General features: G+C 64.9%; 51 protein-coding genes and 1 pseudogene (1 of these 52 only partly in view). 33 read left to right on the plus strand and 19 right to left on the minus strand.

Going from position 1 to position 56,290, the window contains the following annotated elements; all coding sequences use genetic code 11:
• From AC1DQQ_RS11430 to AC1DQQ_RS11455, 6 genes are all read left to right on the plus strand, one after another.
• Positions 1 to 463 carry the 3' portion of an acyl-CoA desaturase gene (locus AC1DQQ_RS11430; RefSeq protein ID WP_478045228.1) on the plus strand. 494 nt of this gene lie to the left of the window's left edge, so only the last 463 of its 957 coding nucleotides appear in the window; the start codon falls outside the window, past its left edge; it ends in the stop codon at positions 461 to 463.
• Between the two features lie 119 nt (positions 464 to 582).
• Positions 583 to 762, plus strand: a complete 180-nt coding sequence (gene rpmF / locus AC1DQQ_RS11435) for a 50S ribosomal protein L32 (RefSeq protein ID WP_066804991.1) — start codon at positions 583 to 585, stop codon at positions 760 to 762.
• A gap of 27 nt (positions 763 to 789) precedes the next feature.
• Complete coding sequence (gene plsX / locus AC1DQQ_RS11440) at positions 790 to 1,836, plus strand: phosphate acyltransferase PlsX (protein ID WP_478033176.1); 1,047 nt, start codon at positions 790 to 792, stop codon at positions 1,834 to 1,836.
• The gene (locus AC1DQQ_RS11445; RefSeq protein ID WP_478041393.1) at positions 1,833 to 2,798 is read left to right on the plus strand and encodes a beta-ketoacyl-ACP synthase III; all 966 of its coding nucleotides are present in this window, start codon (positions 1,833 to 1,835) and stop codon (positions 2,796 to 2,798) included. Before plsX ends, AC1DQQ_RS11445 begins: the two co-directional genes overlap by 4 nt.
• Before the next feature lie 144 nt (positions 2,799 to 2,942).
• On the plus strand, positions 2,943 to 3,242 hold the full coding sequence (locus tag AC1DQQ_RS11450; protein ID WP_478033173.1) for an integration host factor subunit alpha: 300 nt from the start codon (positions 2,943 to 2,945) through the stop codon (positions 3,240 to 3,242).
• A gap of 11 nt (positions 3,243 to 3,253) precedes the next feature.
• On the plus strand, positions 3,254 to 3,637 hold the full coding sequence (locus tag AC1DQQ_RS11455; protein WP_478045230.1) for a MerR family transcriptional regulator: 384 nt from the start codon (positions 3,254 to 3,256) through the stop codon (positions 3,635 to 3,637).
• 75 nt (positions 3,638 to 3,712) lie between these two features.
• Here AC1DQQ_RS11455 and AC1DQQ_RS11460 read toward each other — a convergent pair whose 3' ends face one another.
• Positions 3,713 to 4,381 carry a TetR/AcrR family transcriptional regulator gene (locus tag AC1DQQ_RS11460; protein WP_478045231.1) on the minus strand — a complete coding sequence of 223 codons (669 nt, stop codon included), beginning with the start codon at positions 4,379 to 4,381 and terminating at the stop codon, positions 3,713 to 3,715.
• 126 nt (positions 4,382 to 4,507) lie between these two features.
• On the opposite strand from AC1DQQ_RS11460, the gene AC1DQQ_RS11465 reads away from it, so the two are divergent.
• Entirely contained in the window at positions 4,508 to 6,880 is a 2,373-nt protein-coding gene (locus tag AC1DQQ_RS11465; protein WP_478045232.1) for a TonB-dependent receptor, read from the plus strand.
• Between the two features lie 70 nt (positions 6,881 to 6,950).
• Positions 6,951 to 8,225, plus strand: coding sequence for a spinster family MFS transporter (locus tag AC1DQQ_RS11470; protein ID WP_478045234.1), 1,275 nt, complete (start codon positions 6,951 to 6,953; stop codon positions 8,223 to 8,225).
• 3 nt (positions 8,226 to 8,228) lie between these two features.
• Here the strand turns inward: AC1DQQ_RS11470 and pabB are convergent, their stop codons facing one another.
• Positions 8,229 to 9,995: an aminodeoxychorismate synthase component I gene (pabB, locus tag AC1DQQ_RS11475; RefSeq protein ID WP_478045287.1), complete on the minus strand. Its 1,767-nt coding sequence runs from the start codon at positions 9,993 to 9,995 to the stop codon at positions 8,229 to 8,231.
• Positions 9,996 to 10,121: 126 nt separating this feature from the next.
• On the opposite strand from pabB, the gene AC1DQQ_RS11480 reads away from it, so the two are divergent.
• Positions 10,122 to 10,784 (plus strand): MBL fold metallo-hydrolase, encoded by a 663-nt coding sequence (locus AC1DQQ_RS11480; protein WP_478033165.1) that lies wholly within the window; start codon positions 10,122 to 10,124, stop codon positions 10,782 to 10,784.
• A 101-nt stretch (positions 10,785 to 10,885) separates the two neighbouring features.
• Here the strand turns inward: AC1DQQ_RS11480 and rlmN are convergent, their stop codons facing one another.
• Entirely contained in the window at positions 10,886 to 12,070 is a 1,185-nt protein-coding gene (gene rlmN / locus AC1DQQ_RS11485; protein ID WP_478033164.1) for a dual-specificity RNA methyltransferase RlmN, read from the minus strand.
• A 228-nt stretch (positions 12,071 to 12,298) separates the two neighbouring features.
• Entirely contained in the window at positions 12,299 to 13,225 is a 927-nt protein-coding gene (locus AC1DQQ_RS11490; protein ID WP_478033163.1) for an NAD-dependent epimerase/dehydratase family protein, read from the minus strand.
• A gap of 91 nt (positions 13,226 to 13,316) precedes the next feature.
• On the opposite strand from AC1DQQ_RS11490, the gene AC1DQQ_RS11495 reads away from it, so the two are divergent.
• Positions 13,317 to 14,207 (plus strand): LysR family transcriptional regulator, encoded by an 891-nt coding sequence (locus AC1DQQ_RS11495; protein ID WP_478041389.1) that lies wholly within the window; start codon positions 13,317 to 13,319, stop codon positions 14,205 to 14,207.
• 173 nt (positions 14,208 to 14,380) lie between these two features.
• Here AC1DQQ_RS11495 and AC1DQQ_RS11500 read toward each other — a convergent pair whose 3' ends face one another.
• Together AC1DQQ_RS11500 and AC1DQQ_RS11505 are read right to left on the minus strand one after the other, a co-directional pair.
• Positions 14,381 to 14,863, minus strand: coding sequence for a hypothetical protein (locus tag AC1DQQ_RS11500; RefSeq protein WP_478041388.1), 483 nt, complete (start codon positions 14,861 to 14,863; stop codon positions 14,381 to 14,383).
• The gene (locus tag AC1DQQ_RS11505) at positions 14,860 to 15,495 is read right to left on the minus strand and encodes a histidine phosphatase family protein (RefSeq protein WP_478041387.1); all 636 of its coding nucleotides are present in this window, start codon (positions 15,493 to 15,495) and stop codon (positions 14,860 to 14,862) included. The genes AC1DQQ_RS11500 and AC1DQQ_RS11505 overlap by 4 nt, the downstream gene beginning before the upstream one ends.
• A gap of 152 nt (positions 15,496 to 15,647) precedes the next feature.
• Between AC1DQQ_RS11505 and AC1DQQ_RS11510 the strand changes: the two genes are divergently transcribed.
• The 5 genes from AC1DQQ_RS11510 to AC1DQQ_RS11530 all read left to right on the plus strand — a co-directional run bounded on the left by AC1DQQ_RS11510 (position 15,648) and on the right by AC1DQQ_RS11530 (position 20,809).
• Complete coding sequence (locus tag AC1DQQ_RS11510) at positions 15,648 to 16,322, plus strand: outer membrane protein (protein ID WP_478041386.1); 675 nt, start codon at positions 15,648 to 15,650, stop codon at positions 16,320 to 16,322.
• Positions 16,323 to 16,485: 163 nt separating this feature from the next.
• Complete coding sequence (dnaN, locus tag AC1DQQ_RS11515) at positions 16,486 to 17,598, plus strand: DNA polymerase III subunit beta (protein WP_478033156.1); 1,113 nt, start codon at positions 16,486 to 16,488, stop codon at positions 17,596 to 17,598.
• 326 nt (positions 17,599 to 17,924) lie between these two features.
• A complete protein-coding gene (locus AC1DQQ_RS11520) occupies positions 17,925 to 18,722 on the plus strand; it encodes a Coq4 family protein (protein WP_478033155.1) in 798 nt (265 codons plus the stop codon).
• A gap of 86 nt (positions 18,723 to 18,808) precedes the next feature.
• Entirely contained in the window at positions 18,809 to 19,975 is a 1,167-nt protein-coding gene (recF, locus tag AC1DQQ_RS11525) for a DNA replication/repair protein RecF (protein ID WP_478041384.1), read from the plus strand.
• Between the two features lie 78 nt (positions 19,976 to 20,053).
• The gene (locus AC1DQQ_RS11530; RefSeq protein WP_478041383.1) at positions 20,054 to 20,809 is read left to right on the plus strand and encodes an OmpA family protein; all 756 of its coding nucleotides are present in this window, start codon (positions 20,054 to 20,056) and stop codon (positions 20,807 to 20,809) included.
• 129 nt (positions 20,810 to 20,938) lie between these two features.
• On the opposite strand, the gene AC1DQQ_RS11535 is transcribed toward AC1DQQ_RS11530, so the two are convergent.
• Together AC1DQQ_RS11535 and AC1DQQ_RS11540 are read right to left on the minus strand one after the other, a co-directional pair.
• Positions 20,939 to 21,403, minus strand: coding sequence for a nuclear transport factor 2 family protein (locus AC1DQQ_RS11535; RefSeq protein WP_478045236.1), 465 nt, complete (start codon positions 21,401 to 21,403; stop codon positions 20,939 to 20,941).
• A 115-nt stretch (positions 21,404 to 21,518) separates the two neighbouring features.
• Positions 21,519 to 22,109: a hypothetical protein gene (locus tag AC1DQQ_RS11540; protein WP_478041381.1), complete on the minus strand. Its 591-nt coding sequence runs from the start codon at positions 22,107 to 22,109 to the stop codon at positions 21,519 to 21,521.
• Positions 22,110 to 22,214: 105 nt separating this feature from the next.
• On the opposite strand from AC1DQQ_RS11540, the gene gyrB reads away from it, so the two are divergent.
• On the plus strand, positions 22,215 to 24,704 hold the full coding sequence (gene gyrB / locus AC1DQQ_RS11545; protein WP_478041380.1) for a DNA topoisomerase (ATP-hydrolyzing) subunit B: 2,490 nt from the start codon (positions 22,215 to 22,217) through the stop codon (positions 24,702 to 24,704).
• A gap of 340 nt (positions 24,705 to 25,044) precedes the next feature.
• On the opposite strand, the gene AC1DQQ_RS11550 is transcribed toward gyrB, so the two are convergent.
• Together AC1DQQ_RS11550 and AC1DQQ_RS11555 are read right to left on the minus strand one after the other, a co-directional pair.
• Positions 25,045 to 26,607: a glycoside hydrolase gene (locus AC1DQQ_RS11550; protein WP_478032291.1), complete on the minus strand. Its 1,563-nt coding sequence runs from the start codon at positions 26,605 to 26,607 to the stop codon at positions 25,045 to 25,047.
• Between the two features lie 158 nt (positions 26,608 to 26,765).
• Positions 26,766 to 27,473, minus strand: a complete 708-nt coding sequence (locus tag AC1DQQ_RS11555) for a FadR/GntR family transcriptional regulator (protein ID WP_478032293.1) — start codon at positions 27,471 to 27,473, stop codon at positions 26,766 to 26,768.
• A 175-nt stretch (positions 27,474 to 27,648) separates the two neighbouring features.
• Here AC1DQQ_RS11555 and AC1DQQ_RS11560 point away from each other — a divergent pair, with 175 nt between their 5' ends.
• The 5 genes from AC1DQQ_RS11560 to AC1DQQ_RS11580 all read left to right on the plus strand — a co-directional run bounded on the left by AC1DQQ_RS11560 (position 27,649) and on the right by AC1DQQ_RS11580 (position 37,353).
• On the plus strand, positions 27,649 to 30,432 hold the full coding sequence (locus AC1DQQ_RS11560; protein WP_478032294.1) for a TonB-dependent receptor: 2,784 nt from the start codon (positions 27,649 to 27,651) through the stop codon (positions 30,430 to 30,432).
• Positions 30,433 to 30,536: 104 nt separating this feature from the next.
• Positions 30,537 to 32,048 carry a tryptophan halogenase family protein gene (locus AC1DQQ_RS11565; RefSeq protein WP_478041379.1) on the plus strand — a complete coding sequence of 504 codons (1,512 nt, stop codon included), beginning with the start codon at positions 30,537 to 30,539 and terminating at the stop codon, positions 32,046 to 32,048.
• 55 nt (positions 32,049 to 32,103) lie between these two features.
• A complete protein-coding gene (locus AC1DQQ_RS11570; RefSeq protein WP_478045238.1) occupies positions 32,104 to 35,346 on the plus strand; it encodes a glycoside hydrolase family 2 TIM barrel-domain containing protein in 3,243 nt (1,080 codons plus the stop codon).
• Between the two features lie 526 nt (positions 35,347 to 35,872).
• Entirely contained in the window at positions 35,873 to 36,616 is a 744-nt protein-coding gene (locus AC1DQQ_RS11575; RefSeq protein ID WP_478045240.1) for a class I SAM-dependent methyltransferase, read from the plus strand.
• Complete coding sequence (locus AC1DQQ_RS11580) at positions 36,613 to 37,353, plus strand: class I SAM-dependent methyltransferase (RefSeq protein WP_478045242.1); 741 nt, start codon at positions 36,613 to 36,615, stop codon at positions 37,351 to 37,353. The genes AC1DQQ_RS11575 and AC1DQQ_RS11580 overlap by 4 nt, the downstream gene beginning before the upstream one ends.
• Positions 37,354 to 37,568: 215 nt before the next feature.
• On the opposite strand, the gene AC1DQQ_RS11585 is transcribed toward AC1DQQ_RS11580, so the two are convergent.
• The 4 genes from AC1DQQ_RS11585 to AC1DQQ_RS11600 all read right to left on the minus strand — a co-directional run bounded on the left by AC1DQQ_RS11585 (position 37,569) and on the right by AC1DQQ_RS11600 (position 42,158).
• The gene (locus tag AC1DQQ_RS11585) at positions 37,569 to 38,555 is read right to left on the minus strand and encodes an NAD(P)H-dependent glycerol-3-phosphate dehydrogenase (protein ID WP_478045244.1); all 987 of its coding nucleotides are present in this window, start codon (positions 38,553 to 38,555) and stop codon (positions 37,569 to 37,571) included.
• Entirely contained in the window at positions 38,552 to 39,580 is a 1,029-nt protein-coding gene (tsaD, locus tag AC1DQQ_RS11590) for a tRNA (adenosine(37)-N6)-threonylcarbamoyltransferase complex transferase subunit TsaD (RefSeq protein ID WP_478045245.1), read from the minus strand. The genes AC1DQQ_RS11585 and tsaD overlap by 4 nt, the downstream gene beginning before the upstream one ends.
• Before the next feature lie 71 nt (positions 39,581 to 39,651).
• A complete protein-coding gene (locus AC1DQQ_RS11595; RefSeq protein WP_478032301.1) occupies positions 39,652 to 41,739 on the minus strand; it encodes a RelA/SpoT family protein in 2,088 nt (695 codons plus the stop codon).
• 101 nt (positions 41,740 to 41,840) lie between these two features.
• Positions 41,841 to 42,158 carry a CC_3452 family protein gene (locus AC1DQQ_RS11600; protein WP_478032303.1) on the minus strand — a complete coding sequence of 106 codons (318 nt, stop codon included), beginning with the start codon at positions 42,156 to 42,158 and terminating at the stop codon, positions 41,841 to 41,843.
• Between the two features lie 145 nt (positions 42,159 to 42,303).
• Between AC1DQQ_RS11600 and AC1DQQ_RS11605 the strand changes: the two genes are divergently transcribed.
• The gene (locus AC1DQQ_RS11605) at positions 42,304 to 42,798 is read left to right on the plus strand and encodes a winged helix-turn-helix transcriptional regulator (protein WP_478045247.1); all 495 of its coding nucleotides are present in this window, start codon (positions 42,304 to 42,306) and stop codon (positions 42,796 to 42,798) included.
• 116 nt (positions 42,799 to 42,914) lie between these two features.
• Here AC1DQQ_RS11605 and AC1DQQ_RS11610 read toward each other — a convergent pair whose 3' ends face one another.
• The gene (locus AC1DQQ_RS11610) at positions 42,915 to 43,337 is read right to left on the minus strand and encodes an acyl-CoA thioesterase (RefSeq protein WP_478045249.1); all 423 of its coding nucleotides are present in this window, start codon (positions 43,335 to 43,337) and stop codon (positions 42,915 to 42,917) included.
• Between the two features lie 103 nt (positions 43,338 to 43,440).
• Here AC1DQQ_RS11610 and AC1DQQ_RS11615 point away from each other — a divergent pair, with 103 nt between their 5' ends.
• From AC1DQQ_RS11615 to AC1DQQ_RS11630, 4 genes are all read left to right on the plus strand, one after another.
• A complete protein-coding gene (locus AC1DQQ_RS11615) occupies positions 43,441 to 43,743 on the plus strand; it encodes a PadR family transcriptional regulator (RefSeq protein ID WP_478045251.1) in 303 nt (100 codons plus the stop codon).
• Positions 43,740 to 44,384: a hypothetical protein gene (locus tag AC1DQQ_RS11620; RefSeq protein WP_478045252.1), complete on the plus strand. Its 645-nt coding sequence runs from the start codon at positions 43,740 to 43,742 to the stop codon at positions 44,382 to 44,384. The genes AC1DQQ_RS11615 and AC1DQQ_RS11620 overlap by 4 nt, the downstream gene beginning before the upstream one ends.
• Before the next feature lie 105 nt (positions 44,385 to 44,489).
• Complete coding sequence (locus AC1DQQ_RS11625; protein ID WP_478045253.1) at positions 44,490 to 44,972, plus strand: hypothetical protein; 483 nt, start codon at positions 44,490 to 44,492, stop codon at positions 44,970 to 44,972.
• Between the two features lie 198 nt (positions 44,973 to 45,170).
• A complete protein-coding gene (locus AC1DQQ_RS11630) occupies positions 45,171 to 45,503 on the plus strand; it encodes a UrcA family protein (protein ID WP_478045255.1) in 333 nt (110 codons plus the stop codon).
• A 10-nt stretch (positions 45,504 to 45,513) separates the two neighbouring features.
• Here AC1DQQ_RS11630 and AC1DQQ_RS11635 read toward each other — a convergent pair whose 3' ends face one another.
• Positions 45,514 to 46,098: a TetR/AcrR family transcriptional regulator gene (locus AC1DQQ_RS11635; protein ID WP_478045256.1), complete on the minus strand. Its 585-nt coding sequence runs from the start codon at positions 46,096 to 46,098 to the stop codon at positions 45,514 to 45,516.
• Positions 46,099 to 46,279: 181 nt separating this feature from the next.
• Here AC1DQQ_RS11635 and AC1DQQ_RS11640 point away from each other — a divergent pair, with 181 nt between their 5' ends.
• A complete protein-coding gene (locus AC1DQQ_RS11640; protein ID WP_478041367.1) occupies positions 46,280 to 47,245 on the plus strand; it encodes an alpha/beta fold hydrolase in 966 nt (321 codons plus the stop codon).
• 58 nt (positions 47,246 to 47,303) lie between these two features.
• Complete coding sequence (gene arr, locus AC1DQQ_RS11645; protein ID WP_478045257.1) at positions 47,304 to 47,720, plus strand: NAD(+)--rifampin ADP-ribosyltransferase; 417 nt, start codon at positions 47,304 to 47,306, stop codon at positions 47,718 to 47,720.
• 48 nt (positions 47,721 to 47,768) lie between these two features.
• Here the strand turns inward: arr and AC1DQQ_RS11650 are convergent, their stop codons facing one another.
• Complete coding sequence (locus AC1DQQ_RS11650) at positions 47,769 to 48,434, minus strand: NAD(P)H-dependent oxidoreductase (RefSeq protein WP_478045259.1); 666 nt, start codon at positions 48,432 to 48,434, stop codon at positions 47,769 to 47,771.
• Positions 48,435 to 49,257: 823 nt separating this feature from the next.
• On the opposite strand from AC1DQQ_RS11650, the pseudogene AC1DQQ_RS11655 reads away from it, so the two are divergent.
• Positions 49,258 to 49,527: pseudogene (locus tag AC1DQQ_RS11655) on the plus strand (N-acetyltransferase family protein); the annotation flags it as partial.
• A gap of 90 nt (positions 49,528 to 49,617) precedes the next feature.
• Here the strand turns inward: AC1DQQ_RS11655 and AC1DQQ_RS11660 are convergent.
• Complete coding sequence (locus tag AC1DQQ_RS11660; protein WP_478032317.1) at positions 49,618 to 50,394, minus strand: sulfite exporter TauE/SafE family protein; 777 nt, start codon at positions 50,392 to 50,394, stop codon at positions 49,618 to 49,620.
• A gap of 88 nt (positions 50,395 to 50,482) precedes the next feature.
• Positions 50,483 to 51,691, minus strand: coding sequence for an LL-diaminopimelate aminotransferase (locus AC1DQQ_RS11665; protein WP_478032318.1), 1,209 nt, complete (start codon positions 51,689 to 51,691; stop codon positions 50,483 to 50,485).
• 143 nt (positions 51,692 to 51,834) lie between these two features.
• Between AC1DQQ_RS11665 and AC1DQQ_RS11670 the strand changes: the two genes are divergently transcribed.
• From AC1DQQ_RS11670 to AC1DQQ_RS11685, 4 genes are all read left to right on the plus strand, one after another.
• Positions 51,835 to 52,281: a nuclear transport factor 2 family protein gene (locus AC1DQQ_RS11670; protein ID WP_478032320.1), complete on the plus strand. Its 447-nt coding sequence runs from the start codon at positions 51,835 to 51,837 to the stop codon at positions 52,279 to 52,281.
• A complete protein-coding gene (locus AC1DQQ_RS11675; protein WP_478041363.1) occupies positions 52,281 to 53,984 on the plus strand; it encodes a PHA/PHB synthase family protein in 1,704 nt (567 codons plus the stop codon). The genes AC1DQQ_RS11670 and AC1DQQ_RS11675 overlap by 1 nt, the downstream gene beginning before the upstream one ends.
• A 162-nt stretch (positions 53,985 to 54,146) precedes the next feature.
• On the plus strand, positions 54,147 to 55,358 hold the full coding sequence (locus tag AC1DQQ_RS11680) for a diguanylate cyclase domain-containing protein (RefSeq protein ID WP_478032323.1): 1,212 nt from the start codon (positions 54,147 to 54,149) through the stop codon (positions 55,356 to 55,358).
• 178 nt (positions 55,359 to 55,536) lie between these two features.
• Complete coding sequence (locus AC1DQQ_RS11685) at positions 55,537 to 56,283, plus strand: phasin family protein (protein ID WP_478032325.1); 747 nt, start codon at positions 55,537 to 55,539, stop codon at positions 56,281 to 56,283.
• The last annotated feature ends 7 nt before the right edge of the window (positions 56,284 to 56,290 follow it).

Here is a 56,290-nt window from a genome sequence, read left to right on the forward strand (position 1 = left end):
CGAGCGGCAGGGTTTCTATCGGTTGCTCGATCGCTGGTGGATGGCGCAGCAGGTGCCGATCGCGCTCGCCTGCTGGGCAATTGCCGGCTGGTCCTGGGTGGTGTGGGGCGTCTGCGCGCGCGTCGCGATCTCGGTCCATGGTCATTGGCTGGTCGGCCATCTCGCGCATCGCCACGGCCCGCAATCCTGGCTGGTCGACGCGGCCGGCGTGCAGGCGCACGACGTGCCCTGGGCGGCGATCCCGACCATGGGCGAGGCATGGCACAACAATCACCACGCCTTTCCCGGCTCGGCGCGGATCGGGCTTTATCCGGGGCAGAGCGATTGGGGGTTCGTGCTGATCCGCCTGCTGCAACGGCTAGGACTCGCCTGGGACGTCTGCACACCCGACGCGCTGCCGTCGCGCGAGCGGCGGCTGACCGCGACGCCGCGCGGGTTGCAACGGCGCGCCAAATCGCTATAGGCGCACGCTTCGCGATGCATCCCGAGCCTTTGTACCGCGTGGCCGACCCGTCGGTTGCGCCGATAAACGTCCGGGCCTAGTCGTCTTGATCAATTCGATAGTTGAAGGTTGTCGCCGCAATGGCCGTTCCCAAGAAGAAAACCTCGCCCTCTCGCCGTGGCATGCGCCGCGCGCATGATGCGCTCTCGGTCGAGTCGTTCCAGGAGTGCCCGAATTGCGGCGAGCTCAAGCGTCCGCACAACCTCTGCCCGTCGTGCGGCCATTATAATGGCCGTGAGGTCGTCTCGGTCGAAGGCTGATCGGGGCCCAATTAGGGGGACTGTCGCGTGACCACCAACTCCTGGATCGCCATCGACGCGATGGGCGGTGACGAGGGGTTGGCGGTAATGTTGGCAGGCGTCGCGGAAGCGCGACGCCGGTTCGACGGCACGCATTTCTTCCTGGTCGGCGACGAGGCGAAGATCGCCGAGGGGTTGAAGAATCACCCCAATCTGACGGCGAATTCCGAAATCGTCCACGCGCCCGAGGTGATCAAGGGCGACGAAAAGCCCAGCGCCGCGCTGCGCCGCGCCAAGATCACATCGATGGGCGTCGCGATCGACCTGGTCAAACAGGGCCGCGCCGCCGCCGCCGTGTCGTCGGGAAATACCGGCGCACTGATGGCGATGGCCAAGGTCTCGCTGCGCACGATGAAGGGGATCGACCGCCCCGCGCTCGCCGGGCTGATGCCCAGCCTGGGCGCGAACGACACGGTTGTGCTCGATCTCGGCGCCAATACCGAGTGCGACGCGCGCAATTTGATGCAGTTCGCGGTGATGGGCGCGGCCTATGCCCGCACCCAGCTCGACCTCGCCAGCCCTCGCGTCGCGTTGCTCAACATCGGTACCGAGGACCAGAAGGGCACCGGTGAGATTCGCAACGCCGCCCAGGCACTGCGCGACGCGACCCACTTGCCGCTGACCTTTGCCGGCTTCATCGAGGGCGACAAATTGTCGCGCGGCGATGTCGACGTGATCGTGTGCGACGGCTTTTCCGGCAATATCGCGCTGAAGACCGCCGAGGGTACCGCCCGATTCGTCGCCGATTTGTTGCGCCGCGCATTCAGCAGTTCGGTGCGGTCGAAAATCGGCTTCCTGATCTCGCGCCCGGCGACCGAATTGTTGCGCCACCACCTCGATCCCAACAATCACAATGGCGCGGTCTTTCTCGGCCTCAACGGTCTCGTCGTGAAGAGCCATGGCGGCGCCAACGAAACCGGGGTCGCCAACGCGATCGCGGTGGCGGCGAAGAGCGTGCGCGACGACCTGGCGCGCAAGATCGCCGAGGATCTCAAATATTTCGAAGCGCATGAACCCGAAGGAGCAGTTGCGTGAGGCGTGCGGTCATCACCGGAACCGGGTCGGCGCTGCCGATGCGGCGCGTGTCGAACGCGGAACTCGCCGAGACCGTCGACACCAGCGACGAGTGGATCGTCGAGCGCACCGGTATCCGCTTCCGCTACATTGCCGGCCCTGACGAAACAACCGGCACGCTGGCCGCCGACGCGGCGCGCGCGGCGCTGACCGCAGCAGGCAAGGCGGCGGACGAGGTCGACCTGATCGTGCTCGCCACCGCGACTCCCGACCAGACCTTTCCGGCCACCGCGACCAAGGTCCAGGCGATGCTGGGGATCGACGATTGCGTCGCGTTCGACGTCGGCGCGGTGTGCTCGGGCTTCCTCTACGCGATCCAGGTCGCCGACAGCCTGATCAAGACCGGCAGCGCCAATTGCGCCCTGGTGATCGGCGCCGAGACGTTCAGCCGGATCCTCGATTGGGAAGACCGCACCACTTGCGTGCTGTTCGGCGACGGCGCCGGCGCGGTGGTGCTGGAGGCGCGGGACGTCGCCGAGGACGGCCCCGGTATCCTCGCCAGCCGGCTCCATGCCGATGGCCGCCACAATGAACTGCTCTATGTCGATGGCGGGCCGTCGACCACCGGCACGGTCGGCAAGGTGCGGATGAAGGGACGCGAAGTGTTCCGCCACGCGGTCAACAACCTCGCCAGCGTGATGGACGAATCGCTCGCCGCGGCGGGTCTGGTCCCCGGTGATGTCGACTGGGTCGTGCCGCACCAGGCCAATGCCCGCATCCTCGACGCGACCGCGCGCAAGCTCGGGCTGGCGGCCGGAAAGGTCGTCGTCACGGTCGACCAGCATGCCAATACCTCGGCCGCGTCGGTCCCGCTCGCGCTCGACACCGCGGTGCGTGACGGGCGGATCAAGCCGGGACAAATCGTCGTGCTCGAAGCGATGGGCGGGGGCTTCACCTGGGGCGCTGCGGTCGTCCGCATCTGAGGTCGGCCGGTCTGGCCATAGCCTTATTACGTCCGGTAACCGGTTCCGCGGTGCGAGCCCTGCCCCATAAAGGGTCACTAAGCCCATTTCATGCGTTCCTCCATTGTGTTACGGCAAGTTTCTGCCACGCAAGGGAGGGTGTGAATGGCAATTGTGGGTACGTTGACGCGGGCTGATCTGTCCGACGCGTTACAGCGTGAAGTGGGGTTATCCAGGGCCGATTCGGCCAAGTTGGTCGAGGAAATCCTGGATCACATGTGCGACGCGCTGGCGCGTGGCGAAAACGTCAAGATTTCGGGCTTCGGTACCTTCGTCCTGCGCGACAAGGGTCAGCGAATCGGCCGCAATCCCAAGACCGGTGTGGAAGTGCCGATCGCGCCGCGGCGCGTGCTGACCTTCCGCGCCAGTCAGATGATGCGCGACCGCATCGTCGACGCGGGCTGACGGAGCAGCGCATGGCCGCGCTCGGTAAGGCGGCTGGCGCATTCCGTACGATTGGCGAGGTGTCGCAAGACACTGGATTGCCCCAGCATATCCTGCGCTATTGGGAAACGCGCTTCGCACAATTGCGTCCGCTGCAGCGCGCCGGCAAGCGCCGTTATTACCGGCCAGAGGATGTCGCGCTGATCCGGCGGATCGACGACCTGCTCAACCAGCAGGGCTATACGATCCGCGGCGTGCAAAAACTGCTGGCGAGCGAGGGGCGCGGGGGAGCGGCGGCTACGGTCGAGGCGACACCTGCGGCTCCTGTTGCGCCTGTTCCAGTGTTGGGGTCACCCGTGGATTTGAGCGCGCTCCGAGCGATTCGCAACCTATTGGCGGGTGCGCTCGAGGGGTAGGCTCGCCGCCTCCAATTTCCGCCATCCCCGCTTTCGCGGGGATGGCGGCCTATGGAAGCGCCGCGGTCGGTAGCCTTACCGCGCCCGCAACCCATCGCGCAGCATTTCAGCGACGATGTCCGCCACCGCTTCCGGCGTGCGATCCTCATCCCACACCCCATAACGCAGCCCGAGAAACACGTTCATCCCCATTACTGCCCAAGCGTGGATATCGGAGACGTCGTCGCGGATCTCCCCGCGCTCGGCGCCCGCCTTCAGCCGCTGCTCGATACGCTCAGCGGTGGTCGCGTAATGCGCGCGGAAGCTGGCCGGGTCGACGAACTCGGCCTCGTCGATGATGCGGTAGATCTCCTTGTGGCCACGCACGAACTCGAGGAAGCTCAATAGGCCGGCGCGCTCGGCGGCGATCTGGTCGGGCGCGGCGCGAATCGCCGGGGCGACGGTGTCGCGGACCTGATCGGACATGTCGCGGACCAGCGCGCGGAAGATCGCATCCTTCGAATCGAAGTACGTGTAGAAACTGCCCAACGCGACACCGGCGCGGCGCGTGATCCCGCTGATCGACCCGTCGTGAAATCCCTTTTCGCCGAATTCGACCGCCGCGGCATCGAGCAGCGCGCGCAGCGTTCGCCGCCCGCGCTCGGTGCGCGGCGCCTTTCCCGCGCTGGCAACGGCATCGAGCCCACGGGCACCGGCACCGCCGGTCCCGACGACAGGCGTTGCAGTTGAGCCACGCTGGACCATTCTTTTCGCCTCCCCATCAACCGGCAAGTTGAAACCCGGTTCAGGTTTCAGTATAGGCCGGATCAACAAGCGTTCAACCGGGTCGTTTCCCGTACGGACGATAGACCATTGGGAGGGTTTGAAGGGATGATCCGTCACCGTCACGCACGCGCACTCTATATCGGGGTCGCCGCCGCCGCCTTGTTCGCCAGCCCGGCCTTCGCGCAGGACACGCCGGCGGCGCAGCCGGTCGCGGACGATGTCCAGGCGAACGCCGACGCACCGGCCGATATCGTCGTCACCGCGCGCCGCCGCTCGGAAACCCTGCTCAACGTGCCGATCGCGGTGACCGCGTTCACCGCCGACAAGCTCGACAAGATGGGCGCGGTCGACCTGACCGACATCCAGAACACCACGCCGAACACGACGATCAAGGATGCGCGCGGCACCAATTCGACGCTCGCCGCCTTCATCCGCGGCGTCGGTCAGCAGGATCCGGTTCCGGGCTTCGAGGCGGGTGTCGGCATCTATCTCGACGACGTCTATCTCAATCGTCCGCAAGCCGCGGTGCTCGACATCTATGACGTCGAGCGGATCGAGGTGCTGCGTGGGCCGCAGGGCACGCTTTATGGTCGCAACACGATCGGCGGCGCGATCAAATATGTCACGCGCCGGCTGCCCGATCATTTCGAAGTCGCCGCGCGCGGTACCTATGGCTCGTACAACCAGGCCGACGGGATCGTCAGCCTGTCGGCGCCGATCGGGTCGATGCTCCGGGTCGGCGTGTCGGGCGCGCGGCTGACTCGCGACGGGTTCGGCCGCAACCGCAATCTCGGCATCGACAATTACAACAAGAACATCTGGGCGGGCCGCGGCACGATCGAGTTCGAAACGCCCGACAGCCGCCTGCTCGTCCGCATCACCGGCGATTACACTCACGACAAATCGGCGCCGCGCAACGGCCATCGCCTGTTCGCCGGCAAGCTGACCGGGTCGCCGGTGCTCGACAATGTCTATGACACCAATGCCGGGCTCAATTTCCCCAAACAGGATATCCAGGCCGGCGGCCTGTCGATGACCGCGACCGCCAAGCTGACCGACAATCTGACCTTCAAGTCGATCAGCGCCTGGCGCAAGGACCGCAGCTTCACCCCGATCGACTTCGATTCGACGCCGTCGGTCGATGTCGACGTGCCCGCGGTCTATCGCAACGAACAGACCAGCCAGGAATTCCAGTTCCAATGGTCGAGCAGCAAGGTCAACGGCATCGTCGGCTTCTATTATCTCGGCGCCAAGGCCTCGACCGCGTTCGACGTGCTGCTCAACACCACGCTGGCCAATCTCGATGCCTATACCGCCGGCGACGTGCGGACCGAGACCTCGTCCATCTATGGCGACTTCACCTTTGACTTCACCCCGCAGCTGAGCCTGTCGCTCGGTGGGCGCTATACCTGGGATCAACGCCAGTCGTTCGTCTACAAGGCGAACTTCCTCGGCGGGCCGCTTTATGGCGCGACCAGCGAGTTCGGTGGCAATCCGACGCTCAACCTCGGTGCGTCGACCAACTTCCGCGGAGAGGCGAACTTCAAGCGCTTCACGCCGCGTGCCAGCCTCTCGTTCAAGCCCAGCGCCGATCACATGTTCTACGTGTCCTATTCGGAAGGCTTCAAGGGCGGCGGGTTCGATCCGCGCGGCTCGGGCACCTCGGCGCCGATCAGCAATCCGGCGGCCGGCCGGACCTATCAGGACATCTATAACTACCTCTCGTTCGATCCCGAATCGGTCAAGAGCTACGAAATCGGCTGGAAGGGGTCGGCGTTCGACAAGCGGCTGACCTGGGCACTCGACGGCTTCTATTCCGACTATACCAACGTCCAGATCCCGGGTTCGGTGGCCTGCACGATCGGCGGTGTGGCTAGCTTCTGCGGCATCACGACCAACGCGGCGAAGGCCAAGATCAAGGGCGTCGAACTCGAGACCAATGCCATTCTGGCGCGCGATTTCGCTGGCCCGCGGTCGAACATCACGCTCAGCGGCACGCTTGGCTATATCGACCCGCAGTACAAACATTATATCGGCCCGACCGGTGCCGAGGTGTCGCAATATCGCCAGTTCCAGAACACGCCCAAATGGACGGTGTCGGGAACGCTCAGCGGGACGGTGCCGGTGGCCAGCGGCGATCTCAACGCCTCGACCACGGTGTCGTATCGCAGCCTGACGCATCAGTTCGAGGTGGCGAGCCCGTTCCTCGACCAGCCCGGCTACACGTTGTGGGACGCCAACCTGACCTACAGCTTCGGGTCGAAGCGGCAATATTCGTTCGGCGTGCACGCCAAGAACATCACCGATGTCCGCTACAAGACCAGCGGCTATCAGTATCTGGCGGCGAATGCGGCAACCGGGCAGATTCTCTACACCCCGACCGGTGGCGTCACCCCGACGCTCGGCAAGGAAGGCATCGCCACCGCTTTCTACGGCAATCCGCGCCAGGTGTTCGGAACCTTCTCGCTCAAATTCTGATGGCAGGGTAAAAGGGGGATGAGCCGGGTGCGCCAGCGTGCCCGGCTCGTTTCATAATAGGAGGGGCGCGATGACGAACAGGGCCGAGCGGCCGGGCTATCCGGCGTTGGTGCTGACGATGCTGCTGGTCGTCTATACGTTCAACTTCCTCGACCGGCAGATCCTCGGCATCCTGGCCAAGCCGATCCAGGCCAGCCTCCAGTTGAGCGATGCCCAGTTCGGCGCGATCGGCGGGACCGCTTTCGCGATCCTCTATTCCGTCCTTGGTGTGCCGCTCGCCTTGCTCGCCGATCGCGTCGGCAAGACCCGGGTGATCGCCGGATCTTTGGTGGTGTGGAGCGGGTTCACCGCCTTGTGCGGCACCGCGACCGGTTTCTGGTCGCTCTTCCTCTCCCGCCTTGGCGTCGGGGTCGGCGAAGCGGGCGGGGTCGCGCCATCCTATGCGCTGATCGCCGATTACTTCCCGGTCGAGCGCCGCGCCCGCGCGCTCGCTATCTATTCGATGGGCATTCCGATCGGGCTCGGTTCTGGGGTGCTGCTCGGCGCCTATATCGCCGCGTTGGTCGACTGGCAGACCGCGTTCATTACCGTCGGCGTCGCCGGTATCCTGGTCGCGCCGGTCTTCCTGTGGCTTGTCCGCGATCGCCCGCGGCCGGCCCCAGTCGCCGAAGCCGATGCGGTGCCGGTATTGGCGGTGATCCCGATCCTTGCCCGCAAGCCGGCTTATTGGCTGTTGTCGATCGGTGCCGGGTGCAGCTCGATGGCGGGCTATGGCCTGGCTTTGTGGGTGCCCAAGATCATCGCGGTCCATTACGGCTGGACCTCCAATCACGACCTGATCAAGGTCGGCCAGTTCATGGGCTCGCTGCTGCTGATCGGCGGGACCACCGGCATTTTTCTCGGTGGCGTGTTCGCCGACCGGCTCGGCACGGTCGACCGCGCCTGGTATGCGCGCTTGCCCGCCATCGCCTGGCTGATCACCGCGCCGACTTTCATGCTCGGGCTGTTCACGCCCTATCCGATGTTCGCCTGGTTCCTGCTCTTGATCCCCAACGCGCTCAACACGCTGTGGCTCGGTCCGATCGTCACCGCTGCCCAGCATCTGGCGCCGTCGCGAATGCGCGCGAGCGCGTCGGGCAGCTTCCTGCTGGTCAACAATCTGCTCGGCCTTGGTCTCGGGCCGCTATTGATGGGCACGCTGTCGGATGCGCTGAAGGCGAGCTACGGTGTCGATTCGCTACGCTACGCCGCGATCATCGGGGTCAGCTTGTACCTCGTCGCCGCCTTGCTCGCGTTCCTCGCGATCAAGCCGCTCAAGCGCGGCTGGGTCGAGGCGACGGACTGATCTTTACATCACGCTCTGGCCCAACGTCGCCGGGATCAGCCCGCGCAGGGCGTTGCCGACGAAGAAACCGTGAGTGAGATCGGCACGCGTCAGCGTCGCTTCGACGGCGCGGCCGCTCTCGATCAGCTCGGCGCGCAATATGCCGGGAAGCAGTCCGGCACTGAGCGGCGGGGTCAGCAGCACGCCGTCGCGCTCGACGAACAGATTGGTGAAGCTGCCTTCGGTCAGCTGGCCGTCGACCTCGAACACCGTCTCGAACCCCTGACGCGCGTCGTCATAAAAGGCGCGGTCGCTGGTCTTGTGGCGCAGGCGGAAATCGTCGGGCGCGACCGGCAGCGGCGCGATCGTCACCGCGACTGGCGTCTCGGGCATCGCCGGGATCGGCGCGACCTCGATCGCGACTGCGCCCGACGGCGCCAATAGCAAGCGGATGCGGGACGCCCCGCGCAGCCGGAAAGTCGCCGCCTGGAGTTCGTTGCGCGCGGCATGACGATCGAACGCGTAACCGAAGGCGGTCGCGCTCGCCTTCATCCGTGCGAGATGGCGTTCGAGCAAGGCGATCCCCTCGATCGGATCGAACGCCATCGTCTCGATCAGGTCGAAGCGGCGGGCGCCGGCGCCGACGAACGCGGTCTTGGCCTGCGCCTCGTCCCATTCCTCGCCCATCCGCGAATCGGCGACGATGCCGCCGCCCGCGCCCAGCAGCGCATGGTCCGCCCCATTCTCGATTACCAAGGTCCGTATCGCCACATTGAACATCGCCCCGCCGGCCGCATCGAACCGACCGATCGCGCCGGTATAGGGCCCTCGCGGCGCGCTGCCCATCTCGATCCCGGCCAGCGCCTCGATCGCGCGGATCTTGGGCGCGCCGGTGATCGATCCGCACGGGAACAACGCCGCCAGCACATCGATCGCATCCTGGTCGGGCGCCAGCGTCGCGGTGACGGTCGAGGTCATCGTGTGGATGGTCGGATAGGTTTCGACCGCGAACAATTCGGGCACCGCGACGCTGGCCGGTTCGGCGACGCGCGACAGATCGTTCCGCAGCAGGTCGACGATCATCAGATTCTCGGCGCGCTGCTTGGCATCGCCGCGCAGTTCCGCCGCGAACGCGCGGTCCTCCTCGGGCGTTTCGCCGCGCCGCGCGGTGCCCTTCATCGGCCGCGTGGTCAGCCGGCCGCCGTCGAGCGCGAAGAACAATTCGGGCGACAGCGACAGCAGCCAATCGTGCCCGGTCCACACCACCGCGCCATAGCCGGCGCGCGCGCTGCCCCGCAGCCGCGCATAAGCGGCGAGCGGATCGCCGGCGATCGGCACGCGCGCGCGAAAGCTCAGATTGGCCTGATAGAGATCGCCCGCCTCGATCAGCGCATGCACCTCGGCGAAGCGATCGGCATAAGTATCGCGGTCGATATCGGGCACCGGCGTGCCGAGCCAGGCGGCGGCGGGGTCGGGCAGCCAGGATGCGACGTCGCCGGTCGCGATCTCGTCGAACCGCTCGAACAGGCCGAACCATAATAAGGGCGTCCCGGCCTGCGGCAGCGCGCCGACCACCGGTTCGAACGCGCTTGCCGCTTCATAGGCCAGGAACCCGGCGGCATGGAGCCCGCGATGCCGCGCCGCACGCAGCCGCTCGAGCGCCGGCTTGACCGCGGCGATGTCGCGCGCCTCGACAATCTCGACCGGCGCGCGATAGAGCCGCGCGGGAGCGGCACCGCTCGCGCGGGCGTCATCGAGCAGAACGAAAGGGCGGTCGCGGCGGATCACTATGCCGCTGATGCAACCGGGCAAGGGGCTTCGGCAACCCCAAGCTTTGCCGCGACGGCGTCACGCGCCGTCGCGATCCGCTTGCGACAGGGCATTGCCCGTCGCGAATACAGACCTTAGGTCACCGCAATGGCCAGCACCGCGCAGCCGCTTCGCGCGGCGATCATCCCCGTCACGCCGCTCCAGCAGAATTGCACCTTGTTATGGTGCACCAGGACGATGCGCGGCGCATTCGTCGATCCCGGCGGTGACTTGCCCTTGCTCAAGTCGCAGATGGAAAAGCACGACGTCACGATCGAGAAGATCCTGGTGACGCATGGCCATTTCGATCATTGCGGTGGCGCGGCGCAGCTCGCCGAGGATCTCGGCGTCCAGATCGAGGGCCCGCATCCCGAGGACATGTTCCTGCTCGAAAAGCTCGACGAGGATGGGTTGCGCTACGGCGTGCCCGGCCGCTCGTTCGTGCCGTCGCGCTGGCTCGACCAGGGCGACACGGTCACCGTTGGCGAGGTCGAGTTCGCGGTCCACCACACGCCCGGGCACACGCCCGGCCATGTCGTGTTCCACAATGCCGAATCGAAACTGGCGATCGTCGGCGACGTGCTGTTCCGCGGATCGATCGGCCGCACCGATTTTCCGCGCGGCAATCACCAGGAATTGATCAACTCGATCGTCACGCGGCTGTGGCCAATGGGCGACGACACCTTCTTCCTGCCCGGCCATGGCGACCCAAGCACGTTCGGCCAGGAACGCCAGTCGAACCCGTTCGTCGCTGATTCGGTGATCGCCTGACGTTCTTCCCCGAGGGTCAGAGACCGTTTGAAAACTCGCGGTAGAGCGAGTTTTAAGCCGGTGCCGCGAAATGCGCCCGCGGCGCATTTCCAAACAGACTCTCAGCCCAGCGCGGCGAGCTTTTCCTCGGCGAGGCGGTCTAGTTCCGCCCGGCTCTTCTTCTCCGACGCGGTCTTGAGCTGGCCGCAGGCCGCATCGATGTCGCGGCCGCGCGGCGTGCGGACCGGCGCCGAGATACCGGCCTCGAAGATGATGTCGCTGAACCGGCGCACGCGCTCGGGCGTCGACGTGTCGTAGGGCGCGCCGGGCCAGGGATTGAACGGGATCAGATTGACCTTGGCCGGCAATTTGTACTTGCGGATCAGCCGGACCAGCTCGTGCGCTTCCTCGTCGCTGTCGTTCTTGTCCTTGAGCATCACATATTCGAACGTGATGCGTCGCGCATTGTTGGCGCCGGGATAATCGGCGCACGCCTGGAGCAACTCCTCGATCCCGTATTTGCGGTTGATCGGGACGATCTCGTCGCGGATTTCCTTGGTGACAGCGTGGAGCGAGACGGCAAGGTTGACCCCGATCTCGGCACCCGCACGCGCCATCATCGGCACCACGCCAGAGGTCGACAGCGTGATGCGGCGCTTGCTGAGCGCGAGCCCATCGCCGTCCATCACGACATGCAACGCGTCGCGGACATTGTCGAAATTGTAGAGCGGCTCGCCCATCCCCATCATCACGATGTTGGTGAGCATGCGTCCCTCGGGCTGCGACGGCCATTCGCCGAGCGCGTCGCGCGCCAGCATGACCTGGCCGACGATTTCCTGCGCCGTCAGGTTGCGCACCAGCCGCATCGTGCCGGTGTGGCAGAAGCGGCAATTGAGCGTGCAGCCGACCTGGCTCGACACGCACAGGGTCCCGCGATCGGCGTCGGGGATGAACACCATCTCGTAATCCTGGCCGTCGGGCCCGCGCAGCAGCCATTTGCGCGTGCCGTCGGTCGACACCTGCGCCTCGATCACTTCGGGCCGGCCGACGACGAAGCGCTCGACCAGCCAGGGATGCTGCGCCTTGGCGATGTCGGTCATCGCGGCGAAGTCGGTCGCGCCGCGATTGTAGATCCAGTGCCAGATCTGCTTGGCGCGCAATTTCGCCTGCTTGGCGTCCATGCCCGCGGCGAGCAACGCCTCGCGCAACTCGGCCTTGGACAGGCCGACCAGGTCGACACGCCCATCCTCGCGCGCCACCGTCTGGCGAGGCACGGGCACGGGATCGATGTGCCCCGGAATGGGCATGAGGGCGGCCGACTCTGTCTGCATGGCGCCGCACATAGGGGAAAAGGGCGCGATTTGCTAGGTGGGCAACTACACCGTGCCGACATGTGGACTAATCCTCCCCGTAAACGGGGAGGATTGGTGCTGGCCGCTACGCTCACGCCTGAATGTCGGTGCCTCCTAGGGCGTTATGCGGCGTCGACAGGTGAAGTCGTAAGCAGGGCTCCACGTCTCGTCACCGCCATCAAGTCAGTTGCAGCCGAGCGCCTTGAGGCTGGTCGCCATCGCGACGTCGAGCGGGGTGTGCTGCTCCGGCCCGATCGCGGCGACCAGGTCGTCATTGTCGAGCCGCACCGGATGTTCCCAGAACGGGCGCATCTCGACCATTTCCTTCATCGTCGGATTGAACAGCCCGATCAGCGGGAGCAATGCCCAAGGCATCCGCCAGGTCTTGACCGGCCGGCCCACCGCCTGCGCGATCGCGCCGGTGATGCGCGTGCCGTCGTCATCCCAGACGCCGGCGAAGTGATAGCGGGCGAACCGCGGCAACGCGTCGCTCTTGTCGAGCAGCCGCGCGAACGTCTCGCCGACATCGGGCAGATAGGCCCAGGCGTGCCCGATCCCCGCCTTGCCCGGCACCATCACCCGGCCGACCGGCTTGCCCGGCGTGACCAGGCCTTGGCTCAGCCAGCTATTGCCCGGGCGCGGCCCGAAAAAGTCGCCGGCGCGCAGGATCACCGCTTTCACACCCGATTGCTGAATCGCGCGCTCCATTTGGACGCGGATCGCGCCCTTTCTGGTGTTCGGATGCTGCGGACTGTCGGGCGCGATCACCGGCGAGGTGCGCGGATCGTAATTGTAGATCGTGCCGGGGAGCGCGAGCCGGGCATCGTTCGCCCGCGCCGCCGCGATGCTGTTGTCGAGCATCGGCATGGCGAGCTTTTCCCAATCGCGATAGCCCGGCGGGTTGACGGCATGGACGATCGCATCCACGCCTTCCGCCGCCGCCAGCACCGCCGCGCGATCCATCGCATCGCCGATCCGCCAGTCGATGCCGTCGCCCTCGCGCGGCGAGCGCGCCAGTCCGCGTACCGCCCAGCCATGCGCGATCAGCGCCCGCGCCGTCTCTCCGCCAACCCCGCCGGTCGCGCCCAATACCAGAACCGTCTTCGCCATTTTCCGTCTCCGCGATTTGATGACGGGGATATCGGCCAGTCGGCACTTGAATAAAATTGTCGCGATGTGACGACCGGCCTATACAAATTTGATGAGCGACGATTGGGAACGTCACCGCGCCTTCCTGGCGGTGCTGCGCGAAGGCAGTCTGTCTGGCGCGGCACGATGGCTGGCGCTGGCGCAGCCGACGGTGAGGCGCCGGATCGCGGACCTAGAGGCGGGGCTCGGCGTCGCCTTGTTCACCCGCGCGCCTGACGGGCTGGTGCCGACCGAGGCCGCGCTTGGCCTGCGCCAGCATGCCGAGGCGATGGAAATCGCCGCCGCCGCCTTTGCCCGCGGCGCGACGCAGGGGAGCGAGGTCGCCGGATTGGTCCGCGTGTCGGCGAGCGAAGTGATCTCGGTCGAGATATTGCCGCCGATCCTCGCCGATCTGCGCCGGCGCCATCCGCGGCTGGTGGTCGCGCTCAGCCCGAACAATCGCAACGAGGATTTGTTGCGGCGCGAGGCCGATGTCGCGGTCAGGATGGTACGGCCGGCGCAAGGCGCGCTGGTCGCGCGCCGGATCGGCGATATCCATGTCGGGCTGCACGTCCGCGCCGACCTGATCGCCGGGCGGCCGGCGCCCGCGACTTTCGAGGAGGTTATCGCGTTCGGGCTGATCGGAGTCGAGAACGACAACGCCGTGACCCGCGCGATGCGCGCTGGTGGCATCCCGATCCGGGTCGAGGATTTCGCGTTTCGGACCGACAGCGACCTCGCGCAAATGGCGGCGTTACGCGCGGGGCTGGGGATCGGCGTGTGCCAGGTGCCGCTGGCGGCGCGCGATCCGGCCTTGGTCCGCATCCTGCCCGACGCGTTCAGCCATCCGCTCGACACCTGGGTAGTGATGCATGAGGATTTGCGTACGTCCGCCCCGGTGCGCGCGGTGTTCGACGCGCTGGTGGCGGGGTTGCAGGATTATCTCGGCTCGGGAAAGGCCTGAGGCGAGGGGATGCAGTGCGATCGGCGCAATCTCCTCTCCCATTGGGAGAGGAAGGGGCCCGCTCGGCATAGCCGAGTGGGAAGGTGAGGGCAGGTGCGGAGGGATAGCGCTGCCCTCACCCTTCCGCCGCCTATGGCGGCTCCCTCCCTCTCCCAACGGGAGAGGGACCATGCCTACCCCCGACACGCCAGCGCCGCCGCATCGATCGCCGTAGCGGCGCCCGACAACGCATAGACATCGGCAAACGCCGACCCATCGCGCCCCAGCCCCTCCACACTCATCGACCGCCCGCTGCGCATCGCGGCGACGATCGCGGCGTCGGTGCGCGAATCGGGCGCCCAGGCGTCGTCGGTGCCGGCGACCAGATCGAACCGGCGCTCGCCGATCGACAGCGTCACGCGAGCATTGCCGGCGCGGCCGCGGCTGAGGCGGATATGGAGCTGGCTGCGGATATGCTGGCCGGGCCAGTTGGCGATGCTGGCGAAGCCGGCGCGATGGTCGGGATCGACCGGCTGCGCGATCGCGAAGCAGCGTCGCGGGCTCGGGTCGCTGAACGCGGCCCAGCGATTCCACACGCCGATCGTGTCGCGCGCTGTTGCCGGGGCGGCCGCGACCGTTGTTGCGATCAGCGCGATGGCAAGAACCGGCCGCCTCACACCGTTTCCCCGCCGCCGCCGAGATGGACGATCGTCTCGACGCCGCCTTCGATCATCACCAGCGATCCTTGCGGCAAATGGCCGGCGGCAGGCGCGCCGAAGCGGTCGACCCATGGCTGCCCGGTCATCACCCCGCGCATCACCCGGCTCGATATGCCGTGCATGATGACCAGCCGGTCGCCCGGATCGTCGTCGGTCTCCGCCAGCCAGGCCGACACGCGCTCGGCGATCTGCGGATAGAGTTCGCCATCGGGCGCGCTGATCAACAGGCCGCTCGGGCGGTCTACCACGTCGCCAACCTCGGCGATGACGTCCTGATAATAACGCCCGCCCCAGCTGCCCATGCCGATCTCGGTCAGCCGCGGATCGGTTCGCGCGTGATGCCAGTCGAGCCCGACATGCTCGGCGATCACCGCCAGCGTCTGCAGCGCGCGACCGGTCGGCGATGCCCATAGCGTCAGCGCGGGTTTGTCGCCCAAAAAATGGCGGAGCGCTTCGCCCATTTCGTCGGCCTGGCAGAATCCGGCGCGGGTCAGCGGGGTGTGCGGATGGTCGCCCTGCAACCGCCCGGCCGCGTTGAACACCGTCTCGCCGTGCCGCGCGATGAAGTCGCGTCCCCGCCTTGTAATCATCCCCCGCGCTTTCAACCCCCTGTGGCGCGAAAGCAACGGAATTCCTTGTTTATCTGAGGTTCATGCAACCTCTGGCGTCGCCACCTATTTGCCCCTTCCCGCGCCACCGACCCCCCGGTGCTCCGCGGGAATGTGAGTGAATGGAGTTATTTATGCGTAAGCTGATCCTTGCCACCGCCAGCCTCGCGGCGCTTGCCGTCGCCGTTCCCGCCTTCGCGCAGGATGGCCCTCCCAACCCGGATAGCGACACGACGTTCAGCGGTCCGCGCGCCGGCATCATCCTGGGCTATGACCGGATGCAGCCGGGCCAGGTGCCCAATTCGTCGATCGACGACAGCAACTCGGCGGACGGCCTGACCTATGGCGGCGATGTCGGTTACGACATCCGTTCCGGGAATCTGGTGTTCGGCGCCGAGGGCGAAGTGACCGGGTCGACCAGCAAGGTGACCAACAATCCGTCCGCAGCGGGGGCGCTGGGCTATGGACGGGTCAAGGCCGGTCGCGATCTCTATGCCGGCGCGCGCGTCGGCTATGTCGTCGCGCCGCGCACGATGATTTATGCCAAGGGCGGTTATACCAACCAGCGGCTCGATCTCGTCGCGTCGGACGGCACCACCGAAACCGGCCAGCATTTCAACCTGGACGGCTGGCGCGCGGGCGCCGGTGTCGAGCAATCGCTCGGCAGCAAGGCCTACGCCAAGGTCGAATATCGCTATTCCAACTATGGCAATGCCCGGCTGGAATATCCCAATGGCGGCAACACCAACAATTTCTCGGTCGATACCGACCGGCATCAGGTCGTCGCCGGGGTGGGTGTTCGCTTCTAAAGCGATTCATCCACAACAACAGGGGAAAACAGGGTGTGAAAGGAGGGTCGGGGCGCTTGCTCCGGCCCTTTTTCACGTTAAGGAAGACGGTAGGCGAATTGCCCCCGGATTCTCTCACGTCTGGCGGGTCGGAAAATCAGGGCACCGGCCCGGGGGTTAGGACATGAAGGCGACGATCGAACGCGCAACGCTCCTCAAGGGGCTGAGCCATGTGCAGTCGGTGGTCGAGCGCCGCAACACCATCCCGATTCTGTCGAACGTGCTGATCGAGGCGACGGCCGAGGGATCGCTCAAGCTGATGGCGACCGACCTCGACCTGCAGATCAACGAAAGCGTGCCCGCGGCGGTCGACACGCCGGGCGCGACCACCGTGTCGGCGCACACCTTGTTCGACATTGCGCGCAAATTGCCCGAGGGCAGCCAGGTCCAGCTCGCCGCGGCCGACGGCAAGATGACGATCGTCGCCGGGCGCGCGCGGTTCCAGCTCGGCACCTTGCCGCGCGACGACTTCCCGGTGATCGCCGAAGGCGAACTGCCGGTGCAGTTCGAGCTGCCGGCCGAGACGCTCAAGCAGATCATCGACAAGACGCGCTTCGCCATCTCGACCGAAGAGACGCGTTATTACCTCAACGGTATTTTCTGGCATGTCGCCGATGACGGCCAGCCGGTGCTCAAGGCGGCGGCCACCGACGGCCACCGCCTCGCCCGCGTCACCCTGCCGCGCCCCGACGGCGCCGAGGGCATGCCCGACATCATCATCCCGCGCAAATGCGTGGCGGAGCTGCGCAAGCTGCTCGACGAGATCGACGGCTCGGTCGGCGTGTCCTTGTCGTCGTCCAAGATTCGCTTCGACATGGGCCAGGCCCTGCTGACCTCGAAGCTGATCGACGGCACCTTCCCCGATTATTCGCGCGTCATCCCGACCGGCAACGACAAGATCCTCAGGATCGATCCGCGCAGCTTCGAGGAAGGCGTCGATCGCGTCTCGACCATCGCCACCGAAAAAACGCGCGCGGTCAAAATGACGCTCGACCGCGACAAGATCACCTTGTCGGTGACCAGCCCGGAAAACGGCACGGCGGCCGAGGAAGTCCCCGGCGATTACGCGGCGCAGGGCTTCGATATCGGCTTCAACAGCCGCTATCTGCTCGACATCCTCGGCCAGATCGAGGGCGACATGGTCGAAGTGCATCTGGCCGACGCCAGCGCGCCGACCCTGATCCGCGAGAACGACAAGTCGCCGGCGCTGTACGTGCTCATGCCGATGCGGGTGTGAGGCGGGAGCGGTAGAAGCGCGTTCTAATACCCCTCTCCCGCCTGCGGGAGAGGGAGGGGCCCGCCGCCGAAGGCGGTGGGAGGGTGAGGGTCTTCTTCCTTCTTTCTTCTTCTAGCGACGGGCTAACAGAAGACCCTCACCGCTGCGACTAATTCGCTTCGCTCATAAGTCTCGCTCCTCTCCCGCAAGCGGGAGAGGCTGGCCCGGTTGCGCCCTTTCGGGCATCAACGATATTGTCATCGACGCGGCGCATAAGGGGATCGGCACCGGCTTGACTCCGCGTGCCGCTTCACTTACTTACATGAGTGTCAGTAAGGAATCACCCGATGCCCGCAAAGCTCCCTCCCTTTCCCGGCACTACCGGCAAGCGTGACTGGAAGACCGCGTTCAGCTCGATCAGGAAGCTGCTCGCCAATGGCGATGACACGACGCAGGTGTTCAAGATCATGCGCGCCTTGAACGTCGGCAATGCGCCGATGAACTATGCGCGCTTCATCGCCACCGAAGAGGGCGGGCGGATGGCCTATGAGCGGATCGAGCTCGCGCAGCTGCTCTCTCAGCCCGGCTATGCCAAGCAATTCGCGCCGGGCACGGTCGGCGCGGCGTACAACCATTTCCTCGAATCGACCGGCTATTCGGCCGACGGTCTGGCCGAGGTCAGCAAGGTCAACCGCGAGGAAGACATGCCGCATCCTTATGCCTGGTTCGGGCGGCGGGTACGCGACACGCACGATATCTGGCACGTGCTGACCGGCTACAAGGCCGACGAAAGCATGGGCGAAGCGGCATTGGTCGCGTTCAGCTATGCGCAGGTCGGCGGGCTCGGCTGGGCGTTCATCGGCGGCGCGGCGGCGCTCAAGAGCCTCAAGGTCACCGGCAATTCGCTGTTCGCGAAGGCAGTGTGGGAAGGCTATAAGCGCGGCAAGAAGGCCAAGTGGATCTCCGGCGAGGATTATCTGCAGCTGCTGCACGAGCCGCTCGACGCGGCGCGCAAGCGGCTCGGGCTCGACGAGCCGGTCGCCTATCTGAAGGCACAGCGCGAATTGGGCGAAGAGATGGCCTCCTATCTCAGCGCGAAGAACCAGCAATCGGGCGCGGCGGAACCCGCCAAGCTGGCGGCCTAACCCAAAACTCCGCTGCTCCGCGGACGCATCGCTCTCGCGGAAAACCGGTACCCACTTTTCCGCGCGATGCTTTAGGGACAGGCGCGATGCTGTCGCGCCTGATCCTCACCGATTTCAGGAATCATGCCGAAGCCGTGCTCCACCCGGGGCGCGGCTTCGTCGTGCTGACCGGCGAGAATGGCGCGGGCAAGACCAACGTGCTGGAGGCGGTGTCGCTGCTCGCGCCGGGACGCGGACTGCGGCGGGCTGCGTTGAGTGATATGGCGCGTCAGGGAGGAAGAGGCGGATTTGGGGTGGCGACGACATTAAAGCCCCTCCCCTTCAGGAGAGGGGTTGGGGTGGGGGACGCGGGCGTCGACCTCTGCGAGGCATCCCCCACCCCCAACCCCTCCCCTGAAGGGGAGGGGCTAATAGAGATCGGCACCGGCACCCTGCCCTCGGCCCCCGAACGCCGCATCGTGCGCATCAACGGCGCCACCACGGCGGCCACGGCGCTGGCGGAATGGCTGACCGTACTGTGGCTCACGCCGGCGATGGACCGGTTGTTCGTCGAGCCCGCCGGCGAGCGGCGGCGCTTCCTCGATCGGCTGACCCTGGCGATGCGTCCCGACCATGCCCAGCACGCCAATCGCTACGAAGCGGCGATGCGCGCGCGCAACCGCGTGCTCGCCGACGCCAAGGACCATGGGCATCCCGATCCGCACTGGCTGACCGCGCTCGAGGCGCAAATGGCCGAGCATGGCGGGGCGATCGATGCCGGGCGGCGCGAGACGGTCGCGGCGTTGGCGGAGCGCTTGGCCTATCAACCCCAGGGGCCTTTCGCGCGTGCCGGCCTGACGCTCGAAGGATGGAGCGGCGCCGACACGCTCGCCGCCGACCTGGCGCAAGGCCGCCGGCGCGATGCCGCGGCGGGCCGCACGCTCGTCGGGCCGCATCGCAGCGACTTGATGGTGACGCATCTCGACAAGGATCAGCCCGCCTCGCTCTGTTCGACCGGCGAGCAGAAGGCGTTGCTGCTCGGGCTGGTGCTCGCGCATGCCGAACTCGTCGCCGACCGCGTCGGCCGCGCGCCAATCCTGCTGCTCGACGAGGTCGCCGCGCATCTCGATCCGGTCCGCCGGGCCGCCTTGTTCGATCGGCTCGCGGCAACCGGCAGCCAGGTCTGGATCACCGGCACCGAACGCGCGCCGTTCGACGACATCGGCGCGGCATCCTGGTTCATCGTCGCCGATGGAACGGTTTCGACCGCCTGAACGTCCCCTGTCCGTGCGCCTAAGGCCGGGTTCAGTCCCGCGCCGCTAGCCCATGTCGATGACACAGGGAGAATAGTCATGAAGATGTTGTTTGCCGCTGCGACCGCTTTGGTTGCGATTGCCACCCCCGCTATCGCGCAGGACCGCTGGGATTGGTCGGGCGGGCGTCCCGACGGCCCCGATTTCCGCATCGCCGGCCCCGGCGTGCGCATCCTCTATCCGGAACTGCGCGAATCGCGCCGCGGACGTGCCTTCGTGATGCGCAATTTCGACCGCAATCACGACCGTTTCCTGACCATCTTCGAGGCGCGTGAGGCCAACCGCGCGTTCGCGCGGATCGCCGGCCCGCGCCGCGGCGGGTTCGACTGGGAGTCGCGCGATCGTGGCTATGTCGTGGAAGAGCGCGGCGGCCGCGGCGGTGGCTGGGATCGCGGCGCGATGCACGGTTACGGCTTCCGCCAGACCGCGCGGGGCGCGACGATGCGGCTCGACGAGGACGTGCTGTTCGCCACCGACAGCGACGTGTTGCGCCCCGGCGCGATCGACAAATTGCGTCCGCTGGCAAGCTATCTGCGCGACAATCCCGGGGTCCGCGTGGCGATCGACGGCTACACCGATTCGCGCGGCAGCGATGCGCACAACCAGGACCTGTCCGAACGGCGCGCGGCGAGCGTCCGCGGCGCGTTCGATGCGATGGGCGTGACTCGCGCGCGCTTCTCGGTCACGGGACATGGCGAGCGCGATCCCATCGCGACCAACGCCACGGTGGCGGGAATGCGGCTCAATCGCCGGGTCGAAGTGACCCTGTTGGGCCGACGCGCCAGCGAATTCTGATGCGAAAGGCCGGCACGCGACCCGCGTGCCGGCCCTCGCCAGAACGGGTGCTCCTGCCCGAGCGGGAGCCCGGATCGCACGGACAGCAATTGTGATCCTGGGCTCCTTCTCTTGCAGGAGCACCAATTTTCAGCTTGCCGCCGCTACCCGATTGGCGTGGGCATAGATCACTTGCCATTTGCCGCCGCGCTTCGCCCAGATGTCGGAAAAGCGGATGCGGACCGAATAGGGCTTGCCCTCGGACGTGCCCTTCATCGTCACCGCGCCGCCCAGCACCGCGCCATCGGCCCAGACCTTGATCACCTGATCGTCGATCGCGAATGGCTCCATCGTGAAGCCCTTGGCGGTATAGTCGGCAATAAACTGCGCCTTGTCCTCGCGCTTGTCCTGGCTGTTGACCAACAGATAATCGTCGGCGAGCAGGCGCTTGAGCGCCTCGCCATCGCTCTTGACCTGGGCGAGGTCGAACTCCGCCGCCGCCTTGGCAAGATCGGCCGGAACACCCGGATAGGTCGGCATCGGCTGCGCGGCCGGTGCGTCCGCCGTGGCAGGTGCCGACACCATGAGCGCGGCGGCGATTGCGATCCACTTCATTGCTCTCCCTCCCTATTTCTTGGCGACTATAGCGATCGCAACAAGGGCCACATACCCTCTCCCGCACGCGGGAGAGGGCTTATGCTCGACACGCGCCGCTGGCGCCTATTACCACTCAACCCAGCGTATCGTAGAGCCGCAAGATCCAGCTGAGATCGTAAGCCAGGTAGAGCGCCGCGAACAGCAAGTGGAAGCGGCGGTTGCCGGTCCAGGCGGCGATTGCGCACAAGACGATGCCGGCCGCGATCCGCGCCGGATATTCGGGGCCGAGCGCGCGGAAATGATCCGCGCCCTTGATCGCGGTGTCGATCAGGTCGGCGGCGAAGGTCGCGGCGAACAGCCCGAAGAACCAGCGCCGCCGCGACAGGAAATAGGCTTCGTAGGTGTCGTGCTCGGCAAGATCGCCCGGAAACAACAGGCAGGCGAGCACGAACCAGAGAAAGGCGTAGAGCAGCAGGAACACGAACAGCTCGAACCGCCACGCGCCGAGCGAGATCAGCGCGAACTCCCACCACCAGAAATGGACGATCGAGAGCAGGATCACCGCGACCCACAACAAGTGCGTCGCCGACACCGGATTGCGCCCGGGATGCTCGACCATCCGCGCCAGTCCCGACAGGATTCGGGTGAGCCCGAGCCCCAGCACGACGCCCACCAGCACGCGGACGTGAAGGTAGAGTTCATGCGGATCGGGCGGCTGGGCCATGCCGGATGGGATCATTCCCGGCGGCCATTTGCAAGGGGCGCGATTGGACCTTCGCGTGTCGCCATTTTGCTTCCGTTTTCGGGGGCGAATCCCTATATGCTCGCTATGGCAACACCCCCTCAGACTTCAGATTACGGCGCCGATTCGATCAAGGTCCTCAAAGGCCTCGACGCCGTCCGCAAACGCCCCGGCATGTATATCGGCGACACCGACGATGGGTCGGGTCTCCACCACATGGTGTTCGAGGTTTCCGACAACGCGATCGACGAGGCGTTGGCCGGTCATTGCGACCGGGTCGACATCTCGCTCAACCCCGACGGATCGGTCAGCGTCACCGATAATGGCCGCGGCATCCCGACCGGCATCCATGCCGAGGAAGGCGTGTCGGCGGCCGAGGTCATCATGACCCAGCTCCATGCCGGCGGTAAGTTCGAGAACACGTCGGACGACAATGCCTACAAGGTCTCCGGCGGGCTGCACGGCGTCGGCGTGTCGGTGGTCAACGCGCTCAGCGAATGGCTCGATCTGACGATCTGGCGCGACGGCGAGGAGCATTACATGCGCTTCGCCCATGGCGACGCGGTCGCCCCGCTCAAGGTCGTCGGCAAGGCGGCGGAAGGCCAGAAGGGCACGCGCGTCACGTTCCTGCCCTCGCCGTCCACTTTCAAGATCACCGAATTCGATTTCGAGAAGCTCGAACATCGCTATCGCGAGCTGGCCTTCCTCAATTCGGGCGTGCGGCTGTTCCTGACCGATGCGCGGCACGAAGAGCCCAAGACGATCGAGCTCTATTACGAAGGCGGCATCGCCGCGTTCGTGAAGTATCTCGATCGCACCAAGGCGCCGCTCTTCCCGGAACCGATCGCGATCTCCGGCCAGCGCGACGATATCGGCATCGACGTCGCGCTCGAATGGAATGATTCCTATTACGAGAACGTCCTGTGCTTCACCAACAACATCCCGCAGCGTGACGGCGGCACCCATCTGGCCGCGTTCCGCTCGGCGCTGACGCGCACGCTCAATGCCTATGCCGAGAAATCGGGGCAGATGAAGAAGGAAAAGGTCAGCCTGACCGGCGACGATATGCGCGAAGGCCTGACCGCGATCGTCTCGGTGAAACTGCCCGATCCCAAGTTCAGCTCGCAGACCAAGGACAAGCTCGTCTCGTCTGAAGTGCGCCAGCCGCTCGAAAGCCTGCTCGCCGACAAGATGGCCGAATGGCTCGAGGAAAATCCGGCCAATGCGCGCCAGATCATCCAGAAGGTGATCGACGCCGCCGCCGCGCGCGAAGCCGCACGCAAGGCGCGTGAGGCGAGCCGCAAGTCGGTACTCGGCATCTCCAGCCTGCCCGGCAAGCTCGCCGACTGCCAGGAAAAGGACCCGGCCAAGTCCGAACTGTTCCTGGTCGAGGGCGATTCGGCCGGCGGATCGGCCAAGCAGGGCCGCGACCGCCATTTCCAGGCGATCCTCCCCTTGCGCGGCAAGATCCTCAACGTCGAACGCGCGCGGTTCGACCGCATGCTGTCGTCGCGCGAGATCGGGACATTGATCCAGGCGATGGGCACCGGCATCGGGCGCGACGACTTCAACCTGGAGAAATTGCGCTATCACAAGGTCGTGATCATGACCGACGCCGATGTCGACGGCGCGCATATCCGTACCCTGCTGCTGACCTTCTTCTATCGCCAGATGCCCGAGATCATCACCGGCGGGCACCTCTTCATCGCCCAGCCGCCGCTCTACAAAGCGACGCGCGGGCGGTCCGAAGTGTATCTGAAGGATGAGGCCGCGCTGGAGGAATATCTGGTCGCCGCGGGCGTCGCCTCGAGCTCGCTCGACGGTGTCGGCACCGGCACTGCGCTGCGCGCTTTGGTCGATCATTCGCGCCGCATGCGATCGCTGATGCGCTTCGTGCCGCGGCGCTACGATCCCAGCATCATCGAGGCGCTGGCGATGGACGGCGTGTTCGATCCCGAAGCCAGCACCGCGCAGCGCGCGGAGCGGCTGCAGGCGACCACCATCAAGCTCGACGGCGGCGATCCCGAAGCGACCTGGACGGCGCAATTGACCGACGAAGGCTCGCTCCATTTCCAGCGACTGTGGCGCGGCGTCACCGATCATCATGTGATCGAGGCGGCGTTCCTGGTCTCGGCCGAAGCGCGCAAGCTGCACGGCCTGGCGGCCGAGCAGGTCGACAGCTACGGCAGCGCGGTCAAGCTGGTGCCGAGCAAGGCGCAGGCCGCGGCGACAGCTGCCGAGGAAGCCGCCGCCGAGGTCGACGAGGATGAGGATCTGCCGGTCGTTGTGGGCAAGGGCGAGTCGCTGATCGCGCGGCCGTCACAATTGCTCGAGGCGATCCTGGCGGCGGGACGCAAGGGTCTGTCGATCCAGCGCTACAAGGGGCTGGGCGAGATGAACCCCGAGCAATTGTGGGAAACCACGCTCGACCCGACCAACCGCTCGATGCTGCGCGTCGCGGTCGACCAGGCCGATGTCGCCGATGAGATCTTCACCCGCTTGATGGGCGACGTGGTCGAGCCGCGCCGCGAATTCATCCAGGAGAATGCGTTGAGCGTCGCCAATCTCGACGTGTGACGCGCGACGGTGTTGGGCGACCAAAAACATTGCGAATTGGGCCCAATAGATTGCGAGTTTGGGCCCAAATAGCCGCGCATTCCCTGGTTCCCGCCAGCAGCCTTGATGCGCTTGCCGCATTTGGAGCTGACTAGAGTCTTTTTCAGCTTTGCTGAATCGGTGCCGGCCCACAACACGCGCCGTTCGTGCGCCAGGCGGTGCATCCAGTAGGCAGCAAGGTCGTTGGCCAGGAACAGAAAGAACAACGACAACCACGTGTACGGCATGTCGAAGATCCGATCCCGATATACCGCTGCCATAACCGCGCCGTTGAGCGGCCCGACAGTTGATCGGGGCCTTGCTATCGGATGGTCGTCACGATCGTTGTCACCGATTCCGGCGCGGCGGTAAGGCGGGCGCCGGGTTTCGACGCGACCCGCACGGCCTTGTGTGCGGCATCGGTCACGATGATCTCTCGCACCGTCGCGTGGGGCAGCGCAATCGTCAGCGCGCGTTCATATGGGCCCGGATTCACGTGAACCAGCACCATCGTTCGGCCGTCCGGCGTCAGCGCACCGATCGTGTCGGCGTCGTCCACCGGGATAAGGCGGTAGCCGGGCCGGATGTGCCGGCTGAACATCGCCATCGCCCAATATTTGGCGGTGATATGGATCGGGTGCGGCGCCTGCGGTGCGGCACGCAAGTCCATCTTGATCAGGCCCCAGTTGGAGCCGGGCGCACCGTTGCGGGCACTGAGGGTCTCCACCGCCTGCCAGAAGACCCAGGCGGAGGGCTCCAACCGTTTTAGATCGTGGATCACATGTTCGGCAAAGGCCAGCGCCGAAGGCATGCCGTCGAAATCCTCGGGCTCCTTTTCCAGAGGAGTGTCGTTCTCGCTCATCCACAGGCGAATGCCGGAGACGCGCGCGATATCGCGCACCGCGGTCTGGTGGACGGTGCCATAGCTGTGGACATTGAGCTGGCCGATGCGCGCGCGTGTAGCCGGCGGATACCCTGCCCAATCGCGAACGAAGAGGTGCGAGTTGGTTTCGTCGGGGGCAGCGATCGTCGTCTTCAGCCCCTGATCCGCCAACGCCACCGCCGTGGCGTCGATCATCGCCGCCTGGCGCCCGGGGCTCCAATGCGCCCCTTCCTGTGTGTTCGCGGCGAACCAGTAATCGGTATTCGGCTCGTTGACCGGCGACAGCGTGCGGAACGTGATGTGGTGGCGCCGCTGCAACTCGCTTACGACGCGGGCAAGATATGTGGCGAACGGCCCCTCCTGTCCGGGACGCAGGTTCTCGTTGGTTCCTTTTTCCGCGCCGGATACCCGCCCGCTGACCGTCATGAACCAGGGCGGCGAATTGGAGAAGGCTTCGAAGATGGGCGCCCGGACGCGCGAGCGGATCGCATCGAGCCACCAGCGCTGGTTGGCGTCGGCCGACCAGTCCCACATCGCGGGATCGTCTGGCTGCCACCACGCATTCCCAATCGTGCCTGCCGGCTGTCGCCAAAAGCCCGGCACCGCGGCGCCTGGGCGAAGATAGGGCGCCGTCGCCGCCGCGTTGCCGCCGCCGATATTGTAGCGTGCGATAGTCCAGTCGAGGCCCTCAGGCCCATAGAATAAATCGGCCAGCCGCTCGCGCGTCGCGTCGGGGTAGCCGCCGGTAACCTCGGCGAACCACGCAAGCGCTGTGCCCCAGCCTTCGAAGACCGGTCCGGGACGCTCAATCGCGGGCCGGATAGTGATCGCGACCTCCGGGGACGCCGCCTGGGCCGACGTTGCCAGAGCCGCGATCGCGGCGAGGGTCGCGCGGATCAGGCGGGACCGGCCTACCAGGGGCCGGCATCTGGTGTGGGCAGGCGGTGCGTCAGTCCGCTGCATCGACCCTAACCGGAAAGCACCATGCCAACGCGTACCCATCGGTATCTCCTCAGCCTCGGCGCGATTGTCATCCGATCCGGGCAGTGTCTGTGCCTGATGCCGATCGTCGCGTTTTCTGCCCGGCCCGCCGCTCATTTGTAGGACTATAAAGATTCAGTCGTGCCGCATCAATGCGGCAGGGCGACCGTTTGGCACGATTATCTGCGCAATGAGAACTCGGTATCCTCCTGCGCTTGATCGATCAGGGCGATCGTCGCATCGCGCGCGCCGGGCGCATCCCCCTCCGCAATCGCGTCGAACAGGCGGCGATGTTGCGGCATCGAATCGCTTGGCTGACGGGTTTGCCGATGCTTGTAGATCGTCGTCCAGCGCACTGCAGCGCCGATCGTGCCGGCGAGACTGATGAGCAGTTCGTTGCCTGTCGCCTCCAGGATGATGTTGTGGAAACTCTGGTCGGCGGCCTGGCCGACCACGCTGGCCAGCCCGTGTTCCTGCATCTGTTCAAGAGCATGGCCCATCCGCGAAAGGTGTCGGGGCGTGCGCAGGGTGGCGGCCAGTTCGGCTGCGGCTGGCTCGATAATCATACGTAAATAGAATAGGTTGTGGACAAACCCAGCCGGAGGCTCGCCTTCGAACATCCAGGCCAGGAGATCGGGATCGAGCAGATTCCAGGACGATCTGTCTCGGATGCGTGTGCCAGCCTTGGGCTTGCTTTCGAGCAGCCCCTTGGCGGAGAGCATGCGGAGCGCCTCCCGCACCAGACCGCGCGAAACGCCCCGGTGTTCGGCGATCTCATGCTCGGCGGGCAGGAACGATCCTGGGGCATGTTGCCCTGTCACGATTGCAATGCCCAGTTCGCGTGCCAATTGGGCATGCGTCGGTCCCCGCCGGTGTTCGTCAGTCAATCGCCATCCCTTCGCGACGCACCCCCAGGCTCTTTTTGGAACCGCGCCGGCAATGCGCACGATAGCAAAATATTGCCTCTTGTCCTACAATAGCTCGGCGATTATTAAGTCGGACAATTGATCGGGACGGATGGGGAATGGTCTCCTGCGATGCCGACAATGTGGGGAAGGATGTATGATTCCGCTTCGCAATCGCCTGCTGGTCGGCGCGTCGCTCGCCGCAATCGGCATGGTCGCTGTGGCACAGTCCGCAATCGCACAAACCAGCACGGCGCCGGCCGTTGCCGCACCGGAGAAGGATGCGGCGGCGGGGAGCGAGATCGTCGTCACGGGCGTGCGCGCAAGTCTACGCTCGGCCCAGGCGACCAAGCGCAATTCGGATCAGATCGTCGATTCGGTCAACGCGCAGGATATCGGCAAGCTGCCCGACGCCAACACCGTCGAGGCGCTGCAGCGGATCACCGGCGTCCAGATCCAGCGCCGCTATGGCGAGGGCGCGACCGATTTCGACCATCGTACCCAACCCGCCATTACCGTTCGTGGCCTGACGCAAGTCAGCAACTTCATCGACGGACGCGCCGCGATCTCGGCATCTGGCGGCCGAACGCTCGATCTCGAGGCGACCCCACCCGAGCTGCTCGCAGGCATCGACGTCTTCAAGAATCCGCCCGCCAGCACAATCGAGGGCGATATCGCGGGCGTCGTAAACATCCGCACGCGACTGCCGTTCGACGCTCCCGGGCAGCTCGTCAGCGCGACCCTGAAAGGCAATTATTACGATCGCGCCGACAAGTTCGGCGGGTCGGGCTCATTGCTGTACAGCAATCGCTTCGAGACGGGCCTTGGCGAAATGGGCATCCTGCTCAATGCCACCTATGCGCGTAGCTCCTATCGCCAGGACGCGATCCTGATCGGCGCGTTTGGCCCGATCCCAACCGGAATCACGATTCCCGGCGCGCCCGCCAATGCGCAGGTCCCGTTCGGCGAACAGATCTATGACGATGGTGGCGATCGCAAGCGCTTCGGCATCGCCGGCGCCTTCCAATGGCAGGCGAGCAGCAATCTGCTCATCACGGCGCAGGCCCTCTTCTCGCGATATAAGTTTTTCCGCCAGGGCAAATATTTCTACTATAATAACAATGGTAATCCCACCACGACACCACTCAACGGGGCGGCGTTCACCTTCGATTCTGCGGGCTATGCCACCTCGGGCTCGCTCGCCAACCAGGTCTTCGAGTCGGCGCGATTCGATCAGGATCTGACCAACGACACGGGCAATTACACGCTCAATGCGAAATGGGATGTCACCGATCGGCTCCATGCTCGATTCGACGCGCAATATCTGAAGTCGTCCTACGATGCCGATCGCAACGGCTTCGTGATTTCGCTGTACGACCAGACCGGGCAAACACCCTATACGGCGAACAATCAAAGCATCGTCGATTTCGATTTGCGTGGTTCGCGACCGGTGTGGAACGTACGCAATCCGGGCTTACTGTCGAACCCTGCGAACTACGCCTTCACCTACATGGCGGATTCATTGCAACGGAACGACGCGAAGCAAGTGGCGCTGCAATCCGACCTCGAATATGACGTTGAGGGCGGCCTGCTGCAGAAATTGCGGGTCGGCGCGCGCTATGCGGAAAGCTCGATCGATCTTCGTGGCACCTGGAATGCCTTCTGCCTCCTGCCGTCAGGGCCGAACCCCAGTTGCTCCGCGCCTGCGGGCACGGCATTCGTCCCGGTGTCGGCGCATCCCGAGTTGGCGCTCGCGGGTCCAACGCCGAACTTCTTCGATGGGAGGACGCTGACGGGCGGAATTCTATATCCCGGCTTCTCGACCGGCAGCGGACTGTTCGACAGTCTCACCAAGACCGAAGCATTGTTCGGCGCCACGCCCAAGACTGCGTTCACCGCAGGCGACCTCAACCACCAGACCGAAAACACGCTCGCCGGCTATGTCATGGCGGATTACGCGACCGCACTCGGCGGGCTGAAAATCGATGGCACCGTGGGCGTGCGCGTGGTGCGCACCTCTACCGGCTCGCGTGGTACGGTGTTCAACAGCGACGGGACGCTGGTCCCACTCGAAGTCAGTCGCGATTATGTGAAGGCACTGCCCAGCTTCAACCTGCGGGCGCACCTGACCGACAAGCTTCAGATGCGTCTGGCCTTCAGCAAATCATTCGCCCGGCCGAATTTTGATCAGATGTCGACGAACGTTACGCTCAACCCCGCCACCCAGGTCAGTCCAATCACCGGACGACCGAGTGGCGGATCGGGCAATCCGTTCCTGAACCCGATCACCTCGACCAACTATGACGCGACGATCGAATGGTATTTCGCGCCCACGGGCTCGGTAACGCTCGGTGCGTTTTACAAGACTGTGGATGGGTTCCTCGCCGGTGGCACCGTCGTGCGTCGCTTCAACGGTATCGACTATGACATTGGAACCACGGTCAACACGGGCAGTGGCAAAATCAAGGGCTTCGAGGCAGCCTACCAGCAATTCTTCGACTTCCTGCCGGGCCTGCTGAGCGGGTTCGGTATCCAGGCGAACTACACATATGTCGACAGCAACGTCACCAACCCGTTCGCGACCGCGGGTAGCAATATCCCGACCCAGGTGCCGCTCGAGAAACTGTCGAAGCACAGCTACAACCTTGTCGGGCTTTACGAGAAGGGGCCCATTACAGCCCGTCTCGCCTGGAGCTGGCGCGGAAAATATCTCGATACAACCTACGGCAGCGGCGCGAACGGTATCCCGCAGTTCCAGAAGCCCTATGCCTCGCTCGACAGTTCGATCAGCTTCAACCTGAACAAGCATCTCGCAATATCGGTCGATGCCGTGAACATCACCAACCGGATGAACGTGACCTATATCGGCACGCCGAGCCAGCCATTGCAGTACACGCTGAATGACCGTCGGTTCGGTTTCTCGATCCGCGCGACCTATTGATCCCCGACCGCCGGCGTGGTGTTTCCTCCGACCACGCCGGCGATCCTTTAGGGGACGAGTGACATGACGATGCAAAGGGGCGGCGAGTGCCGGCAGTTGGCAGCATGAATCGGCCGCTGCGCAGCATCGCGATCGTCGGTGGCGGCACTGCCGGCTGGATGGCGGCGGCCGCGCTCGCGCGGGTGCTCGGCACCAGCGACGTCGCGATCACCTTGGTTGAATCCGAGGAGATCGGGACGGTTGGTGTCGGCGAGGCCACGATCCCGCCGATCCAAGCGTTTAATGCGCTGCTCGGCATTGATGAAGACGTGTTCGTCAAGGCAACCATGGGCAGCTTCAAACTCGGCATCGAATTCGTCGACTGGCTGCGGCCGGGCTCGCGCTATTTCCATCCGTTCGGCTTCTACGGCACCGATCTCGGCGCGGTGCCGTTCGAGGGGCTTTGGCAGCGATTGCGGTCGAACGGCGCGGCTGAGGCGCTCGACGCCTACTCGATCTGCGCCGCGGCGGCGCGGCAGGGGCGGTTCATGCGCCCGCTCTCCGATGGCGGCAACACCCCCCTTCACCGCATCGGCTATGCCTTTCACTTCGACGCATCGCTCTACGCCCGCTTTCTGCGCACCCATGCCGAGGCAGCCGGCGTGGTCCGGCACGAAGGACGGGTCGTCGACGTCGCGCTGCGCGGGAACGACGGCTTCATCGAGGCGGTCACCCTGTCGTCGGGCGAACGCATCGCGGCGGAATTGTTCATCGACTGCTCGGGTTTCCGGGCGCTCCTGCTCGGCGACGCGTTGCAGACCGGCTTCGAGGATTGGTCACACTGGCTGCCCAACGACCGGGCCGTCGCAGTGCCGAGCACGAATGTGGGTGCACCAACGCCCAATACGCGCGCGACCGCGCGGCCGGCCGGCTGGCAATGGCGCATTCCGCTCCAGCATCGCACCGGTAACGGTTACGTCTTCGCGAGCGGGCATGTGTCCGAGGACGAGGCGACCGCGACGTTGCTTGCCAATCTGGAGGGCGAGGCACTGGGCGACCCGCGGGTGCTGAGCTTCCGCGCGGGGCGGCGGGACGCCTTCTGGGTAAAGAACTGTGTCGCCCTGGGTCTCGCCAGTGGCTTTCTCGAACCGCTCGAATCCACCAGCATCCATCTGATCCAGGCCGGGATCGCCCGTTTGCTGGAGATGATGCCGACCCGGGCATTCGAGCCCGCCGATACTCGCCGCTACAACCGGCTGATGATCGCGGAATATGAAAGCATTCGCGATTTCATCATTCTCCATTTTCACGCCACCGAACGCGCCGACACACCCTATTGGGATCATGTCCGCAGCATGCCGGTGCCGGAAACGCTCGCCGAACGGATCCGGATCTACCGCGCCACGGGACGGGTCTTCCGCGAGGCCGACGAGCTCTTCTCCAAAACTAGCTGGCTGGCGGTGATGGATGGGCAGGGCCTTCGCGCGAAGGGCTTCGATCCGCTGGCCGGCGCGCTGCCGGAGGAAGAAGCGCGCGTGCGGATGGCGCGCATTGCCGCGGTGACTGCGGCTGCCGCGCGGCGGATGCCGCGGCACGAGGATTTCATCGCGCAGCATTGCAATGCGATGGCTGCGTAGCAGCGTCGGGACGGCATCGTTTGAAGCAAGGGGCGGCGCCGCCGCGGACAGGGAGATGGCTGTGAAGGTTTCGAGGATTCTGATCGGCGCTATCGCACTTGGCCTGGCAACCGGCGCACTGGCTGGAGACGAGCCGCGGGTGCAGCCGGTCCAAGTCGATCCGGCGCGCCCCGACTGGGAGAATCCGGCGGTCTTCGCGCGGAATAAACTGCCGGCTCATGCGACGGGTTTCCCCTTCGAGAGCCGCACCGCGGCGCTATCCGGCGACCGGACCCGATCGACGCGCTTCCTGAGCCTCGACGGCCAGTGGAAATTCGCGCTGTCGCCCTCGTCGGACTCGGTCCCCGCCGGATTCGAGCAGCCGGGTTTCGATGTCTCCTCCTGGGCCAACATCAAGGTGCCCGCCGACTGGCAGGCGGAGGGATATGATCAGCCGCGCTATAACAACATCACCTATCCGTTCCCGGCGAACCGTCCGCTGATCCCGCATGCGACCAATCCTGTCGGCTCCTATCGCCGCGACGTCACCCTGCCGGCAGGGTGGGCGGGGCAGGATGTAATCCTGCACATCGGCGCGGCCGGGTCCGCTTATGAAGTCTGGGTCAACGGTGCGAAAATCGGTTATTCCGAGGATTCGAAGCTGCCGAGCGAGTTTGACGTCACGCGCTTCGTCAAACCGGGCCGGAATGTCGTCGCCATCCAGATCCACCGCTGGTCGGACGGCTCCTATCTCGAGGACCAGGACTTCTGGCGCGTTTCTGGCATCGAGCGCGAGGTGTTCCTGATGGCGGTGCCTCGGGCGCGGGTGCGCGACATCTTCGTGCATGCCGGGCTCGATGCGGCCTATCGCGACGGCACGCTGTCGACCGAGGTCACCGTCACTCCCGCGACCGCGGCGATGACCGCACGGATCACGCTGCTCGACGGCGACCGCACGCTCCTCGTGCGCGCGATGCGCGTTGCTCCGAGCAGTGCCGAACGCACCGTCACGCTCGCGGCAACCGTACCCGGGGTGAAGCCGTGGTCGGCTGAATCGCCCAATCTCTACACGCTGCTGGTCGAACTGGTCGGGGCTGACGGCAACGTCGTCCAGGCAACGCCGCAGCGGATCGGCTTCCGCACGGTCGAAATGAAAAACGGCCTAGTCACCATCAACGGCAAGCCCATCGTGATCCGCGGCGTCAACCGCCATGAGCATGATCCCGAGACCTTCCACGTTGTTTCCGAAGCTTCGATGCGCCGCGATATCGAACTGATGAAGCGCAACAATATCAATGCGGTGCGGACGTCGCATTATCCCAATGACCCGCGCTGGTACGCGCTGGCGGACGAATATGGCCTCTATGTGATGGACGAGGCCAATATCGAGAGCCACGGTTATATGGATTATGCGAACAAGCATCCAGACCGGCGCGCCGAACTCCAGATCGGGTTCGATCCCGCATGGAAGGACGCACATGTCAGCCGCGTCACCAACATGGTCGAACGCGACAAGAACCATCCCTCGATCATCTTCTGGTCGATGGGCAACGAGGCGGGGATCGGGCCAAATTTCGCCGCCGCGGCCGCGGCCGCGAAAGCGCGCGATCCGGGCCGCCTCGTCAGCTATCTCGGTTGGGGCACCTGGGACGGCATCCACGATCATCGACCCAACTGGTATGCCGATATCTACGCGCCGATGTACGACAGCGCGGAGAAGATGGCCGACTATGCGACCAACTGGAACTTCAAGCAGCCGCTGATCCAGTGCGAATATTCCCACATGATGGGGAATTCCGGCGGTAATCTGAAAGACTATTGGGATGTGATCTACGCGCATCCCGACAAATTGCAGGGGGGCTTCATCTGGGACTGGGTCGACCAGTCGATGTATCGCTATACCAAGGACGGTCGGCGCTATTGGGGCGATGGCAGCGAATACGGGCCGAACCCGGGTGGGGAGATCGAGTTCGGCGATGGCCTCAACCAGTCCGACCGAACGCCCAATCCGGCACTCTACGAGGTGCGCAAGGTTTATGCGCCGATTCAGTTCGAGGCGTTCGACGCCGCAACCGGGCGCGTGATGGTGCGCAACCGCCACGATTTCCGCGACCTTTCGGGGTTCGCGTTCGAATGGGAGGTCATCGAGGACGGCGTGGCCGTCGCGCACGGCGCATTGCCGCCGATGACCACAGCGGCCCATGCCACCCAGGCTGTGACGCTGCCGATCGGTCCGATCGTGCGCAAGCCGGGCGCCGAATATTTCGTGACGATCCGCGCCCGCGCCCGCGACGGGGCAATCCCGCTGGTTCCGGCTGGGCATATCGTCGGCTGGGAGCAGTTCGCGCTGAACGCCACCGCCTCCGTTCCGCCCGCGACGCCCGCCGGGCGGGCTGCCGTGGCGGTAAAGGAGGCGGATGGCGCGATCACGCTTTCGGCCGGTACCGCAACCCTCGTGATCGATCGCAACAGCGGACTGGTTCGGCGCTATGCGCGGGACGGTGTCCTGCTCGCCAGCGGCGGCGCGCCGCATTTCTGGCGCGCGGTGACCGACAACGATATCGGCATCGGCACCGAGGTTCAGCTCAAGCCATGGAAGGCGATGAGCGAGACGCGCACCGTGCGCGGGGTTTCGACAGAGCGTTTCAAAGACGGCGGCGTCGCGGTACGGCTCGACTATGGCCTGGGCGATGGCGCTGCGCGCTTCGTCACCACCTATACGATGGCGGACGACGGCAGTGTTGCAGTGGTAGGCAAACTGACTCCGCTGCGTCAGGATATTCCGCCGCCGTTCCGGGTGGGGTTGGCCTTCGCGATGCCAACCGACATCGATACGCTCGAATGGTATGGGCGCGGCCCGCACGAAAGCTATGTCGATCGCAAGACCTCGGCGCCGATCGGTCTATGGCGTGGGGCGATCGCCGCGCAGAACCATGATTATATCCGCCCGCAGGAGACCGGCAACAAGGTCGATGTGCGCTGGATGGAGCTAAGCGGCGCCGGGCGCGGGCTGCGTGTCAGCGGCGATGCGCCGCTGATGATCAACGCGCTGGCGTTTCCGTATGCCGATCTCGACCGGCATGTGCCTGGTACGTGGAAGAGCACCGACGTCATACCGCACGGTCAGGTGACGCTGTTGATCGACGGCGCGCAATGGGGCGTCGGCGGGGACACTCAGTGGAGCGAGGTCGGCAAGCCGCTTGCCAAATACCGCGTCCCCCTGGCGCCGATCCGGTTCGCCTTCCGCCTCACGCCCTTTGCGGGCGCGGGGACGACCCCCGAGAAGGCATTGCCGGCCAGCGCGACCGGCGAGGAATGAGGGCTTACTCCGGCGCGCGCGGTAGCGCGCCGGGTTTCGCGCGACGCAGTTCAGGCCGTCCCGGGCAAACCTTGACGGCGGCGTTCGTCGCGGCGACGGCCTACCATATCCCATGCCCCGAAAGCATGGCGCCGGGGGCAGGTTGAGATGGATGACGCGCGACATTTCCGAAAATTCAGAACGCGGTGCCAAGCCGTATCTGCTACGAAAATCCGCTTTCCGACTGGAGATACAGCCTATATTACCGCTGCCTCGGAACGCTTTGTATCGGCGAGAGGATCTTGAAGCCGCACTGGAACACGTCGGAAATATGGTCTTCAAGAATAGGCGGCCTTTTGGGTAGGTGGCCAACGGAATGAGGGTTCTATTGCGGCTAACAATGGCAGCCTTTGGGGACCACGGTTCGACGCGCAGGGAGTGGCCGGTTACGAAATCTTTTGGGTCACCCGACGCGCGACGGTCATTGAACCGTCGCCGGACAGGTCTAGATCATGGGCGTAACGATAATCGTTGAAGGAGAGGATCGATGCGCTTTGGGGTGATGTTGGCGGCGGCAGCCGCAATCGCTGTGCCGATTGGTGTGGTGGCGAAATCGGACGTGTCGCCCGTGATCGCCAAGGCGCTGGCCGATCCGGCGCGCGCCGACCAGGCAGGCGACGATGCGCGCCGGCATGCCGCGGAGGTTGTCGCCTTTTCAGGCGTGAAACCGGGCTGGCAAGTGGTCGATTTTCTGCCGGGCCAGGGCTATTGGACACGCATCTTCACCGGCGCGGTCGGGCCGAGCGGCCATGTCTATGCTTTGTGGCCGAGCGCGGCCGGGGATCGCGCCAAGGCGACGGTCGATGCGCTCAACGGCCGCAAGCTGAGCAATGTCACCGCCGCGGTCGACGCCGGGCTGATCACGGTCGACAAGCCGGTCGACCTCGTCTGGACCGTGCAGAATTATCACGATCTGCCCAATGACGGGCGCGGCGAGCCCGCGCTCAACGCATTCAACGCCGCCGTGTTCAAGGCGCTCAAGCCCGGCGGTACCTATGTCGTGATCGACCATGTCGCGCCGGCGGGCAGCGGCCTGACCGATACCGGAACGCTCCACCGCATCGATCCCGCGATCGTCAAGAAGCAGGTGCTTGCCGCCGGCTTTACCTTTGCCGGCGAATCGAAGGCGCTGGCCAATCCCAAGGACGATCACAGTCTCAAGGTGTTCGATCCCAAGATCCGCGGCGTCACCGACCAGTTCGTCTACAAATTCCGGAAGCCGCTCAAGTGATCCGGGCCGGGTTGGCGGTGCTGCTGGGCGCCGCCGCGCTCGGTGGCTGCACCCAGAAATGGGACACCGGCAATACCGCCACCGCGGACACGCGGCTGGCGCGTGACGTCGCGCTCGATGCGCGGCGCCACGGCCCGGAGATCGCTACCTTTGCCGGGGTGAAATCCGGCGACAAGGTGATCGATCTGATCCCGGGCGGCGGCTATTGGACGCGCACCTTTGCCCGCATCGTCGGGCCATCGGGGCATGTCTACGGCATCTGGCCGCAGCCTTATGCGGCGGAAGCCGGCAGCGACGTCAAACGCTATGCGGCGGCCGCCGGCACGCCCGCTTTCGCCAATGTCTCGGCGAGCACCCAGCCGGCGACCAGCCTGACCGCGCCCGAAAAGGTCGACCTGGTCTTCACCTCGCAAAATTATCACGATTATCCCGACAAGTTCATGGGCTCGATCGACCCTGCCGTCCTCAACAAGGCAGTGTTCGACGCGCTCAAGCCGGGCGGCATCTATCTGATCATCGATCATGCCGCCGCACCGGGATCGGGCATGCGTGACACCGATACGCTGCACCGAATCGACCCGGCGATCGTCAAGAAACAGGTGACCGCGGCAGGATTCGTGTTCGACGGCGAGTCGAAGCTGCTGGCCAATGCCGGCGACGATCACACCAAGCCGGTGTTCGACCAGTCAATCCGCAGGCATACGGACCAGTTCATCTACAAGTTTCACAGGCCCTAGCCCCCACCGTCACCCCGGGCTTGTCCCGGGGTCCAACGAGAGGCGAGCGTGAGAACCCCTCCCGCTTGCGGGAGGGGCTAGGGGAGGGCGTGTCGGTAACGACCCCGACGGAAATCGGACAAGCCCTCCCCCGACCCCTCCCGCAAGCGGGAGGGGAGAAGAAGGCGATCGGCTCGAATTCGAGCTCGACGTCACCATCCGGTGGGGTTCCGGGTTTACTCGCGCTCGCCCCGCAACGGCCGGCTGAGCAGCGCGCCGATCACATCGCCGACCGGCGCGCCGTCGAGCAAAGCACACACCGCTTCGGTCACCGGCATGTCGACCCCGGCCTCGGCCGCCGCTTCGCGCAGCACCGGGGCGGTGAAGGCGCCCTCGGCCACCGTCCGCCGGTCGCTCAGCAATTCCCTCGCCGACCGCCCTTCGCCAAGGCCGACGCCGAGCGAGAAATTGCGGCTGCTGGTCGACGAGCACGTCAGCACCAAATCGCCCAGCCCCGACAGGCCGGCCATCGTCTCCGCCCGAGCGCCGCGCGCCATCCCGAACCGCGTCATCTCGGCAAAACCACGCGCGATCAGCGCGGCGCGGGCATTCTGCCCCAGCCCCGCGCCCTCGACTACGCCGCAGCCAATCGCCAGCACATTCTTGACCGCCCCGCCAATCTCCGCGCCGATGACGTCGTCCGACGCGTAGGTCCGGAAGGTGGGAAGCCCGATCAACTCGGCGAGACTCGCGGCCAGATCGAGGTCTTCAGCCGCCAACGTAACCGCCGTGGGAAGGCCGGCGGCGACTTCATGCGCGAACGTGGGGCCAGACAGGACCGCGATCGGCGATCCATCGATCACTTCCGCGGCGACCTCATGGAGCAGCTTGAAGGTGCCGGCCTCAATGCCCTTGGAGCAAAGGATCAATGCCTGCGCGTTGCGCGGCATGTCGTCGAGTACTGACCGCATATGCTGGGCGGGGGTGACCACGAACACCACTTCCGCTTCCGCTACCCAGGTGATGTCGGCGTTGGCGCAAATGCTGGGTGAAAGAGGGACGTTCGGCAGGAACGCCGGGTTGAAGTGCGTGCTGTTGATCGCCTCGATCACCTCGGGTTCGCGTGCCCAGAGACGTACTTCGCGGTCACTCGACGCTGCGACCTGTGCGAGCGCCGTACCCCACGCACCGCCGCCGAGAACGCCAATCACTCTTCCGCTCACGCTTTCACTCCTGCCCCACGCACCTTTTCCGCGTCCGGGTCGAGCGGCCAGCGCGGGCGCGCGGCGATGTCGAGCGGGTCGGTCAGGCCCGCCGCGAAGCGCTCGGCCCCGGCCCAGGCGATCATCGCGGCATTGTCGGTACACAGCCATTGCGGCGGCACGCTGAACGGCAGCGCATAATCGCCCGCCAGCGATTCGAGCGCGGCGCGCACCGCAGTGTTAGCCGCAACCCCGCCGGCAACGACCAACGCGGTCGCGTCGGTATCGCCCAATTGCCGCCGGGTGCGGTCGACCAGGCAATCGACCGCGGCTTGCTGGAAGCTCGCGGCGATGTCCTCGACGCGCCACTGCCCGGTGTCGTGCGCGCGCAGCACCGCGCTCTTCAGCCCGGCGAACGAGAAATGCGGCTCGGCCGATCCGAGCAGCGGGCGCGGCAAGGGCACGATGTCCTGGCCGATCGCGGCGGCACGCTCGACCGCGGGGCCGCCGGGAAAGCCGAGGCCGAGGATCTTGGCGGTCTTGTCGAACGCCTCGCCCGCGGCATCGTCGATCGTGGTGGCGAGGCGGCGATAACGCCCGACGCCTTCGACCAGCAGCAATTGGCAATGCCCGCCCGAGACGAGCAGCAGCAGATAAGGGAAATCGAGATCGTGATCGGCGAGCCGCGGGCTCAGCGCATGGCCTTCGAGATGGTTGACCGCGACCAGCGGCTTGCCCGCGGCGTGCGCCAGCGCCTTGCCGGTGACCAGCCCGACCATCACTCCGCCGATCAGCCCGGGGCCTGCGGTCGCGGCGACTGCATCGACTTGCGACAGCGTCACGCCGGCTTCCGCCAGCGCGGCTTCGATCAGGGGTTCGAGCGCCTCGACATGCGCACGCGCGGCGATTTCCGGCACCACGCCGCCATAAGGGCGGTGCGCGGCTTCCTGTCCGGCCAATTTGTGCGCCAGGATGCGGCGGTCGCTGGTCACCAACGCCGCCGCGGTCTCGTCGCACGAGGATTCGAGGCCAAGGATGAGAGTCATCATATGTCTCTAACGGTTCGGCCTTGGCTTGTCGAAGCGCCGGAGTCTGCGCTGCCACCCGCCTTGGACTGCTATATCCGCGTCACCGCGTTGACCGCATCCGCCGCGCGCAGCGCCGCCATCAATTTCTCCAGATGCGCGGCGTCGCGCACTTCCAGGTCGATCTGGTTGGTGTGAAAGCCGGTGTCGCTGGTGTCGAACCGGATGTTGATGATGTTGGCGCGGTGCTGGCCGATAATCGTCGACACGGTGCCCAGCGCGCCGGGCTCGTTCTTCAACGTCACCTCGATCCGCGCCAGTCCGCCTTCGGACTTGTCGCCCCAGGCCAGGTCGACCCAATCGACATCGTCCGAATTGGCCAGCACCGGACAATCGATGCGGTGGACCTCGATCTCCTGGTCGGGCCGCCTCAGGCCGACGATGCGGTCGCCCGGTACCGGATGGCAGGTCGTATCGAGCTTGTAGGCGACGCCGGGGGTCAGGCCGGTGATCGAGATCGCCGACGATTGCTGCGGCAGCGCGCGGCCCGCGTCGGTGCTGGCCGATCCCGGCATCAGCGCTTCCATCAACTCGGCATCGGTGATCCGCCGCCGCGCCACCGCCTCGATCAGTGCATCCTCGTCGGTCAGTTGCAGCTTCTTGAGCGCGGTCTTGACCGCATCGACCGACAGCGGCGCCGGCAGGCGATCGACGATCTCGTCGTACAGCTTGCGGCCAAGGGTCAGCGTTTCCTTGCGCTCGATCGCGCGCAGATGCCGCCGGATCGCCGCGCGCGCCTTGCCGGTGATCGCGAAGTTGAGCCAATTGGGCTGTGGCGATTGCGCCTTGGAGCGCAGGATCTGCACCTGGTCGCCATTCTCGATCACCGTGCGCAGCGGGACGTGGCGGCCATTGATCTTGGCGCCGACCGCCTGGTCGCCGAGATCGGTATGGACGGCATAAGCGAAATCGATCGGCGTCGCGCCCTTGGGCAATTGATGCAGCTCGCCCTTCGGCGTGAAGGCGAAGATGCGATCCTGGTACATCGCCATCCGCGTATGCTCGAGCAATTCCTCGGGCGTCTCGGCGGTTTCCAGGATCTCGACCAGGTCGGTGATCCAGCTATGCTGGCCGTCGGCGCGGACCTTGCCGGTCTTGTACGCCCAATGCGCCGCCAGCCCATATTCGGCCTCGGCATGCATTTCGCCGGTGCGGATCTGGATTTCGACCCGCGTATCGCCGGCATGCATGATCGAGGTGTGGAGCGAGCGATAGCCGTTGCGCTTGGGCGTCGAGATATAATCCTTGAACCGCCCCGGCACGAACGGCCAGCGGCGATGGATGACCCCCATCGCGCGGTAGCAATCCTCCTCGGTCGGCACGATCGCCCGGAACGCCATCACGTCGGACAATTGCTCGAAGCTGATGTGCCGCTCCTGCATCTTCTTCCAGATGCTGTAGGGGTGCTTCTCGCGGCCCGATATGTCGGCATCGACACCGTGGCGAGACAGCAGCAATTTCACACCCGATCCGATCTTGGCGATGCGGTCGCCGCCTTCCTGCAATTGGTCGAGGCGCTTCTGGATCGATTCATACGCTTCGGGTTCGAGCTGCGCGAAGGCGAGCGTCTGCATCTCCTTCATGAACTCGTACATGCCGATCCGCTCGGCGAGCGGGGCGTAGATATCCATCGTCTCGCGCGCGATGCGCTTGCGCTTGTCCGGATTGGGGATGTGGTGGAGCGTGCGCATATTGTGCAGCCGGTCGGCCAATTTGACCAGCAGCACGCGGATGTCGTCCGACATCGCCAACAGGAACTTGCGCAGATTCTCGGCGGCGCGCTCGCTTTCGGTCTGCGCCTCGATCTTGGAGAGCTTGGTGACGCCGTCGACCATCCGCGCGACATTGTCGCCGAACAATTTCTGGATCTGCTCGGGGGTGGCGACCGTATCCTCGATCGTGTCGTGGAGGATCGCGGTGGCGATCGTCTCGTCGTCGAGATGCAGGTCGGTCAGGATGCCCGCGACTTCGATCGGATGGCTGAAATAGGGGTCGCCCGATGCGCGCTTCTGCGAGCCATGCGCCTGGAGCGAAAAGACGTACGCGCGGTTGAGCAAGGCCTCATCAGCCTCGGGGTCGTAAGAGAGGACCCGATCAACCAGTTCGTACTGACGCAGCATACCGCTAAGATGGGGCGGGTTGGCGCTGCTTTGCAACAAAATGTTGGCCGCGAGCAATTAAAGGCGCGCGGCCAACGAGGGGATGTATGATCGTGACAGGCTTACTGGGCCTTGGCGTTGCACTTTGACAGCGTGTCGGCGTCGAGCGCCTGGCCGCCGACGGTGAACGAGGTCAGCTTGCCGACGCGCTGCGCGACGAGCTGGCACAGCACGATATCGCGCTCCGGCGCCTTGGCGGCGGCGAACGCGCCGTCATGGAACTTCCACACGGTGTCGCGCGTGATCAGGCTGGTCTTGGTCGGCGCCTCGACAGGGGTGGCGGTGTAGTAACCGGGACCCTGGGGCTGCGCGACGGCGACGGTGGTGCTGACCATGGCGACGGCGATGGCGGCGAGAATCCTGGGGGCAATGCGGGACATGTTTTCCTCCTACGTCCGTTGCAACGCACAATAGGTTGCGAATCACCACCTAGTGTATTAGGTTTTCAGTTGCAACTAAAAATCTACATGGCATTTTCATGACGCAGGAAATGGGATACGCTTCGATGCATAGAGAGGAATTCTGATGGGCGGACACCTGAGGGAGCCGCTGCGCGAGCTCGCCGAATGCGGCCTTTCGGCGGCACTCGTGGCGATGGGCGAGCGCTGGAGCTTCATGATCCTGCGCGCTGCGTTCAACGGCCTGCACCATTTCGAGGAGTTCCAGTCGGAGCTCGGCATCGCGCGCAACATCCTGGCCAACCGCCTCGCGCGGCTGGTCGAGCATGAGATCCTGACCCGCGAGGCGATGCCCGAGGATCGCCGCAAGATCCAGTACCGGCTGACCGACAAGGGCATGGCATTGCTGCCGACGATGGTCGCGCTCCGGCAATGGGGCGAGCGCTGGGAAACCGGCGTGCCGGCGGAGCCGGTGCTGGTCGATGCGCGCGACATGCGGCGCATCCGGCCGGTCGAGGTCCTGTCGCACGACGGACGCGTGCTCAACAAGGGCGACATGCACTGGGCGCTGCTCGAAGACGTGGTCGGTGACGACGAGYCGCTGCAGCAGGCAGCGGAATAGCGATAAAAAGCCCCTCCCCTTCAGGGGWGGGGTTGGGGTGGGGCAGTGCGCCAAGCGCTGCACTCTACGAGGCCTCCCCCACCCCCTACCCCTCCCCTGAAGGGGAGGGGCTGAACTCACCCCAATTTCCCGATGAACTCCCGGATCGCCTCCGGAATCGGCACCGGCTGACCGGTCGGCAAATGGACGTTGACCGTGACCAGCTGCACGATCGAATGGAGTTCGCCGGTCGCGGCATGGCAGAGTTCGAACACTTGCGTCATGCTGGTCGACCCGAGCCGCTCGACCTTGGCATAAGCAAGGATCACGTCGCCGTAAGAGAAGGGCTTGAGGAACTCGACCTCGGCATGGCGGACGTGGAATTCGGTCTCGGTCCAGACCGGCCCCAGCGCATCGGCGATCCCGGTCCATTCCCAGAATTCGGTCCCGGCGACATCGGCATATTCGAGATAGCGCGAGTTGAAGACGACCTTTTGCCCGTCAATCTCGGCATAGCGGACCTTGATCGGGGTGGAGAAGGCAAAGCCGGGGCGAGTCATGCCTGGCGCATATCGTGTGCGTTACCAGACCGCCAGTTCGATCGATCGCGTCCGTTCGCCTCACCGTCTTGACTCCTAAATCTACATATGTTGTATTCTCTGCATGGCTACCAATCGTCGCCCTTCGAAACAGATGGTCCGGCTCCTCGACGCGCTGTCGGCGAGCCCTCGTGAGTGGCGCCACGGCTATGACATCATGAAGGAAACCGGCCTGCTGTCCGGCACGCTCTACCCGCTGCTGATGCGCATGACCGATCAGGGTCTGGTCGAGGCGGAATGGCGCGAGCCGGCGCAGCCCGGCAGGCCGCCGCGGCACGCTTATCGGCTGACGGCGCAGGGTCTCGCACTCGCGCGGGAAACGGCCGGGGAGCGGAGCGTGTCGGGATTCAAGGAGGTGCAAGTATGACGGCGAAACTTGCTTGTGCCGTGATGACGTTGGCGCAGGCCTGTCTTGGCGATCGTCGCCGCGACTGGGCGCTGGCGATGCATGCCGAATTCGAGGTCGCGATCGACGATGGCAGGCCGCTCAGCTTTGCGGTCGGTTGCCTGACGGGTGCCTTGCGCGACATGCCGAACCATGCGGCAGGGCGATTTACGCTGACCAGCCATGCCGTCGCGCTGGGACTCCTCCCGATCGTCGCGCTGCTGGTCATGGGCACGGGCGCCGGCTTCCCCTTTCTGCCGTCGGGGCATGCCGGGATATCCGGATGGCTCGCTGGAAGCGGCGAGCATTCGCCGTTGCTGACACCCTGGAACCGCGGCTTTGCCCCGCCTTTGGCGATCCTGATCTGGGGACTCATCGCCGGGCATTTGCTGATGCCCTGGTTCATCCTCGAGCGTGATTGGGCGCGCGTCGGCACCCTGGCGCGCATCAACAGCGCGGCCACGGTCACGCTCCTCCTGTTCACCACCGTCCTGTTTCTCGACATGGCCTTCCTGCTGCTTCCGATGGCGGCGCTCGCGATCGAACTCGCAGCGAGCTGGTGTCTCTTCCGATGGCAGGCGGACCTGTTCGCCGGAGCGCCGCCCGGCACATCGGCCGCGTAACTTTTCGGGAATTCGTTTTGCGACGTCGAGATTGAACCGGGCGGCGGGCCGCCCGCCGGGGAGACGTGCGTCTTTCTTTCAACGCAGTGTAGAAGGAGACCAGAGATGAAAATGCCTCTCGCGATGATCGCAGTCGCGGTCGCGTCGGTCCCGGCCATGGCGGCCCCGGCGCAGCAACCCGCTTCGTCGCCCTTTCTCGGTAAGTGGAAGCTCGATACCGGATCGCTGCCGGCGTCGGGTAGTGCGGGTCCCGCCAGCGTGACGGCGGAATTTGCCGATGGCGGCGCCGGCATCTGGAACACCATTTATGTGATCACCGCGAAGGACGGCAGCGCACGACGCATGACGTCGCGCGAACGGCTCGACGGAAAGGCCGTCCCGATCAGCGGTGATCAGACGGTCGCCGACAGCGTCGCGATGACAAATCCGTCACCGGGCATATTGGTCATGGGATTGACCAAGGGCGGCACTCTCGCGTCGGTGCGGGTCTATTCAGTGTCGGCGGATGGCAGCGAAATGATCGAGAATGCGACCTTCGTCGGCGACGACGGCGAGCCCATGGTCAGCCGCTTCCGCTGGGTACGATAGCGTCGGGAAGCGGGCGGTCCGGATTGTCCCCGCCGCCTGCTGCTCCGGTCGACACCCATTTCCGAGCGCGTGACGTTCGTCAGTGCCCCGAGATGACAATCAGGCAAGGCGGCTGACCGCCACCTGACCAATTTCCACTCGCCCGCCGGCAGCGTGTTTCACGCCACGCGACCGGCTTGCCCATCGCAGGAGATCGACATGCAACGGATGGCAATGCTCGCGGCTCTGTCGCTCGGGGCATGTGCAACGCTGCCGCCGCCGGCACCTGAACCGCATGTGACGGTCGAAATAACCGATCTCACCCTGACCACGGTAGGCGGAAGGGCCGCGCTCCGGCAGCGCGTCGCCGCGGCGGCGCATCAATTCTGCCGGCTTCACGGCGCGGAGATCACGCCGATCGAATCGCGCGAAGACCCCTGGTATTGCCCCGACATGATGCGCTCGGAAATCATGTACCGCATGACGCCGTCGACTCGCCGGGCCTATGCGATCGCCCGGCGCGAGGCGGGCCTCCGTGGCCGCGACCTCTGAACGCCACGTATCACCCCACCTCCGAGATGGCCGGCTTCGGCGGACCAGGATTCCGCGCGCACAGCCCGTCGAGGTAGAAATCGAGGTGCCGATGCGCGAGCGATCGCTCTTCGTCCGGCGGCAATCCCACCGCCAACGGCCGGGCGAAGCGCGTCAAGCCGAACACGATGTCCCGCTCGGACAGATCATCGCGGAGAGAACCTTCCCGCATGGCGCGGCCAACCAGGGATTTCATGAGCCTGGCCGCACGAACACGGAGGTCGGGCCAGTCCGGTTTCTCCAGAAGCGGATGGAGAATGTTCACCGCGCCGATGCCGTTATCCAGGGCCATGTGCATATATTGGCGAAGCGCGTCGACACCGTCGGGAGCGGTTTCGATCAGGGCCTCTCCGGCACTGATGCTCTTTTCCAGCACGTGACGCGTGGCGGCATGGAGTAGCGACTGCTGGTCGGGGAAGTGCCGGTAGAGCGTTCCGATGCCAACCCCGGCGCGTTCGGCGATCGCGTCTCGCGCCGGCGCGCCGCCAACTTCCAGAACCAATTCGACAGCGACGTCGATCAGCCGTTGCCGGTTCTTTCGCGCATCAGCCCGCACCGTGCACCCGCGGCTGGTTTCCCGCCGACCTCCTTGACGCTTTCATAATCGGAGGATATTCCTCCGTTTGCTTGGGGTGTCAAGGCGAGCCTTGACCGCAATGGTAGCCGTCCGCGCGGCTCAAGGACTCGATCGAACGACGTACATCACCCCATCTGATCGGCCGCGAAGGGAGAGCGCGATGGATCGCAGGCAGTTTGTTCAAGCGTCTTTCGTCGCCGCGGGAATCCTTGCGTTCCCCGCGGGCGCATCGGGCCGCGACAAGAAAAGCGTGCCGACCAGATTGGATGCGGCGGCGTATCACGCGTCGCGGCGATATGTTTCCACACCGTTCGGGCGCATCGCCTTTGTCGAACGCGGACGCGGTCCCGCCGCCCTCTTCATCCACGGCTTCCCGCTCAGCGGCTTTCAGTGGCGCGGCGCTTTGCAACGCCTGGCCAACCGGCGGCGATGTCTCGCGCCAGACCTGATGGGGCTGGGCTATTCGGAGGTGGCTGAGGAGCAGGATCTCTCCCCTCATGCCCAGGCCGACATGCTCGTGGCGTTTCTCGACCGGCTTTCCATCCCGGCCGTCGACCTGATCGCCAACGATAGTGGCGGCACCATTGCGCAGCTTCTCATGGCGCAGCATCCCCGCAGAATTCGCACCGTCATTCTGACCAATTGCGACGTTCACGAGAACAGCCCGCCGCCGCAAATGCGCAATTCGATCCAGCAGGCTCGCGACGGCGTGTACGACAAGAAGATCGAGCGACACCTGGCGGATCGATCCTATGCCAGGTCTCCGCAAGGGATCGGAGGCGGTGCCTATGTCGATCCCGCGAATTTCAGCGATGAGGCGATCGAATACAGCCTCCGCCCGCTTATCGCCTCGCCGCCAAGAAGAGCCCAGCTCAACCGCTATCTGGCCGCGTTCGACCCCAATCCGCTTGTCGCGATCAAGCCATTGCTCGAACGCTGTGAGGCGCCAACGCGGATGGTTTGGGGAACGGCCGACCCATTGTTCCCGATCAAATGGGCGGAGTGGCTCGATCGCACTTTGCCCAAGTCGCGCGGAATACGCCTTGTCGACGGCGGCCGCTTGTTCTGGCCGGAGGAGCATCCGGATCTTCTCGCCGAGGAAGCGCGAACCTTGTGGTCGATCTAGCAACGCCGCCCGGTCGAGCAGATCGTTGCTGCCGCCGACCCAGCCTGAGGAGGCGCTAATGTATGCCAAGGACGTTCCCCCTGGGACTCTCTTCTATCACGGTACCAAGGCCGAACTCGAGATCGGAAGCCTCCTGCGACCGGGCTTCGGAAGCAATTTCGTCGAGCGCGGGCTGAAACACATCTATTTTACCGCGACGCTCGAAGCGGCGACCTGGGGCGCGGAGCTTGCCAAAGGCGAAGGCCGGGGCCGCATCTTCATTGTCGAGCCGACCGGTCCATTCGAGGACGATCCGAATCTCACCGACAAGAGGCTTCCCGGCAACATGACCGCATCCTACCGCTCGGCCGATCCGCTACGGATCACCGGCGAGGTCGAGGACTGGGTCGGCCATTCCCCCGAGCGACTCCAGGAGATGAAGGACAATCTCGCCCGGATGACGCAGGAAGGCAGCGACACGATCATCGAGGACTAGGATCGTCGCCGTAATGTCGGGCCACTCGTCTGGCGAGCCCGTGGAAAGCTACTCGGCGGCGCAAGGCGCGCGCTGGTCAGCCAACATGGCGCACGTGCGCTCAGCAGTCTGCCGAACCCGTTCCAGCTGTTCTGCCGCATAATGCGCGCTGATGTTCGGAACGACATTGTCGATCATGATATGTTCGCTCTGCTTCATGGCAAATCCGCGCCAGAGGTAGACGTCGAATATTTCGCGGAGTGACACCTCCTGCCCTTGCGTGTCGAGCCAGGGATGCGATGTGCCGGACGTGCTGAACGAGAGCAGCGGTTTTCCTTTCAACGCATGCTGACCGACCTGGCCGACCATGTCGCGAAACGAATAGCCCGCGCCGAGTACGCGATCGACATATCCCTTCAGCATCGCCGGCGGCAAACCAAACCAGATCGGGTAGATGAGCACCAGAATGTCGCATGACATTAGCAACGCAAGCTCGGCCGCGACATCCGGCGAGGAGGTCCACGCATCGTGAAGCGGGCGTTCTTCCGCTCTCAGCACCGGGTCGAAATTCATTGCGTAAAGATCGCGCACCACGACGTCCTGCCCGCGGACCTCCGCTTCCTTGCTATAGGTCTCGACCATGGCGCGATTGAAGCTGTCGGAAGACGGATTCACGTACACCAGCAGATGACGAAGCGGCAGCTGTGCCGGTGCTAAGGCGGGGGCGGTACTCATCGATCGGCTCCAAATTTCTCACGGTTGCGGCCGTAACCGTCTCGTTTGACGGGTTTAGCCAAAGTTACACGCGCTGATGCATCGGCCTTCATCAGGCCTGCGAACGGTCAGGGAGGCCTGCAGTCTCTTGATGAACTGCGGCTGCGGTGGCGCCCTCCTCAGCTAAGGCGCGCTTGTCCGATATATCGAATTGGTCACAGGGAACTCCCGTTAAGCGGGAGCATCGTGGTCTCTCAGTCGCTGGATGCCTCGAAAAATGCGTCAGCGATGGAGCTTCATAGGCGCTGCGCATCTAAAGACCTAATCGCGCCCGGTGGGCCTGCCGATTGAGCCGCAAAAAGGAGTAAGTTTTTGCGAGTCATCCGTGACGGGCCTCGGCATTTTTATTTGAGTTTCAACCCAGTCTAGTATGGTATTTTCAATAAATGTTTCGTGGGTAAGTTAGATTTTAAATTGTCATGAGCGGAGGTCGATTTTAATTTAGGGCAGAATTACTACAGGTCGCGGCAGGAAATGTGGTAACGATGGACAACCGATCTGCGTCGGGGCCGATCAATATCCCGCGCGAATCTCCGCTGCGCACGCTGTCCAACGACGATCGCCCCAACCAACCGTCCCGCGTGCGCCTACCAAGGTAACCGACGTGAATAATCCAGGCCTCGATACGTTCATCACGACTCGCACCGGCGCGCGGTTTCACGTTCGACCCGTGAGTGTCGATGACGATTACACGATCAAGGACTTCTTCAGTCACGTAAGTCGGCCGGATCTCCGGTTTCGTTTTCTCACCGGCATCAACGAGGTTTCGCCCAGTCAGATCGCGATGCTTACCCATCCCGACCATCTGTTCAGTGAGAACTTTCTGGTCTTCACGGCCGATGGGTCGATGATGGTCGCCTCCGGCATGCTCGCCTGCGACAAGAGCTTCGATCACGGAGAGGTGGCGATCGCGGTCCGCGAAGATCACAAGCATCATGGCATCGGCTGGGAGCTGCTCGCCCATGTCGCCCGTTATGCGGACACCAAGGGACTGCGCTCGCTGGAATCGATCGAAAGCCGCGACAACCACGAGGCAATAGAACTCGAGCGCGATATGGGGTTCGTGATCAGCGATTTTCCGGGCGATCCCACGCTGGTGCTGGTCAGCCGCTCGCACGCTCGCACGCTCGCGCCTAACGGGTCCTCAGAACAGCAACCGCACCCCGACCAGCGCGAGCACCACCGCCAGGATCGGGCCGAGCACGCGGTCCGACACGCGGCTGGCGATCAGGCTGCCGACGATGATCCCGGGGATCGATCCGATCAGCAGCGACACCAATAGCGCGCCATCGACCGATCCCAGTATCCAATGGCCGATGCCGCCGAGCAACGTCAGCGGCACGGCATGCGCGATGTCGGAGCCGACCAGCCGGTTGACTGGCAATGCCGGGTAGAGGATCAGCAACGCGGTCATCCCCAGCGCGCCGGCGCCTACCGAGGTGAGCGAGACCAGCAGCCCCAGCACTGCGCCCAGCAGGATGGTCGATCCCGCCAGTTTGCGCGGGCTCATCGTGCCGAAGCGCGGCGTCAAATAGGCGACGATGCGTCCGCGCAACAGGGTCGCCGCCGCCGACAGCAGCAAGGTCACGCCCAGGATCATCGACATGACGTGCCCGGTCGTCGCGGAAGCCGGGCCCGCCTGGCTGAGGACAAGCAGGGTCACGATCGTCGCCGGCACGCTGCCGATCGCCAGCCGCGCGACGACGCGCCAGTCGACCGTGCCGCGCCAGCCATGGACCGTGGTCCCGACCGTCTTGGTCGCCGAGGCGTAGAGCAAGTCGGTGCCGACCGCGGTGGTCGGGTGGAAACCGAACACCAGCACCAGCAACGGCGTCATCAGCGATCCGCCGCCGACGCCGGTCAGCCCGACGACCAGCCCGACCAGCACGCCGGCGAGCGAATAGAGCAGGTTGATCGTCATTGCCCGCTACGCGGCGTCACGAGGTTTGGCCGCGTGCGCCGCCGCGGCTAGCGGACGAACCGGGGAAGGAAGAACGGGTTGCGCCCGTTCAGCCACTATTGCTCGCCGGGGTGTTGACCCCCATCGACTGCAGGTAGCGCCGCACGTTGCGTGCCGCCTGCCGGAGCCTCTGCTCGTTCTCGACCATCGCAATGCGCACGTACCCTTCCCCATTCTCGCCATATCCCACCCCTGGCGCGACCGCGACCTTGGCGTGAGTCAGCAATTGTTTGGAGAACTCAAGGCTGCCTAAGTGCGTGAGCGCGGGCGGCAGTGGTGCCCAGGCGAACATGCTCGCCGGCGGGCTGGGAATATCCCAGCCGGCGCGGCCGAAGCTTTCGACCAATACGTCGCGGCGCTTGTGGTAGAGCAAGCGGTTCTTCTCGACGATATCCTGCGGTCCGTTGAGCGCGGCGCAGGCGGCGGCCTGGATCGGGGTGAAGGCGCCGTAATCGAGATAGGATTTTACCCGCGTCATCGCCGCGATCAGCTTGCGATTGCCGACCGCGAAGCCCATCCGCCAGCCGGCCATCGAATAGGTCTTGCTCAGGCTGGTGAACTCGATCGCGATGTCCTTGGCGCCCTTGACCTGGAGGATGGACACGGTCGGCTTGCCGTCGAAATAGAGCTCCGAATAGGCCAGGTCGGACAGGATCCAGACCTGGTTCTCCTTCGCCCAGGCGACGAGGCGCTCGTAGAATGCCAGGTCGACCGTCTCGGCGGTCGGGTTGGACGGGTAATTGACCACCAGGATCGACGGGCGCGGCACGGTGAACGCGATCGCGCGCTCCAGGCTCTCGAAATAATGCTCGTCGGGCGTGGTCGGCACCGCGCGGATCGTGGCGCCGGCGATGATGAAGCCGAACGTGTGGATCGGGTAGCTCGGATTGGGCGCGAGCACGACGTCGCCCGGCGCGGTGATCGCGGTCGCCAGGCTGGCCAGCCCTTCTTTCGAGCCCATGGTCACCACGACTTCGGTCTCGGGATCGAGATCGACCCCGAAGCGGCGGCCATAATAATTGGCCTGGGCGCGGCGCAGCCCGGGAATGCCCTTGGACTGCGAATAGCCATGCGCGTCGGGCTTTTGCGCGACCTCGCAGAGCTTGTCGATGACATGCTGCGGCGGCGGCAAATCGGGATTGCCCATGCCCAGGTCGATAATGTCCTCGCCTGCCGCGCGCGCTGCTGCCCGCATGCCGTTGACCTCGGCAATGACGTAAGGCGGCAGACGCTTGATGCGGTAGAAATCGTCGGACATTCAAAACTCCTTTCGCCTTCTCCTTAGGGCATAAGCGGGGGGCCGCGAAACCGCGTTGTTCCGGATGCGGCGATCCGTGCCGTAAAGCGGAGACAAAAGCGGGGTTGCCGCGTTCGCCATCGAGTAACCGGTGGAGAAACAAGATGATTGCCCTGATGCTCGTCGCAGCGGCCACCGTCGCCAGCGAAGCGCCGCCCACCAATGCTCCTCGCTGTCATGGAGTCGCGCTGGACGCGGCGGTCGGTCATTATGCCGATGTCGCGCGGGCGATGGACCCGCGCCGCACCGCTTCACTCTATGCCGCCGACGGGGTGCTGGTCGGGCCGAAAGGCGAGCCGGTCACCGGCCCCAGGGAGATCGAGGCGTTCCTGGCCGGGTTCGGCGGCTACAAGCTCGGCGAGCAGGTGATGACGGTCGATAGCATTGAGCGGACCGCCAGTGGCTGGCGCTCGATCGGCGAGTTCCGTCAGCGCGGCAACGACCCAAAGAACGAGGCCTTCGCGACCGGTGGGCGCTATCGCGCGGAGTGGCGGTGCCTTAAGGGAGGATGGCGCGTTCAGCGCATGCAGACCTTCGCCGGGGGACAATGATGGCCGACCAGACCGACGCACCCAGCCTCGAGGATATGCAGCACTGGACCTGGGTGATGGGCCGGGCGCAGCAGATGATGCTCGAAGCCGGGCTCGGCGCGGGTGTGCCGGTGATCCCCGGGTTCAACGATCCGGCGACCTTGGCCCGCGTCGGCGATTTCTGGTCGGACAGCCTCAAATTATGGCAGCGCTTCCTCGATCCCCAGGCCGCCGCCGATGGCGCGCAGGCCGCGATCAAGGATAGGCGCTTCAAGTCCGAAGCCTGGCAGAATCCGGTGTTCGACTGGATCCGCCAATCCTATCTGATGATCGCCGACCAGATGCTCAAACAGGTCGATGCGATCGAAGGGCTCGATCCCAAACAGCGCGAGCAATTCCGCTTTGCGACCCAAGGCGTGATCGACGCGATGAGCCCATCCAACTTCGCCTTCACCAATCCCGACGTGATCCAGAAGACGATCGAGACGCGCGGCGAGAATTTGCTCAAGGGCCTGTCCAACATGCTCAACGATCTGAGCAAGGGGCAGCTCACCCATACCGATGCCGAGGCGTTCGAGGTCGGGCGCAATCTCGCGACAACGCCGGGCAAGGTGATCTATCGCAGCCCGTTGTTCGAACTGATCCACTATACGCCGACCACCGAGTCCGTGCTGGCGACGCCGCTGGTGATCTTCCCGCCCTGGATCAACCGCTTCTACATCCTCGATCTGACGCCCGAAAAGAGCTTCATCCGCTGGGCGGTCGATCAGGGGCTGTCGGTGTTCATGGTGTCGTGGAAATCGGCCGATGCCAGCCTGATCGACACCAGCTGGGACGATTACGTGCTCGCCCAGATCGAGGCGATCGACGTGATCCGCGACCAGCTCGATGTCGAGGCGGTACACGCGATCGGCTATTGCGTCGCGGGCACGACACTCGCCGCGACGCTCGCTTATCTGACCGCCAAGAGCGAAGCGGACAAGGTCAGGACCGCGACCTTCTTCACCGCGCAAGTCGACTTCGCCGATGCCGGCGACCTGCTCAATTTCGTCGACGACGCCCAGCTCGACATGATCAGGCAATTGTCGCCCGAGGGGTATCTCGACGGGCGCTACATGGCGCTGACCTTCAACCTGCTGCGCGGCCGCGACCTGATCTGGAATTATGTCGCCAACAATTACCTGATGGGCCAGGATTATGCGCCGTTCGACCTGCTCCACTGGAACGGCGACACCACCAACCTGCCGGCGAAATGGCATTTGTCGTATTTGACCGATCTCTATCGCGACAATCTGCTGGTGCGGCCGGGGGCATTGGCGATCGCCGGCACGCCGATCGACCTGACCAGGGTCGCGACGCCGAGCTACATCCAGGCGGGGCGCGAGGACCATATCGCCCCGGCCGAGAGCGTGTGGAAGATCACGCATCTGTTCGCCGGACCGCTCAAGTTCGTGCTGGCGGGCTCGGGCCATATCGCCGGGGTGGTCAACCCGCCCGCCGCGGGCAAATATCAATATTGGACCAACGACACGCCCGCCGCGACCCTGGCCGAGTTCGTCGCCGGGGCAACCGAGACCAAGGGCAGCTGGTGGCCCGACTGGATCGGCTGGCTGCGCGTGCAAGACGCGACCGAGGTCAAGGTCAAGGGCGCGCGCGAGCCCGGCAAGGGCAAGAAGCGCCCGGCGATCGCCGATGCTCCGGGAGACTATGTCCGCGCGCGATAGGATCGGGCGCGGAACGAGTCGGCTGATCGGCCTGCCTTACCCGGCGGTTGACGGGCAGGTCGCGCGAGCAGCGCGACTTGCGCCGGTAAATCGCTCAAACACCTGTGTATTTCCCGAGGCGGAGGATGCGATGTGTTAACCAACTCCGCCTAAACTGGGGGCGTGAGACGTTCCGACCAACGCTTGTCGCGGGATCGGCGGCGGAGCATCAGGCTCCTTCTTCAGGAAGTCCCGCTTCCCGCACCGGTCCGTCGCGAATTCATCGACACGCTGTTCGACATGCGGCTGCCGATTCTCGGCATGGGCATCGTGACGGCGGCGATTGCGGGTCTCGTCGCGCGCGAATGGCAGGATCCGGTCATCGCCTTCCTGGCGCTGGCCGCGGCGCTGCTCACGGTCGTCCGGCTGCTGGTCCTGCGCGCCTATGACCGCGCGCGTCCCGTCGCCGACGCCGAGCTCGGCCGCTGGGAATTGCGGTACGCGATCGGCGCCTATGCGTTCGGGGCCCTGCTTGGTCTGCTCAATGTCTACGTCCTGAACTACCATTTCCCGCTCCTGCACCTGATCACGGTGAGCCTGGTGTTCGGCTTCGGCGCGGGCATCGTTTCCCGGATTTCGATCCGCCCGGTGATCTGCGTGATCAGCCTGTTGCTTGCGACCGTGCCGACCGTCGCCGCGCTCGCCGTTCACGCCGTCGAGCCGAACCCGATCGAACTTCACGCTCCGCTGTTCGCCACCGAAGCTTTCCTTGTTGCGATGATCACCATGCTCAGCCTGCAATCGGTCAGGCATCTCTATCGGTCGGCGGTACGGCATCTGACGGCCGAGCATGACATGGCGTTGCTGGCGAAATTCGACGCGCTGACCGGTCTGGCCAATCGCCTGCTGCTGCGCGAGCGCTTTCAGGACAGCAGCCTGATCGCCGCGGCACAGGGCGAGCAACTGGCGCTGCATTTCATCGACCTCGACGGGTTCAAGGCGGTCAATGACGGCCTGGGCCATCTCGCCGGGGATTCGGTGCTGCAACAGGTGTCGCGTCGGCTCGAAGGACTCGTCAGGGCCGAAGATACCGTGGCGCGGCTCGGTGGGGACGAATTCATCGTCTTGCAGACGCATGTCCGCGACCGGAGCGAAGCCGAAATGCTGGCGCGACGGATGATCAGGCAATTGAGCGCGCCGTACGAAGCGGACGGCGATTGGGTACGCATCTCGGCCAGCGTCGGGATCGCCATGATGCCCGAATTCGGCCGCGAACTGGAAACCTTGCTCTCCTGCGCCGACGCGGCGCTTTACCGCTGCAAGGGCGGCGGGAAAGGCAAGCTCCATTTCTGCACGTCCGACGACCGGATGAGCGACAAGCGGGCAGTCGCCTAACCGGCGATTGGATGACGGGGCTGGGCGCAACCGCTCTGCCAGAACAGTGCCTCAAGCCTTGCCAGGCGACGGTTTCGTGACCGTTGTGACGCTTATGTTGCACTGCACAAAAATCGCTTGACCTTTGCCTCCCAAGCCCTATTTTGTGCAATGCAGCAATGATGCCGCGGAGGATGTGATGGTGAGCAAGACCCCCGTAACCAAGGCGGCGAAACCCGCAGCCAAGGCGCCGGTGAAGCGCACGCCTGTCAAATCCACCAAGCCGGCTTCGGTTCCCGTCGAAACGAAGCCCGTGCCGACTCCCGCTCCGATCGTTGCCGAAACCCCTGCCGTAGAGCAGCCGATGGCGCCCGTCCTAGAAACCGCGCCTGTCGAGACCCCCGCAGTCGAGACCCCGATAGTCGAAAAAATTGCCGAAACAGTGACCGAAACCGTCGCCGCAGCCGCCCAAGAGGCGCCGGCCACCATCGAAAAGGAAGTTATCAAGATGAACGACACCATCAAGGAAGCCGCCGACAAGGGCCAGGCCTATTTCGCGGAATTCAGCGCCAAGGCGAAGGCCGCGGCCGAAAAGGGCGCCAAGGCGTTCGAAGACATCAACGAGTTCGGCAAGGGTAACGTCGAAGCGCTCGTCGAGTCGGGCAAGATTGCGGCCAAGGGCTTCGAGACGCTCGGCCAGGATTATGCCGATTATGCGCGCAAGCAGTTCGAAGGCACCACCGCCGCGCTGAAGGGCTTCGCCGCCGTCAAGTCGCCGACCGAGTTCTTCAAGCTGCAGGCGGACTTCGTCCGTGGCCAGTTCGACTCGTTCGTCGCCGAGAGCTCGAAGAACACCGAAGCGATGCTGAAGCTGGCCGGCGATGTCGCCAAGCCGATTTCGAACCGCGTCGCGATCGCCGCCGAGAAGATCAAGGTCGCCGCGTAAGCGTCAC

This window comes from Sphingomonas sp. P4_G3 (assembly GCF_056401105.1).

What these genes read in the sequence shown, in the direction of transcription:
- rpmF (WP_066804991.1), top strand. Translation starts at nt 583, where the DNA reads ATGGCCGTTCCCAAGAAGAAAACCTCGCCCTCTCGCCGTGGCATGCGC.
- AC1DQQ_RS11450 (WP_478033173.1), top strand. Translation starts at nt 2,943, where the DNA reads ATGGCAATTGTGGGTACGTTGACGCGGGCTGATCTGTCCGACGCGTTA.
- AC1DQQ_RS11455 (WP_478045230.1), top strand. Translation starts at nt 3,254, where the DNA reads ATGGCCGCGCTCGGTAAGGCGGCTGGCGCATTCCGTACGATTGGCGAG.
- AC1DQQ_RS11460 (WP_478045231.1), bottom strand. Translation starts at nt 4,381, where the DNA reads ATGGTCCAGCGTGGCTCAACTGCAACGCCTGTCGTCGGGACCGGCGGT.
- AC1DQQ_RS11465 (WP_478045232.1), top strand. Translation starts at nt 4,508, where the DNA reads ATGATCCGTCACCGTCACGCACGCGCACTCTATATCGGGGTCGCCGCC.
- AC1DQQ_RS11470 (WP_478045234.1), top strand. Translation starts at nt 6,951, where the DNA reads ATGACGAACAGGGCCGAGCGGCCGGGCTATCCGGCGTTGGTGCTGACG.
- AC1DQQ_RS11480 (WP_478033165.1), top strand. Translation starts at nt 10,122, where the DNA reads ATGGCCAGCACCGCGCAGCCGCTTCGCGCGGCGATCATCCCCGTCACG.
- rlmN (WP_478033164.1), bottom strand. Translation starts at nt 12,070, where the DNA reads ATGCCCATTCCGGGGCACATCGATCCCGTGCCCGTGCCTCGCCAGACG.
- AC1DQQ_RS11490 (WP_478033163.1), bottom strand. Translation starts at nt 13,225, where the DNA reads ATGGCGAAGACGGTTCTGGTATTGGGCGCGACCGGCGGGGTTGGCGGA.
- AC1DQQ_RS11495 (WP_478041389.1), top strand. Translation starts at nt 13,317, where the DNA reads ATGAGCGACGATTGGGAACGTCACCGCGCCTTCCTGGCGGTGCTGCGC.
- AC1DQQ_RS11505 (WP_478041387.1), bottom strand. Translation starts at nt 15,495, where the DNA reads ATGATTACAAGGCGGGGACGCGACTTCATCGCGCGGCACGGCGAGACG.
- AC1DQQ_RS11510 (WP_478041386.1), top strand. Translation starts at nt 15,648, where the DNA reads ATGCGTAAGCTGATCCTTGCCACCGCCAGCCTCGCGGCGCTTGCCGTC.
- dnaN (WP_478033156.1), top strand. Translation starts at nt 16,486, where the DNA reads ATGAAGGCGACGATCGAACGCGCAACGCTCCTCAAGGGGCTGAGCCAT.
- AC1DQQ_RS11520 (WP_478033155.1), top strand. Translation starts at nt 17,925, where the DNA reads ATGCCCGCAAAGCTCCCTCCCTTTCCCGGCACTACCGGCAAGCGTGAC.
- recF (WP_478041384.1), top strand. Translation starts at nt 18,809, where the DNA reads ATGCTGTCGCGCCTGATCCTCACCGATTTCAGGAATCATGCCGAAGCC.
- AC1DQQ_RS11530 (WP_478041383.1), top strand. Translation starts at nt 20,054, where the DNA reads ATGAAGATGTTGTTTGCCGCTGCGACCGCTTTGGTTGCGATTGCCACC.
- AC1DQQ_RS11535 (WP_478045236.1), bottom strand. Translation starts at nt 21,403, where the DNA reads ATGAAGTGGATCGCAATCGCCGCCGCGCTCATGGTGTCGGCACCTGCC.
- AC1DQQ_RS11540 (WP_478041381.1), bottom strand. Translation starts at nt 22,109, where the DNA reads ATGGCCCAGCCGCCCGATCCGCATGAACTCTACCTTCACGTCCGCGTG.
- gyrB (WP_478041380.1), top strand. Translation starts at nt 22,215, where the DNA reads ATGGCAACACCCCCTCAGACTTCAGATTACGGCGCCGATTCGATCAAG.
- AC1DQQ_RS11550 (WP_478032291.1), bottom strand. Translation starts at nt 26,607, where the DNA reads ATGGGTACGCGTTGGCATGGTGCTTTCCGGTTAGGGTCGATGCAGCGG.
- AC1DQQ_RS11560 (WP_478032294.1), top strand. Translation starts at nt 27,649, where the DNA reads ATGATTCCGCTTCGCAATCGCCTGCTGGTCGGCGCGTCGCTCGCCGCA.
- AC1DQQ_RS11565 (WP_478041379.1), top strand. Translation starts at nt 30,537, where the DNA reads ATGAATCGGCCGCTGCGCAGCATCGCGATCGTCGGTGGCGGCACTGCC.
- AC1DQQ_RS11570 (WP_478045238.1), top strand. Translation starts at nt 32,104, where the DNA reads ATGGCTGTGAAGGTTTCGAGGATTCTGATCGGCGCTATCGCACTTGGC.
- AC1DQQ_RS11575 (WP_478045240.1), top strand. Translation starts at nt 35,873, where the DNA reads ATGCGCTTTGGGGTGATGTTGGCGGCGGCAGCCGCAATCGCTGTGCCG.
- tsaD (WP_478045245.1), bottom strand. Translation starts at nt 39,580, where the DNA reads ATGACTCTCATCCTTGGCCTCGAATCCTCGTGCGACGAGACCGCGGCG.
- AC1DQQ_RS11595 (WP_478032301.1), bottom strand. Translation starts at nt 41,739, where the DNA reads ATGCTGCGTCAGTACGAACTGGTTGATCGGGTCCTCTCTTACGACCCC.
- AC1DQQ_RS11600 (WP_478032303.1), bottom strand. Translation starts at nt 42,158, where the DNA reads ATGTCCCGCATTGCCCCCAGGATTCTCGCCGCCATCGCCGTCGCCATG.
- AC1DQQ_RS11610 (WP_478045249.1), bottom strand. Translation starts at nt 43,337, where the DNA reads ATGACTCGCCCCGGCTTTGCCTTCTCCACCCCGATCAAGGTCCGCTAT.
- AC1DQQ_RS11615 (WP_478045251.1), top strand. Translation starts at nt 43,441, where the DNA reads ATGGCTACCAATCGTCGCCCTTCGAAACAGATGGTCCGGCTCCTCGAC.
- AC1DQQ_RS11620 (WP_478045252.1), top strand. Translation starts at nt 43,740, where the DNA reads ATGACGGCGAAACTTGCTTGTGCCGTGATGACGTTGGCGCAGGCCTGT.
- AC1DQQ_RS11625 (WP_478045253.1), top strand. Translation starts at nt 44,490, where the DNA reads ATGAAAATGCCTCTCGCGATGATCGCAGTCGCGGTCGCGTCGGTCCCG.
- AC1DQQ_RS11630 (WP_478045255.1), top strand. Translation starts at nt 45,171, where the DNA reads ATGCAACGGATGGCAATGCTCGCGGCTCTGTCGCTCGGGGCATGTGCA.
- AC1DQQ_RS11640 (WP_478041367.1), top strand. Translation starts at nt 46,280, where the DNA reads ATGGATCGCAGGCAGTTTGTTCAAGCGTCTTTCGTCGCCGCGGGAATC.
- arr (WP_478045257.1), top strand. Translation starts at nt 47,304, where the DNA reads ATGTATGCCAAGGACGTTCCCCCTGGGACTCTCTTCTATCACGGTACC.
- AC1DQQ_RS11650 (WP_478045259.1), bottom strand. Translation starts at nt 48,434, where the DNA reads ATGAGTACCGCCCCCGCCTTAGCACCGGCACAGCTGCCGCTTCGTCAT.
- AC1DQQ_RS11660 (WP_478032317.1), bottom strand. Translation starts at nt 50,394, where the DNA reads ATGACGATCAACCTGCTCTATTCGCTCGCCGGCGTGCTGGTCGGGCTG.
- AC1DQQ_RS11665 (WP_478032318.1), bottom strand. Translation starts at nt 51,691, where the DNA reads ATGTCCGACGATTTCTACCGCATCAAGCGTCTGCCGCCTTACGTCATT.
- AC1DQQ_RS11670 (WP_478032320.1), top strand. Translation starts at nt 51,835, where the DNA reads ATGATTGCCCTGATGCTCGTCGCAGCGGCCACCGTCGCCAGCGAAGCG.
- AC1DQQ_RS11675 (WP_478041363.1), top strand. Translation starts at nt 52,281, where the DNA reads ATGGCCGACCAGACCGACGCACCCAGCCTCGAGGATATGCAGCACTGG.
- AC1DQQ_RS11685 (WP_478032325.1), top strand. Translation starts at nt 55,537, where the DNA reads ATGGTGAGCAAGACCCCCGTAACCAAGGCGGCGAAACCCGCAGCCAAG.